Annotated in this window: 53 protein-coding genes, 1 pseudogene and 1 riboswitch (2 of these 55 only partly in view); of the genes and pseudogenes, 27 read left to right on the top strand and 27 right to left on the bottom strand. The window is 70.2% G+C overall.

Annotated elements, in window-relative coordinates; genetic code table 11:
* The 5 genes from ACGFRG_RS08565 to ACGFRG_RS08545 form a co-directional block, all read left to right on the top strand.
* Positions 1–332, top strand: the 3' portion of a protein-coding gene (locus ACGFRG_RS08565; protein WP_361422940.1) for a copper resistance protein CopC. It extends 1582 nt beyond the left edge of the window; only the last 332 of its 1914 coding nucleotides appear in the window; its start codon lies off the left edge, out of view; it ends in the stop codon at positions 330–332.
* An 11-nt stretch (positions 333–343) separates the two neighbouring features.
* Entirely contained in the window at positions 344–1600 is a 1257-nt protein-coding gene (gene efeB, locus ACGFRG_RS08560; protein ID WP_361422943.1) for an iron uptake transporter deferrochelatase/peroxidase subunit, read from the top strand.
* A gap of 50 nt (positions 1601–1650) precedes the next feature.
* Positions 1651–2586, top strand: a complete 936-nt coding sequence (gene pheA, locus ACGFRG_RS08555) for a prephenate dehydratase (protein WP_361422946.1) — start codon at positions 1651–1653, stop codon at positions 2584–2586.
* Between the two features lie 561 nt (positions 2587–3147).
* Positions 3148–4437: a serine--tRNA ligase gene (serS, locus tag ACGFRG_RS08550; RefSeq protein WP_361422949.1), complete on the top strand. Its 1290-nt coding sequence runs from the start codon at positions 3148–3150 to the stop codon at positions 4435–4437.
* The gene (locus tag ACGFRG_RS08545; RefSeq protein WP_393262524.1) at positions 4434–5252 is read left to right on the top strand and encodes an HAD family hydrolase; all 819 of its coding nucleotides are present in this window, start codon (positions 4434–4436) and stop codon (positions 5250–5252) included. The genes serS and ACGFRG_RS08545 overlap by 4 nt, the downstream gene beginning before the upstream one ends.
* A 150-nt stretch (positions 5253–5402) precedes the next feature.
* Here the strand turns inward: ACGFRG_RS08545 and ACGFRG_RS08540 are convergent, their stop codons facing one another.
* From ACGFRG_RS08540 to ACGFRG_RS08520, 5 genes are all read right to left on the bottom strand, one after another.
* Positions 5403–6077, bottom strand: a complete 675-nt coding sequence (locus tag ACGFRG_RS08540) for a rhomboid-like protein (protein WP_393262521.1) — start codon at positions 6075–6077, stop codon at positions 5403–5405.
* A gap of 113 nt (positions 6078–6190) precedes the next feature.
* Entirely contained in the window at positions 6191–6910 is a 720-nt protein-coding gene (locus ACGFRG_RS08535; RefSeq protein ID WP_361422958.1) for an ABC transporter permease, read from the bottom strand.
* A gap of 17 nt (positions 6911–6927) precedes the next feature.
* Entirely contained in the window at positions 6928–7839 is a 912-nt protein-coding gene (locus ACGFRG_RS08530; RefSeq protein ID WP_361422961.1) for an ABC transporter ATP-binding protein, read from the bottom strand.
* Entirely contained in the window at positions 7836–8723 is an 888-nt protein-coding gene (locus tag ACGFRG_RS08525) for an ABC transporter permease (protein WP_393262519.1), read from the bottom strand. The genes ACGFRG_RS08530 and ACGFRG_RS08525 overlap by 4 nt, the downstream gene beginning before the upstream one ends.
* Positions 8713–9732, bottom strand: a complete 1020-nt coding sequence (locus tag ACGFRG_RS08520; protein WP_393262735.1) for an ABC transporter ATP-binding protein — start codon at positions 9730–9732, stop codon at positions 8713–8715. The genes ACGFRG_RS08525 and ACGFRG_RS08520 overlap by 11 nt, the downstream gene beginning before the upstream one ends.
* Before the next feature lie 269 nt (positions 9733–10001).
* On the opposite strand from ACGFRG_RS08520, the gene ACGFRG_RS08515 reads away from it, so the two are divergent.
* From ACGFRG_RS08515 to ACGFRG_RS08490, 6 genes are all read left to right on the top strand, one after another.
* Complete coding sequence (locus ACGFRG_RS08515; RefSeq protein ID WP_361422967.1) at positions 10002–10850, top strand: M24 family metallopeptidase; 849 nt, start codon at positions 10002–10004, stop codon at positions 10848–10850.
* The gene (locus tag ACGFRG_RS08510; RefSeq protein ID WP_361422970.1) at positions 10847–12631 is read left to right on the top strand and encodes an SDR family oxidoreductase; all 1785 of its coding nucleotides are present in this window, start codon (positions 10847–10849) and stop codon (positions 12629–12631) included. Before ACGFRG_RS08515 ends, ACGFRG_RS08510 begins: the two co-directional genes overlap by 4 nt.
* Entirely contained in the window at positions 12628–13557 is a 930-nt protein-coding gene (locus tag ACGFRG_RS08505) for a metal-dependent hydrolase (protein ID WP_361422973.1), read from the top strand. Before ACGFRG_RS08510 ends, ACGFRG_RS08505 begins: the two co-directional genes overlap by 4 nt.
* Before the next feature lie 169 nt (positions 13558–13726).
* Complete coding sequence (locus tag ACGFRG_RS08500) at positions 13727–14623, top strand: MerR family transcriptional regulator (RefSeq protein WP_393262732.1); 897 nt, start codon at positions 13727–13729, stop codon at positions 14621–14623.
* Between the two features lie 324 nt (positions 14624–14947).
* Positions 14948–15472 (top strand): RNA 2'-phosphotransferase, encoded by a 525-nt coding sequence (locus ACGFRG_RS08495; RefSeq protein ID WP_393262515.1) that lies wholly within the window; start codon positions 14948–14950, stop codon positions 15470–15472.
* Between the two features lie 99 nt (positions 15473–15571).
* The gene (locus ACGFRG_RS08490) at positions 15572–16033 is read left to right on the top strand and encodes a hypothetical protein (RefSeq protein WP_361423428.1); all 462 of its coding nucleotides are present in this window, start codon (positions 15572–15574) and stop codon (positions 16031–16033) included.
* A gap of 43 nt (positions 16034–16076) precedes the next feature.
* Here the strand turns inward: ACGFRG_RS08490 and ACGFRG_RS08485 are convergent, their stop codons facing one another.
* Positions 16077–16973: an LLM class flavin-dependent oxidoreductase gene (locus tag ACGFRG_RS08485; RefSeq protein ID WP_361422979.1), complete on the bottom strand. Its 897-nt coding sequence runs from the start codon at positions 16971–16973 to the stop codon at positions 16077–16079.
* Positions 16974–17178: 205 nt separating this feature from the next.
* Between ACGFRG_RS08485 and ACGFRG_RS08480 the strand changes: the two genes are divergently transcribed.
* A complete protein-coding gene (locus tag ACGFRG_RS08480; protein ID WP_361422982.1) occupies positions 17179–18108 on the top strand; it encodes a Cof-type HAD-IIB family hydrolase in 930 nt (309 codons plus the stop codon).
* Positions 18109–18120: 12 nt separating this feature from the next.
* Here the strand turns inward: ACGFRG_RS08480 and ACGFRG_RS08475 are convergent, their stop codons facing one another.
* From ACGFRG_RS08475 to ACGFRG_RS08455, 5 genes are all read right to left on the bottom strand, one after another.
* A complete protein-coding gene (locus tag ACGFRG_RS08475; RefSeq protein ID WP_361422985.1) occupies positions 18121–19200 on the bottom strand; it encodes a peptidoglycan DD-metalloendopeptidase family protein in 1080 nt (359 codons plus the stop codon).
* A gap of 156 nt (positions 19201–19356) precedes the next feature.
* Positions 19357–21087: a GAF domain-containing sensor histidine kinase gene (locus ACGFRG_RS08470; protein WP_393262512.1), complete on the bottom strand. Its 1731-nt coding sequence runs from the start codon at positions 21085–21087 to the stop codon at positions 19357–19359.
* A gap of 111 nt (positions 21088–21198) precedes the next feature.
* Entirely contained in the window at positions 21199–24714 is a 3516-nt protein-coding gene (gene cydD / locus ACGFRG_RS08465) for a thiol reductant ABC exporter subunit CydD (RefSeq protein ID WP_393262510.1), read from the bottom strand.
* Between the two features lie 64 nt (positions 24715–24778).
* Entirely contained in the window at positions 24779–25780 is a 1002-nt protein-coding gene (gene cydB / locus ACGFRG_RS08460; RefSeq protein ID WP_361422994.1) for a cytochrome d ubiquinol oxidase subunit II, read from the bottom strand.
* Positions 25781–25798: 18 nt separating this feature from the next.
* A complete protein-coding gene (locus ACGFRG_RS08455; RefSeq protein WP_361422997.1) occupies positions 25799–27307 on the bottom strand; it encodes a cytochrome ubiquinol oxidase subunit I in 1509 nt (502 codons plus the stop codon).
* Positions 27308–27555: 248 nt separating this feature from the next.
* On the opposite strand from ACGFRG_RS08455, the gene ACGFRG_RS08450 reads away from it, so the two are divergent.
* Entirely contained in the window at positions 27556–27924 is a 369-nt protein-coding gene (locus tag ACGFRG_RS08450; RefSeq protein ID WP_361423000.1) for a cyclophilin-like fold protein, read from the top strand.
* 217 nt (positions 27925–28141) lie between these two features.
* Here ACGFRG_RS08450 and hisC read toward each other — a convergent pair whose 3' ends face one another.
* Positions 28142–29221 (bottom strand): histidinol-phosphate transaminase, encoded by a 1080-nt coding sequence (gene hisC, locus ACGFRG_RS08445; RefSeq protein WP_361423003.1) that lies wholly within the window; start codon positions 29219–29221, stop codon positions 28142–28144.
* A 405-nt stretch (positions 29222–29626) separates the two neighbouring features.
* On the opposite strand from hisC, the gene ACGFRG_RS08440 reads away from it, so the two are divergent.
* The 3 genes from ACGFRG_RS08440 to ACGFRG_RS08430 all read left to right on the top strand — a co-directional run bounded on the left by ACGFRG_RS08440 (position 29627) and on the right by ACGFRG_RS08430 (position 33166).
* Positions 29627–30805 carry a LacI family DNA-binding transcriptional regulator gene (locus ACGFRG_RS08440; protein WP_361423006.1) on the top strand — a complete coding sequence of 393 codons (1179 nt, stop codon included), beginning with the start codon at positions 29627–29629 and terminating at the stop codon, positions 30803–30805.
* Between the two features lie 175 nt (positions 30806–30980).
* Entirely contained in the window at positions 30981–32150 is a 1170-nt protein-coding gene (locus ACGFRG_RS08435; protein ID WP_361423009.1) for a metallophosphoesterase, read from the top strand.
* 170 nt (positions 32151–32320) lie between these two features.
* Positions 32321–33166, top strand: coding sequence for a hypothetical protein (locus ACGFRG_RS08430; RefSeq protein ID WP_361423012.1), 846 nt, complete (start codon positions 32321–32323; stop codon positions 33164–33166).
* A 68-nt stretch (positions 33167–33234) separates the two neighbouring features.
* Here ACGFRG_RS08430 and thiC read toward each other — a convergent pair whose 3' ends face one another.
* A complete protein-coding gene (gene thiC / locus ACGFRG_RS08425; protein ID WP_393262505.1) occupies positions 33235–35013 on the bottom strand; it encodes a phosphomethylpyrimidine synthase ThiC in 1779 nt (592 codons plus the stop codon).
* A riboswitch (TPP riboswitch) is annotated at positions 35006–35140 on the bottom strand. It overlaps the preceding gene by 8 nt.
* A 71-nt stretch (positions 35141–35211) precedes the next feature.
* On the opposite strand from thiC, the gene ACGFRG_RS08420 reads away from it, so the two are divergent.
* Positions 35212–36561 (top strand): YibE/F family protein, encoded by a 1350-nt coding sequence (locus tag ACGFRG_RS08420; protein WP_393262502.1) that lies wholly within the window; start codon positions 35212–35214, stop codon positions 36559–36561.
* Positions 36562–36592: 31 nt separating this feature from the next.
* On the opposite strand, the gene ACGFRG_RS08415 is transcribed toward ACGFRG_RS08420, so the two are convergent.
* From ACGFRG_RS08415 to ACGFRG_RS08400, 4 genes are all read right to left on the bottom strand, one after another.
* Positions 36593–37030, bottom strand: coding sequence for an SsgA family sporulation/cell division regulator (locus ACGFRG_RS08415; protein ID WP_361423431.1), 438 nt, complete (start codon positions 37028–37030; stop codon positions 36593–36595).
* A gap of 99 nt (positions 37031–37129) precedes the next feature.
* On the bottom strand, positions 37130–37900 hold the full coding sequence (locus tag ACGFRG_RS08410; RefSeq protein WP_393262500.1) for an IclR family transcriptional regulator: 771 nt from the start codon (positions 37898–37900) through the stop codon (positions 37130–37132).
* A 187-nt stretch (positions 37901–38087) separates the two neighbouring features.
* A complete protein-coding gene (locus ACGFRG_RS08405) occupies positions 38088–38306 on the bottom strand; it encodes a DUF5326 family protein (RefSeq protein WP_101389190.1) in 219 nt (72 codons plus the stop codon).
* A 152-nt stretch (positions 38307–38458) separates the two neighbouring features.
* Positions 38459–38776 carry a cupin domain-containing protein gene (locus ACGFRG_RS08400; RefSeq protein ID WP_361423434.1) on the bottom strand — a complete coding sequence of 106 codons (318 nt, stop codon included), beginning with the start codon at positions 38774–38776 and terminating at the stop codon, positions 38459–38461.
* Positions 38777–38825: 49 nt separating this feature from the next.
* On the opposite strand from ACGFRG_RS08400, the gene ACGFRG_RS08395 reads away from it, so the two are divergent.
* From ACGFRG_RS08395 to ACGFRG_RS08380, 4 genes are all read left to right on the top strand, one after another.
* Entirely contained in the window at positions 38826–39206 is a 381-nt protein-coding gene (locus ACGFRG_RS08395) for a phage holin family protein (protein WP_361423024.1), read from the top strand.
* A 3-nt stretch (positions 39207–39209) separates the two neighbouring features.
* Positions 39210–40358, top strand: a complete 1149-nt coding sequence (locus tag ACGFRG_RS08390) for a cystathionine gamma-lyase (protein WP_393262496.1) — start codon at positions 39210–39212, stop codon at positions 40356–40358.
* A gap of 204 nt (positions 40359–40562) precedes the next feature.
* Complete coding sequence (locus tag ACGFRG_RS08385) at positions 40563–41459, top strand: LysR family transcriptional regulator (RefSeq protein WP_393262494.1); 897 nt, start codon at positions 40563–40565, stop codon at positions 41457–41459.
* Between the two features lie 60 nt (positions 41460–41519).
* Complete coding sequence (locus tag ACGFRG_RS08380) at positions 41520–42002, top strand: NUDIX hydrolase (protein ID WP_361423033.1); 483 nt, start codon at positions 41520–41522, stop codon at positions 42000–42002.
* Between the two features lie 18 nt (positions 42003–42020).
* On the opposite strand, the pseudogene ACGFRG_RS08375 reads toward ACGFRG_RS08380, so the two are convergent.
* Both ACGFRG_RS08375 and ACGFRG_RS08370 read right to left on the bottom strand, forming a co-directional pair.
* Positions 42021–43139 (bottom strand): annotated as a pseudogene (locus ACGFRG_RS08375) (globin domain-containing protein); the annotation flags it as partial.
* Between the two features lie 159 nt (positions 43140–43298).
* A complete protein-coding gene (locus tag ACGFRG_RS08370; RefSeq protein WP_393262491.1) occupies positions 43299–43934 on the bottom strand; it encodes an HAD family hydrolase in 636 nt (211 codons plus the stop codon).
* Positions 43935–44153: 219 nt separating this feature from the next.
* On the opposite strand from ACGFRG_RS08370, the gene ACGFRG_RS08365 reads away from it, so the two are divergent.
* Entirely contained in the window at positions 44154–45008 is an 855-nt protein-coding gene (locus ACGFRG_RS08365; RefSeq protein WP_361423437.1) for a GNAT family N-acetyltransferase, read from the top strand.
* Positions 45009–45101: 93 nt separating this feature from the next.
* On the opposite strand, the gene ACGFRG_RS08360 is transcribed toward ACGFRG_RS08365, so the two are convergent.
* Together ACGFRG_RS08360 and ACGFRG_RS08355 are read right to left on the bottom strand one after the other, a co-directional pair.
* A complete protein-coding gene (locus ACGFRG_RS08360) occupies positions 45102–45542 on the bottom strand; it encodes a heme-binding protein (protein ID WP_361423039.1) in 441 nt (146 codons plus the stop codon).
* A gap of 106 nt (positions 45543–45648) precedes the next feature.
* Complete coding sequence (locus ACGFRG_RS08355) at positions 45649–46863, bottom strand: MFS transporter (protein WP_361423042.1); 1215 nt, start codon at positions 46861–46863, stop codon at positions 45649–45651.
* Between the two features lie 138 nt (positions 46864–47001).
* Here ACGFRG_RS08355 and ACGFRG_RS08350 point away from each other — a divergent pair, with 138 nt between their 5' ends.
* Both ACGFRG_RS08350 and ACGFRG_RS08345 read left to right on the top strand, forming a co-directional pair.
* Complete coding sequence (locus ACGFRG_RS08350; RefSeq protein WP_393262486.1) at positions 47002–47460, top strand: MarR family winged helix-turn-helix transcriptional regulator; 459 nt, start codon at positions 47002–47004, stop codon at positions 47458–47460.
* Between the two features lie 10 nt (positions 47461–47470).
* Complete coding sequence (locus ACGFRG_RS08345; protein ID WP_361423048.1) at positions 47471–47923, top strand: GNAT family N-acetyltransferase; 453 nt, start codon at positions 47471–47473, stop codon at positions 47921–47923.
* A gap of 83 nt (positions 47924–48006) precedes the next feature.
* Here ACGFRG_RS08345 and ACGFRG_RS08340 read toward each other — a convergent pair whose 3' ends face one another.
* Entirely contained in the window at positions 48007–49383 is a 1377-nt protein-coding gene (locus tag ACGFRG_RS08340; RefSeq protein ID WP_393262728.1) for a serine hydrolase domain-containing protein, read from the bottom strand.
* Between the two features lie 125 nt (positions 49384–49508).
* Positions 49509–50978: a replicative DNA helicase gene (gene dnaB, locus ACGFRG_RS08335; protein WP_393262725.1), complete on the bottom strand. Its 1470-nt coding sequence runs from the start codon at positions 50976–50978 to the stop codon at positions 49509–49511.
* Between the two features lie 441 nt (positions 50979–51419).
* Here dnaB and ACGFRG_RS08330 point away from each other — a divergent pair, with 441 nt between their 5' ends.
* The gene (locus tag ACGFRG_RS08330; protein ID WP_393262482.1) at positions 51420–52757 is read left to right on the top strand and encodes an MATE family efflux transporter; all 1338 of its coding nucleotides are present in this window, start codon (positions 51420–51422) and stop codon (positions 52755–52757) included.
* Positions 52758–52890: 133 nt separating this feature from the next.
* Here the strand turns inward: ACGFRG_RS08330 and rplI are convergent, their stop codons facing one another.
* The 4 genes from rplI to rpsF form a co-directional block, all read right to left on the bottom strand.
* Entirely contained in the window at positions 52891–53337 is a 447-nt protein-coding gene (gene rplI, locus ACGFRG_RS08325) for a 50S ribosomal protein L9 (protein WP_361423057.1), read from the bottom strand.
* 18 nt (positions 53338–53355) lie between these two features.
* The gene (gene rpsR, locus ACGFRG_RS08320; protein ID WP_005315025.1) at positions 53356–53592 is read right to left on the bottom strand and encodes a 30S ribosomal protein S18; all 237 of its coding nucleotides are present in this window, start codon (positions 53590–53592) and stop codon (positions 53356–53358) included.
* Between the two features lie 43 nt (positions 53593–53635).
* Complete coding sequence (locus ACGFRG_RS08315) at positions 53636–54226, bottom strand: single-stranded DNA-binding protein (RefSeq protein ID WP_361423060.1); 591 nt, start codon at positions 54224–54226, stop codon at positions 53636–53638.
* Positions 54227–54301: 75 nt separating this feature from the next.
* Positions 54302–54592: a 30S ribosomal protein S6 gene (rpsF, locus tag ACGFRG_RS08310; protein ID WP_067162183.1), complete on the bottom strand. Its 291-nt coding sequence runs from the start codon at positions 54590–54592 to the stop codon at positions 54302–54304.
* A gap of 270 nt (positions 54593–54862) precedes the next feature.
* Between rpsF and ACGFRG_RS08305 the strand changes: the two genes are divergently transcribed.
* Both ACGFRG_RS08305 and ACGFRG_RS08300 read left to right on the top strand, forming a co-directional pair.
* On the top strand, positions 54863–55183 hold the full coding sequence (locus ACGFRG_RS08305) for a hypothetical protein (protein ID WP_361423063.1): 321 nt from the start codon (positions 54863–54865) through the stop codon (positions 55181–55183).
* A 122-nt stretch (positions 55184–55305) separates the two neighbouring features.
* A protein-coding gene (locus ACGFRG_RS08300; protein ID WP_188276665.1) for a peptidoglycan bridge formation glycyltransferase FemA/FemB family protein crosses the window boundary here: on the top strand, positions 55306–56146 show its 5' portion. Its footprint extends 278 nt past the window's final position; 841 of the gene's 1119 nt are visible here — the first part of the coding sequence; the start codon lies at positions 55306–55308; its stop codon lies beyond the right edge, outside the window.

Raw genomic sequence — 56146 nt, 5'->3', positions numbered from 1 at the left:
GCGTCCGCATCCCCTTCGACACGGGCGGCAAGAACGGCAAGGGCACGGTCCGCCTCACCCTCGACCCGGGCCGCACCGGCGCCAACGAACTGCACGTCTGGACGGACGACGCGACGGCCAGGCCGCTGGACGCACCCGAGGTGAAGGTCTCCTTCACGCTGCCCGCCAAGGCGGTCGGACCGCTGCCCGTCACGCCCGAGCGCATCACCAAGGGACACTGGAGCGCGAGTGGCGTCCAGCTCCCGATGGCGGGCGACTGGCAGGTCTCGGTGACCGTGCGGACCTCCGACATCGACCAGACCACCGTCGACAAGAAGATCAAGATCGGCTGAGTACGGACCACATGAGCGAGAGCACCCCCTCCACCCCCGAGAACCTGGACATCTCCCGGCGGCGGCTCCTCGGCACGGTCGGCGCGGCGGGCGCGGCCGGTGTCGCGCTGGGCGCGACGGGCGGCGCGCTCGTCCACGCCGCCGTCGAGTCCCGCTCGGACGCCACCGAACTGAGCTCCGTCGGCGCCACCGAGGTCCCGTTTCACGTGAAACATCAGGCGGGGATCTCCACTCCGCTTCAGGCGTGCGGCCATCTCGTCGCCTTCGACCTGGCGCCGGGCGCCGGGCGCAAGGAGGCGGCGGCGCTGCTGCGGCGCTGGTCGGCGACCGCGAAGGCGCTGATGGCGGGCGAGCCGGCGGGCGACGACACCGGGGTCGCGCTGGACGCCGGCCCCTCCTCGCTGACCGTCACCTTCGGCTTCGGGCGCACCTTCTTCGACCGTACGGGCCTGGTGGCGCAGCGCCCGGCCGAGCTGGACCCGCTGCCGGACTTCTCCTCCGACCGGCTGGACCCCAAGCGCTCCAACGGCGATCTGTGGGTGCAGATCGGCGCGGACGACGCCCTGGTCGCCTTCCACGCGCTGCGCGCGGTGCAGAAGGACGCGGGGTCGGCGGCCCGGGTGCGCTGGCAGATGAACGGCTTCAACCGCACGCCGGGCGCCACCGAGAAGCCGATGACGGCCCGCAATCTGATGGGCCAGATCGACGGCACCGGCAACCCGAAGCCCTCCGACCGCGACTTCGAGAAGCGGATCTTCGTCCCCGACAGCGGCAAGCCGGCGTGGATGGCGAACGGCTCGTACGCCGTCGTACGCCGCATCCGGATGCTGCTCGACGACTGGGAGAAGGTGCCGCTCGCCCAGCAGGAGCAGGTGATCGGGCGCAAGAAGGCGAACGGCGCACCTCTTTCGGGGGGTACGGAGACGACCCCGATGCAGCTCGACAAGTTCGGCCCGGACGGCAAGGTGGTCATCCCCGACAACGCCCACGCGCGCATCTCGGCGCCCGAGCAGAACGGCGGCGCGGCGATGCTGCGGCGTGCCTTCTCGTACCACGACGGATTCGCCGCCGACGGGGCGCCGGACGCGGGCCTGCTCTTCGTCGCCTGGCAGGCCGATCCGCTGCGCGGCTTCGTGCCCGTGCAGCGCAAGCTCGACCGGGGGGACGCGCTGTCGGCGTTCATCCGGCACGAGTCGAGCGGCCTGTTCGCGGTGCCGGGCGGGCCGCGTGCCGGGGAGTACGTGGGCCAGCTGCTGCTGGAGTCGTGAGCCGCCCGGGCGGCCTTCGCGCGTGACGGCGGCGCATTAGGGTGACGAGTATGTCCGCCACGCGATACACCTATCTGGGGCCCGAAGGCACCTTCACCGAGGCCGCCCTGCGTACGCTTCCCGAGGCAGCGACCCGCGAGCTGGTCCCGATGGTGTCCGTCCCCGCCGCCCTGGACGCGGTACGCAACGGGGAGGCGGCGGCCGCGCTCGTGCCCATCGAGAACTCGGTGGAGGGCGGGGTCACCGCGACCCTGGACGAGCTGGCCGGCGGCGAGCCGCTGATGATCTACCGCGAGGTGCTGCTGCCGATCGCCTTCGCGCTGCTGGTGCGGCCCGGGACCAAGATGTCGGACATCAAGACGGTGACCGGGCACCCGGTGGCCCAGCCGCAGGTGCGCAACTGGCTGCGCACGCATCTGCCTCAGGCGCTGTGGGAGTCGGCCGCCTCCAACGCGGACGGCGCGCGCCTGGTCCAAGAGGGCCGCTTCGACGCGGCGTTCGCGGGCGAGTTCGCGGCGGCGACGTACGGGCTCGAAGCGCTGGTCACCGAGATCCACGACGCTCAGAACGCGGAGACCCGGTTCGTACTGGTGGGCCGCCCGGCCCGGCCCGCCGCGCCGACCGGGGCGGACAAGACGTCCGTGGTGATCTGGCTGGGCGACGACCACCCGGGCGCGCTGCTCGAACTGCTCCAGGAGTTCGCCGTACGCGGGGTCAACCTGATGCTCATCCAGTCGCGGCCGACCGGCGCGGGCATCGGCAACTACTGCTTCGCGGTGGACGCCGAGGGCCACATCTCGGACCGGCGGGTCGGCGAGGCGCTGATGGGGCTGAAGCGGATCTGCCCGAAGGTGCGCTTCCTGGGCTCGTATCCGCGGGCGGGCGTGACGGCCGCCGAGGTACGGGAGCTGCGGCCCGGGACCTCGGACACCGAGTTCGTGGCGGCGGCGGAGTGGCTGGCGCGCAGCCAGGACGGCCGCGCCTAGCCCGGACCGGGCTGGTCCTACCTGCTGATTTTCGTTGTCCACAAAGTTATCCACAGGCGCGGTTCTCGACCTGTGGGTAAGTCGACAACGCAACCGGACAGGGTCGACAAATACCTCTAGTGACGACGCATCCGTCCACAGAAGATCGGGAGGGGTGATGTCAGCCCAATTCCCTCGATCAACTCTTTAGAGCGAGCAATTCCCACCCGAATGAGTGCGTGGAAGAGCTTCGAACGGGGAATCCTTGGCCGCGCATGCCGCTACGGGATGGATCTTCCGGGCGATCCACAAGGGATCCCCACACCCTGTGGATAACTTTCCCGGCCCGCACACCTCTGTGGACAAGTCCCTTGAGCCGCAAGGGATTCAGGTCAACGAAAGTCCGGAAAGCACCCCTTTTCAGGGAAAAGCACGGCCTTTATTGACGTCCACCCGAGGTCTGCCCGGCAATTTCCCCACCAGATTTCTCAATACGGTCAATTCGGGCAAACCGACACGCGGAGCAGGCGCGGCGGGGATATCCGGTGGGGTGCCAGGGATCCGCACCGGTAGCCTGGAGGGGTGATTGACCTTCGCCTGCTCCGTGAGGACCCCGACCGTGTTCGCGCCTCCCAGCGCGCCCGTGGAGAGGACGTCGCGCTCGTCGACGCCCTGCTCTCCGCCGATGAGCGGCGCAGGTCGTCCGGCGTCCGCTTCGACGAGCTGCGCTCCGAGCAGAAGGCGCTCGGCAAGCTCATCCCCAAGGCCTCGCCCGAGGAGCGCGCCGAGCTCCTGAAGAAGGCCGATCAGCTCAAGGCCGACGTGAAGACCGCCGAGGCCGAGCAGAACGAGGCGGACGAGGCGGCCAAGCAGCTCCTGCTCCGGCTCGGCAACATCGTCCACGAGGACGTGCCGGTCGGCGGCGAGGAGGACTTCGTCGTCCTGGAGACGCACGGCACCATCCGCGACTTCGGGGCCGAGGGCTTCGAGCCCAAGGACCACCTGGAGCTCGGCGAGGCGCTGGGCGCCATCGACGTCGAGCGCGGCGCCAAGGTCTCCGGCTCGCGCTTCTACTACCTGACCGGCGTCGGCGCGCTCCTGGAGCTCGCCCTGGTCAACGCGGCGATCGCGCAGGCCACCGAGGCCGGTTTCATCCCGATGCTCACCCCCGCGCTGGTCCGCCCGCGCGCCATGGAGGGCACCGGCTTCCTCGGCCAGGCCGCCGAGAACGTGTACCACCTGGAGAAGGACGACTACTACCTGGTCGGCACCTCCGAGGTCCCGCTCGCGGCCTACCACATGGACGAGATCCTCGACGCGGAGAAGCTGCCGCTGCGCTACGCCGGCTTCTCGCCGTGCTTCCGCCGCGAGGCCGGTACGTACGGGAAGGACACCCGGGGCATCTTCCGGGTCCACCAGTTCGACAAGGTCGAGATGTTCTCGTACGTCCACCCGGACGACGCCGAGGCCGAGCACAAGCGGCTCCTGGACTGGGAGAAGCAGTGGCTGACCGGCCTTGAGCTGCCCTTCCAGGTGATCGACGTGGCCACCGGCGACCTGGGCGCCTCCGCCTCGCGCAAGTACGACTGCGAGGCGTGGATCCCGACGCAGGGCAAGTACCGCGAGCTGACCTCGGCCTCCAACTGCGACGGCTTCCAGGCGCGCCGCCTGTCCGTGCGCATGCGCGAGACCGCCGACGGCAAGAGCAAGGTGCAGCCGCTGGCGACGCTGAACGGCACGCTCTGCGCGGTGCCGCGCACGATCGTGGCGATCCTGGAGAACCACCAGCAGGCCGACGGCTCCGTGCGGGTCCCGGCCGTGCTCCGCCCGTACCTGGGCGGACGCGAGGTCCTGGAGCCCATCGCCAAGTGAGCACCACCCCGCGGAGTCCGTTCCCGTACAAGCTGGTCGCGACCGATCTGGACGGGACGCTGCTGCGCTCCGACGACACCGTCTCGGAGCGCACCCGCGCCGCGCTCACCGCCGCCACCGAGGCGGGCGCGGCGCACATCATCGTGACCGGCCGGGCGGTGCCCTGGACCCGGCACATCCTGGACGACCTGGGCTACCGGGGACTCGCGGTGTGCGGGCAGGGCGCGCAGGTTTACCACGCAGGCGAGCACAGACTGCTGACGTCGGTGACCCTGGACCGCCAGCTGGCGGGTCTGGCGCTCTCCAAGATAGAGGCGGAGGTCGGCCCGCTGGCGCTGGCCGCGAGCCGCGACGGGCTCGACGGCGAGGTGCTGGTCGGCCCCGGCTACACGGTCCAGGAGGGCTCGCTGCCGGTCGTCGCCTTCGAGGACGTCGCCGAGCTGTGGTCGGCGCCGCTGAACAAGGTCTACATCCAGCACCCGGAGCTCGACGACGACGCGCTGGCGCGGATCGCCCGCCAGGTGGTCGGCAGTCTGGTCGACGTGGTGATGGCGGGCGCGGGCGTGGTGGAGCTGCTGCCGCTGGGGCTGAGCAAGGCGACCGGCCTGTCCCTGGCCGCGCGTCGGCTGGGCTGCCGCTCGACCGACACGATCGCCTTCGGCGACATGCCCAACGACATACCGATGTTCGGCTGGGCGCAGCACGGCGTGGCGATGGCCAACGCCCACGACGAGCTGAAGGCCGTCGCCCACGAGATCACGGCCTCGAACGAGGACGACGGGATCGCCGTGGTGCTCGAACAGCTGATGCCGTAGCGACACGGCTCGGGCGGGAGTCCCGAAGAACCGGGCACGAAATCTGTCGCCTGAAGAGGTACGAAGTAAGGGGCGTCCGCCATGGCGGGCGCCCCTTACTCGTGCGCCCGGACGGCCCACGCTCTCGCGTGCTCGAAGCGGCCGCCCTCCTCAACCACTGTGCCCTCGGCGCCTCTTCACTGCCAGTGGTTTTCCCCTGGTCAGCGGCCAGCAGGCGAGCCCGATCGCGAGCGCGACCGCATGTCCGATGTCGGTGAACGTGCCACCGCTCAGCAGCGGGATCCCGAAGAACGACACCACGCCCGCGAGGTAGAGCCAGCGCCACGGCCGGGGCAGCCGGTACACCAGCAGCCCCGCCGACGCGGCCAGGCCGTAGCTGACGCCGATGTCGACGACATGCGCCATCCGCTTGTGCGCCTGGTGGTGCTGAATGCTCCACAGCACGAACTCCTGGCTGACCAGGGTGGCCGAGACATGGGCGACGGCGACGGTGAAGAACCAGCGCAGCGTGCCGATCCAGCGCTCCAGGGGCGCGTGGACGATCTCGAAGAGCACGAAGTAGAGCAGGAACGAGGACGGGTTCTCGATCCAGAAGGCACTGGTGAACAGCGACTGCACGGGGTGCTGGGTGAGCTCGTGGATGTTGCTGCTGTTGCGATGCAGCAGATAGTGCTCAAGGCCCTCGGTGGAGAGCTCGATGACGATGCTGGTGATCGCGATGACCAGCAGCCAGATGTGCGTCCCCGGCGAGGAGAGCACCCAGGCCCGCACCGGCCGGGCCGGCTCGGGCGCCCGGCGCGTACCGGGACTGTGCAGCGTCGTCATTCCTCGATGATGACCCGAACCCCGCCGGACAGGCCGGACGGAGGCCGGGCCACCGCGCGCGTCACGCCGTCCCGGCCACCCCGCGCGTCACTCCTCACCGGCCCCCGCGCGCGTCACTCCTCGCCGGCCAGCTTCAGCGTCCGCAGCTTCTGGCCCGCGTACCAGGTCGCCAGGACCGTCACCGCCGCCAGCAGGACCACGGCGGCCGGGAGGCCGACGTCCGAGGTGATGATGCCGTTCTCGCCGATCCGCTCGGCGAGGGCCAGCGACCACTGCTGCACGCTCAGGGTCCGCGCGCCCGGCACCAGATTGCCGAACAGGCTCTCCCACACCAGCGCGTAGACCAGGCCGAAGACCACCGCGTGCCGGGTGACCGTGCCCAGGAGCAGGAAGACCGCCGCGTACGCGATGGAGGCGACCAGGGCGGCGACCGTGTAGGCGATCGCGATCTGCTGGCCGTTGCCGTTCAGGATCATGCCCGCGACGAAGGTGGGAATCGCCGAGAAGGCCATGGTCACCGCGATCGCCACGATGAGCTTGGTGAAGATGATCGTCGGCCGTTTCACCGGCTTGGCCAGCAGATAGACGATCGAACCGTCGTCGATCTCGGGCCCGATCGCGCCCGTGCCCGCGATGACGCCGATCAGCGGGACCATCGTGGCGAGCGCGAACCCGCCGAGCAGGTTGGCCGCGACCTGGTCGTCGGCACCGCTGAACGACCGTACGGCCGCCGCGATGACGATCAGGAGCACCGGCAGCACACAGAGGATCGCGGCGCGGCGCCGGCCGAGCAGGGCCCGGTAGGTGAGCCGGGCGACTGTGGGGTTGTACATGACGCTCACAGCTCCTTTCAGGCCGCTACGAGGTAGGAGAAGACGGATTCCAGCGACTCGTCGGACGGCGAGACCGCCAGCAGCCGGATCCCGTGCGCCTTCGCGACCTGCGGGAGCAGGGTCGTGAACCGCCCGAAGTCGACCGCCTGGATGCGCAGCGCGCCCTCCTTGAGGTCCACCTCGATCCCGGCCGTGGACGGGTCGGCGATCAGCGCGGCGGCGAGCGCGCGGTCGTCGCTGGAGCGGACCAGATAGCGGTGCGGGCGGTCCGTCATCAGCCGGCGGATCTTGCGGAAGTCACCGCTCGCCGCGTGCCGCCCGGCCACGATCACCTCGATGTGCGCGGCGAGCTGCTCGACCTCTTCGAGGATGTGGGACGAGAACAGAACCGTGCGCCCCTCGGCGCCCATCCGCCGCAGCAGATCCATCAGCTGCATGCGCTGGCGCGGGTCCATCCCGTTGAACGGCTCGTCGAGCAGCAGCACGGACGGGTCGTGGACCAGCGCGGACGCCATCTTCACGCGCTGGCGCATGCCCTTGCTGTACGTCTGGATCCTGCGGTCCTGCGCGTACTCCATCTCGACCGTGGACAGCGCCTGTTGGGCTTCCCTGGCGCCGAGCCCGTGCAGTTCGGCGTTGGCGACGACGAACTCGCGCCCGGTGAGGAAGTCGTACATCGCCTCGCGCTCGGGAACGATGCCGATCTGGCGGTACACCTCCTCGTTGCGCCAGATGGGGCGCCCGTCGAGCGTCACGCTTCCCGTCGAGGGGGCGAGGAAACCACCCATCATGTTGATGAGCGTGGACTTTCCGGCGCCGTTGGGGCCGAGCAGCCCGGTCACTCCCGGGCCGATCGACATGGTGACGTCGTTGACGGCCACCACATTTCCGAACCAGCGCGAGGTGTGGTCGATGTCGATGGTTGTCACAGCCCGACCTTCCGGTAGCGGCGCATCAGGACGGCGTACGAGCCGAGGATCAGCGCGAGGACGACGAGCAGGTACACCACGCCCACGCCCGCGTCCGGCCCCGCGCGGCCCGGGAAGGCGGAGGTGGCGCCGAGGAAGGCGGTCTGCACCCCGTCGATGAGCGTGATGGGGGAGAAGAGCCCGAGCCACTTGATGACGCCGGTGGACTGCTGGTCGAAGGCGACGCCCTGGACCGCGGAGACCGCTCCGTAGGAGATGGTCAGCACGGCGATGACGGCGGCGACTCCGAAGCCGCGGCGCGGGGTGAGCGCCGAGACCACCAGGCCGATGCCGGCGAAGAGCAGCGAGAGCAGCACCACGGAGACCAGTCCCTGTGCGAACCCCTTGGTCTGGTCCGCGAAGTCGAGTTTGGCGAGCAGCGCGCCCACGTAGAGGACCACGAGGGGCGCCGCCGTCAGGATGAACAGCGCCGAGGCCATCGCCGCGTACTTGGCGAGGACGTAGTCCACGCGCTCGATGGGCCGCGAGAAGTACAGCGGCACCGTACGAAAGCGCAGGTCGCGCGAGACGGTCTGCGGGGCCTGGGCGGCGATGTAGAGGCCGATGACGGCCTGCATCAGGACCGCGTTGCGCGTGTAGTCCACCGGCAGGTCGTTGGCCTTGGTGGCGATGGCGACCGCGACCATGATGGTGGCCGGCACGCACATCACCGCGAAGAGCAGCATCGGCAGCACCTTAGACTTGGCGCTGCGGCCCAGTCCGTAGGCGCCGCGCAGCGACTGCGAGAACAGCGAGCGCCGTGCGTACGCCCGCCCCAGGCGCGCCCCGTCGTAGTTGCGGTAGCCGATGTTGTGGATCTGGGTCTGTGTGGCCTCAGCCGCCATGGCTGCCGCCTCCGTTCTGCCGTGCGGCGGTGGCGGCCCAGGCGGCGGCGCGCTCGGAGACGGGCTCCGGTGCCTGGGCCGGGGTCTTGAAGACCTCCGCGATGTGGTGGCGGCGCTGCTCCATCCGTACGAGCCCGAGGCCGAGCCCCACGACGGTGTCGCGCACGACGTCGTACGTCTCCTCGCCCGCGTCCTCGATCAGCAGGATGTGCCCGGCGCCCGGCAGACCGTCCTCCACGCCCGCGTGGAGCGTAAGTCCGGCCTGAGTCAGCGCGCCGCGCAGGGCCTGCGCGCCGTCCGGGTACGCGTCGGAGTCGGTGACCTCGACCGCCAGGGTCGTGGTCATCTGGGTGAAGTCGCTGGTGGAGCTGGAGCGCAGCAGCTTGCCGCCGTCGATGACCACTACGTGGTCACAGGTGCGCTCCAGCTCGCCGAGGAGGTGCGAGGTGACCAGGACCGAGATGCCGAAGTCGGTGTGGATGCGCCGGATGAGCCCGAGCATCTCGTCGCGGCCGACCGGGTCGAGCCCGTTGGTCGGCTCGTCGAGCAGCACCAGCTGCGGGTCGTGGACGAGCGCCTGGGCGAGCTTGACCCGCTGCTTCATGCCGGTCGAGTAGCCGCCGATGGGGCGGTACCGCTCCTCGTAGAGCCCGACGTGGCGCAGGGTGTCGGCGGTGCGCTCGCGGGCGGCGGTCACCGGAAGACCCGACATGCGCGCCATGTGCACGACGAACTCGGTGGCCGAGACGTCGGGCGGCAGGCAGTCGTGCTCCGGCATGTAGCCGACCCGCTCGCGGATCGCACTGCCGCTGGTGGCGACGTCGAGACCCAGCACGGCGGCACTGCCCTCGGTGGCGGGCGAGAGGCCGAGAAGGATCTTGATCAACGTCGACTTGCCGGCCCCGTTGGCACCCACCAGGCCGGTCACACCGGGCCCGATGTCCAAGGAGAGCCGGTCAAGCGCGGTCACCCGGGGGAACCGCTTGCTCAGGCTTTCGGTCGCGATCACATTCACACTTCGACGGTAGTGGCGCAGGCCACATCGATCGTCAGACCAGGCGGCTGGATCCACGTGCGACTCAAGAGGTACGGCCCCTAGGGGAAGCCCTACGCAAGAGTGACGGACCCCCGGGAAAGCGCCCCGAACGGGGCACGGAGTTGTTCACATCCCCCTACTTGTCCACAGGCAGGCGCACAGCCCTTGACGTAGCCGCCGGGCATTGTCACATTCATCAGTGTCAAGTTACGCACGCGTACGACGACAGGGGTGTGGGCGCGATGCCAACGGCGGTGAATGCTGAACTCGACACGCGGCTCAGCGGGTTCAGGGAAGTGCAGCGTCTCGCGTACGAGTGCGCGGAGGCCGTCGCGGCCCAGCTCAAGCCGGGTGTGACGGAGCGCGAGGCGGCGCGGATGCAGCGCAGGTGGCTGCACGAGCGCGGCGTGCGCGACTGGTTCCATCTGCCGTTCGCCTGGTTCGGGGACCGCACCGCGTTCGTGGACTTCAAGGTCCCGCTCCAGTTCTTCCCGACCGGTCGGCGGTTGGAGGCGGGGATGCCGTTCATCCTCGACATGGCCCCGGTCTACAAGGGCTTCACGGCGGACATCGGCTACTCGGGCTGCCTGGGGCTCAACCCCGTGCACGACCGGCTCCTCGCCGATCTGGAGTCGCACCGGGAGCTGATCCTGCGCGAGGTCCGCGAGAAACGCCCGCTGCGCGAGATCTACGAGGACGTGGACCGCCTCATGGTCCGCCAGGGGTACGCCAACCGGCACCGCGCCTACCCGTTCGGCGTGATCGCGCACAAGATCGACGAGGTCAGGGAGCGCCGCTGGTCGCCGACCGTGTTCGGCTTCGGCACCCAGGCCCTGAAGGGCCTGGCGAGCGACGCGCTGCACGGCCACCGGGACGGCTGGTCCCCGCTGTGGAGCCCCTACAAGTTCTCCGACCACCCGCCCCGGCCGGGGCTGTGGGCGGTCGAGCCGCACCTCGGATTCCGGGGTACGGGCGCGAAGTTCGAGGAGATCCTGGTCGTCACCGACTCCAAGGACCCGGAACAGAGCGCGTTCTGGCTGGACGACGACCTGCCGCATGTGCGGCGCTGGGCCGAGGAGAAGGCGGCGTGAGCGTGGGAGACCGGGCGGGCAACGGCATCGAGGGCGCGCGCGAGCGCTGGGTGCGCACAGGAGGGATCGAGCTGTGTGTCGCCGAGCTCGGCGACACACAGCAGCCGACCGTCGTGCTGGTGCACGGCTACCCGGACAGCAAGGAGGTGTGGTCGGAGGTCGCCGTGCGGCTGTCCGAGCGCTTCCACGTGGTGCTGTACGACGTACGCGGACACGGCAGATCCACCGCCCCGTCCCCGCTGCGCGGCGGCTTCACCCTGGAGAAGCTGACCGATGACTTCCTGGCGGTCGTCGACGCGGTGAGCCCCGACAAGCCGGTGCACCTGGTGGGCCACGACTGGGGCTCGGTGCAGTCCTGGGAGTTCGTCACGGTCAAGCGCACCGAGGGCCGGATCGCCTCCTTCACCTCGATGTCCGGCCCGTCCCTCGACCACTTCGGGCACTGGATCAAGACCCGGATGACCCGACCGACCCCGCGCCGGGTGGGCCAGCTCCTCGGCCAGGGCGCCAAGTCCTGGTACGTGTACATGCTGCACACCCCGGTGCTCCCGGAGCTCGCCTGGCGCGGCCCGCTCGGCAAGCGGTGGCCGCAGATCCTGGAGCGCGTCGAGAAGGTCCCGGCCGACGGCTATCCCACCGCCTCCCTGCCCCAGGACGCGGCGCACGGCGCCTGGCTCTACCGGGACAACGTCCGCGCCCGGCTGCGCCGCCCGCGCGCCGACGCGTACGCGCATGTGCCGGTCCAGCTGATCACGCCGACCGGGGACGCGTTCCTGTCCGAGCGGCTCTACGACGACCTTGAGCTCTGGGCGCCCCAGTTGGTGCGTCGCACCCTGCCCGCCAAGCACTGGGTCCCCCGCACCCGGCCCGACCGGCTGGCCGCCTGGATCACCGAGTTCATCACCGCCAACGAGGACGGCGTCAGCGCCAAGGACGCCGTCGCCACCGGCCCCCACGCCGACCGCTTCGGCGGCCAGCTGGTCCTGGTGACCGGCGCGGCCAGCGGCATCGGCCGGGCCACCGCCTTCGCGTTCGCCGAGGCCGGAGCGCGCGTCGTCGCCGTGGACCGGGACGCCGAGGGCGCGGCCCGGACCGCCGAGATGTCGCGGCTCATCGGCGCTCCCCAGGCCTGGGCCGAGACGGTCGACGTCGCCGACGAGCAGGCGATGGAGAAGCTCGCCGAGAAGGTCGCCGCCGAGTACGGGATCGTCGACGTCCTGGTGAACAACGCCGGGATCGGCCTGTCCGGCTCGTTCTTCGACACCACCACCGAGGACTGGAAGAAGGTCCTCGACGTCAATCTGTGGGGCGTCATCCACGGCTGCCGGATCTTCGGCAAGCAGATGGCCGAGCGCGGCCAGGGCGGCCACATCGTCAACACCGCCTCGGCCGCCGCCTACCAGCCCTCCAAGGCACTCCCCGCGTATTCGACGACCAAGGCCGCCGTCCTGATGCTCAGCGAGTGCCTGCGCGCCGAGCTGGCCGGGCAGGGCATCGGCGTCAGCGCGATCTGCCCCGGCTTCGTCAACACCAACATCACCTCCACCGCACGCTTCGCCGGGACCGACGAGGCGGAGGAGAAGCGCCGCCAGAAGAAGTCCGCCCGGCTGTACGGCCTGCGCAACTATCCGCCGGAGAAGGTCGCTTCGGCGATCCTGCGCGCGGTGGTGAAGAACCAGGCCGTGGTGCCGGTGACGCCGGAGGCCCGCGGCGCCCACCTCATGTCCCGCTTCGCCCCCCGCACCCTGCGCGCGATAGCCCGATTGGAGCCGCCGCTGTGAGCACCGAGCGCCTCGACGGCGCGGGCCCGGACCACTACCGGATCACTCCGCGCCGGGTCTCGTTCGACTGGCACGAGACCCCGCTGCACTGGATACCCGACGAGCCCACCGCCACCCATGTCATCAATGTGCTCCACCTGCTGCTCCCGGCGGGCGAACGCTGGTTCGTGAAGGTCTTCAAGGAAGCCCTTCCGCTGGTCACCGACCCGGTGCTGCTCAAGGACGTCAAGGGTTTCATGGGCCAGGAGGCCACCCACAGCGTCCAGCACGCCCACGTCCTCGACCACCTCGCCGAGCAGCGGCTCGACACCACCTCCTATACCCGGCACGTCGACTTCCTCTTCGACAAACTCCTCGGCGAGCGGCCCCCGTTCGGGGCGCCGATACCGACCCAGGAGTGGCTGCGCTTCCGCCTCTCGCTGATCGCCGCGATCGAGCAGTTCACGGCGGTCCTGGGCGACTGGGTACTGCACGCCGAAGCCCTCGACCGGGCCGGCTGCGACCCCGTCATGCTCGACCTGCTGCGCTGGCACGGCGCCGAGGAGGTCGAACACCGCGCCGTCGCCTTCGACATGTACCAGCACTGCGGCGGCGAGGGCCTGCCCCTGTACGCCCGCCGCGTCTACGGGATGGCCTGGGCCGCCCCGGTCCTGCTCTGGCTCTGGGTCTGGGGCGCCCACTACCTCATCCGCCACGACCCCCAACTCGCCGGCCGGCTGCGCTACTCACTGCGTGAGCACAACCGGGCCGTCCACAAGGGTCTGCTGCCCAGCTGGAAGGAGCTCGGCACGGCCATACCCCGCTACTTCCGGCGGTCGTACCATCCCTCGCAGGAGGGCTCCCTGCGCAAGGCCGTCGAATATCTCGCGACCTCGCCGGCGGCCCGCGCGGCGGCGGGTGCGGTGGGCCGTGCCGCCCTGGGGTAAGGGAGACGGTGTGTCCGGACAGCCAGCAGTACAGTCGTCCGCGTCGTCGGTCCATCTGCCGGTCCAGGTGACGGCCCAGTCGCCGGTCGAGCCTTCGGGTCAGCCGTCGCTCCACCCTTCGGTTCAGTCCTCGTCTCAGCCCTCCGTCCAGTCGTCCGCCGAGTACCGGATCGAGGATCTGGCCCACGCGAGCGGCGCCACGGTCCGTACGATCCGCGCCTACCAGGACCGGGGTCTGCTGCCCCGGCCCGAGCGGCGCGGCCGGTCCAATGTGTACGGCGACACGCATCTGGCCCGGCTGCGCCAGATCGCCGATCTGCTGGACCGCGGCTACACCCTCGCCTCCATCAAGGAGCTCCTGGAGGCCTGGGACGCGGGACGCGGTCTCGGCGGTGTCCTCGGCCTGGTCGCCGAGGTCAGCGGCCCCTGGACCGACGAGGAGGCCGCCCGGATCTCCCGCGCCGATCTGGACGCCACCTTCGGCGGCGTGCCCGACGAGCAGGCCGTCCGCGACGCGGTCGAACTCGGCATCCTGGAACGCATCCCCGGCAACGACAGCGAGTTCCTGGTCCCCAGCCCCCAGGAGCTCGCGGTGGCCGCCGAGCTCTATGCCGCCGGTGTCCCCCTGGGCGCCATCTCCGGGCATCTGCGCGAACTGCGCGGCCAGGTCGAGCACATCGCGGCCCGCTTCCTCGACTTCACCACGGAACACGTCTTCGCCCGCTATCTGGGCCACCGCCCGCCGACCGACGCCGACGCCGCCGAGGCCGCCGGGCTCGTACGTCGGCTTCGCCCCCTGGCCCAGCAGACCGTGGACGCCGAACTCGCCCGCGCCATGCGCCTGTTCGCCACGCGCCATCTCCAGCGCCACCTCGGCGCCGCGGACCCGATCGCCCCAAGCGGCCCCGACCCCCGGCCGGTCGCCCTTCCGGCGGACACCGTCAGCGCGGTCGAGTCCCTGGTCGGCTCGGAGAACGTCACGGCGTTCATCTCCGCCGCGGCCCAACGCGAGGTTCAGGCCCGCACGTTGGATGCCCTCACAGCCCACCACTTGTCCACAGATTAGCCACAAGCCCTGTGGATAACCGCACTTGTCTGTGGATCAAACCTAACTGACCGTCATCGAGACGTGATTGGCGTCACTTGGCAGGCCACACGGCAGCTCCGGCGCGCTCCGGGTACTTGGCGGTAATGAAGGCGGGCACGGCGAACCCGGCGTGGGCCGTAGCGCCCGGCTCACGCGGGAAATTGGCGTGCCTGGGCTCCGCCGCCCCGGCACCCTGGCCGCATGAGCGAAACACCGGACAGAACACTGGACGTAACGCCGGACAGGACATCGGACCGGACGTCGGACCGGACGTCGGACCGGACGGACAACGACAGACGCACCGTGAAGGTGTCCAAGTACCTGTCGAAACACCTGCGCCACCGGCCCGAGCGGATCGGGATCACTCTCGATCCGCACGGCTGGGTGGAGATCGACACCCTGTTGCGCGCGGCGGCGGCGCACCACTTCCCCATCACCCGCGCCGAGCTCGACCACGTCGTGGCCGTCAACGACAAGCGCCGGTTCGCGGTCGAGGGCGACCGGATCAGGGCCAGCCAGGGGCACACCGTCGAGGTCGACCTGGATCTCCCGGACGCCGAGCCGCCCGCGTACCTCTATCACGGCACCGTGCCCCGCAGTCTGGACGCGATCCGGGCCGAGGGGCTGCGGCCCATGGCCCGCCACCATGTCCATCTCTCGGCCGACCGCGAGACCGCGACCCGGGTCGGTGCCCGGCGCGGCCGTCCGGTCGTACTGAGCGTGGACGCCGCGGCGATGCGCCGGGACGGCCATGTCTTCCGGGTCAGCGCCAACGGGGTCTGGCTCACCGGCTCCGTACCGCCGAGGTATCTCCGCTTCCCCGGCTGACCCTGGTCGGCGCACCGAGCTGACGCGATCGACTCCCCTGCCGCCGACCGCAGGCGCATCCGCGGGCACCCGCAGGCGCCGGCTGACATGATCGACCGCATGGCCCATCCGCATCTGCCCAGCACCGAGAGCGCGGTCACCGCGATCCGCGAGATCGCGAGCGCGTACAACCTCGCCGTCGAGGTCACCGACGACATCGGCGCCGACCGCTCCTCGCGCCGCACGTCGTCCGGCGCCTTCGCCGTGCTGGACCCGGACGGCTCGCTGCCGCACGAGGCGTTCGTGGAGCTCGGCGGCTCGCCCGCCGTCACCGTGCAGGTCTTCGCCGAGGACGACGCGAAGATCACCGTCGACGGTGTGGAGTTCAACGACGTACCGCGCGACGCGGTCCCCGCCTTCCTCCGCTCGGTCTACGGCGGCCTCGCCTACGTCAAGGGCCGCTTCTTCCCGCCGGGCTGGTGGCTGGTCGTGCCGCTGCCCGGCGACGAGACGTACAAGGAGATCGTTCTCGGCGGCACGCTCACGCCCTGGCTGAGCGGACGCGTACGCGCGAAGAGCTGAGCGGGGGCGAGCACGCGAGGAGAGCCGCCCGGGGGCTCCGGCGTCAGCGCAGCTGCGCCAGCCCCTCCAGGGCGATCTGCTCGAACACCTTCCGGTCGGCGGCGAAGTCCGAGTCCGGGATCGGCGCGTGCAGGACGATCTCCGTGATGCCGAGCTCGAAGTGCCGGCCCGCGAAGTCGACGAAGGAGTCGAGCGACTCCAGGACCCGGCCGGGCTCCGGCGTGAAGCCGGTGAGCAGGATCTTGTCCAGCTCGTCCACCTCACGGCCGATGTCGTCGCAGGCCTCACCGAGCTTCTTGATCTGGCCGCGGACGGCCTCGACCGACTGCTCGGGCGTGCCCGACTCGAAGAGCTTCGGGTCGCCCGTCGTCACCCACGCCTGGCCGTGCCGCGCCGCCAGCTTCAGCCCGCGCGGACCGGTCGCCGCCACCGCGAACGGCAGCCGCGGCCGCTGCACACAGCCCGGGATGTTGCGCGCCTCGACCGCCGAGTACAGGGCGCCCTCGTGCGTCACCGCGTCCTCGGTGAGCAGCCGGTCCAGGAGCGGCACGAACTCGGCGAAGCGGTCGGCCCGCTCGCGCGGCGTCCACGCCTCCTGCCCGAGCGCGGTGGCGTCGAAGCCGTTGCCGCCCGCCCCGATGCCGAGCGTGATCCGGCCGTTCGACACGTCGTCGAGGGTGATCAGGTCCTTGGCGAGGGTCACGGGGTGCCGGAAGTTCGGCGAGGTGACCAGCGTGCCGAGCCGCATCCGGGAGGTCGCGGCGGCAGCGGCGGTCAGCGTCGGCACCGCGCCGAACCACGGCCCGTCGCGGAACGTCCGCCAGGACAGGTGGTCGTAGGTGTACGCGGTGTGGAAGCCCAGCTCCTCGGCTCGCAGCCACTCGTCGCGACCGCCGTCGTGCCAGCGGCGTACCGGAAGAATCACAGTGCTCAGACGCATACGTACGACACTAACGTCTCCCTCCGACACTCATGGAGCCGTGATGTGCCACTCAGGGAGCCGTCACGATGCTCATACGGCCGCGGGCCGCCGACCACTGGACGGCTGCTGACGGCCGGGGCCGGGAGACAGTCGAGGCGGCGACGCCCCCCGAGCGCCCACCCGTACGCCTCATGCGCCCCCTACGCCCCATCCGACCCGGCGCATGCACTCAGATGTGCGCTGTGTCGCACGCCCGTGCGCTCGTGTACGTGACAATGAACCTGTGACCTCAGCTACCGAGCCTGCCCCTGCCGAGCGCCCCGCCCCCGCCGTCCCCCGCCTCATCGCGACCGATCTCGACGGCACCCTGCTGCGCGACGACAAGACCGTCTCGGACCGTACGATCGCCGCGCTCGCGGCGGCCGAGAAGGCGGGGATCGAGGTCTTCTTCGTCACCGGCCGGCCCGCCCGGTGGATGGACGTCGTCAGTGCCCATGTGCACGGCCACGGCCTGGCCATCTGCGGCAACGGCGCGGCCGTCGTCGATCTGCACGGCGGGCCGGGCGAGCACCGGTTCGTCAAGGTCCGCCCGCTGGAGCGCGCCACCGCCCGGGAGGTCGTCGAGATTCTGCGCGCCGCCGCCCCCGGCGCCTCCTTCGCCGTCGAGCAGACCGGCGGGATACACCATGAGCCCGCCTATCCGCCGATGTTCATGGACGCGGCCACCAGCATCGGGCCCGCGGAGAAGCTGCTGGCCGAGGACGCCGACGCGGCCGACGACCACATCCTCAAGGTCCTCGCCCACCACCCCGAGCTCACGCCCGACGACTTCCTCGCCCTGGCCCGTACGGCCGTGGGCTCCCGCGCCGAGATCACCCGGTCCAGCCCGACCGCGCTCCTGGAGATCAGCGGCCCGGGCGTCTCCAAGGCGTCCACGCTCGAACTGTGCTGCGCGGAGCGCGGCATCACGCCCGCCGAGGTCGTCGCCTTCGGCGACATGCCCAATGACGTCGAGATGCTGACCTGGGCGGGCACGTCGTACGCCATGGGCAACGCCCACCCGGACGTGCTCGCCGCCGCCTCCGGGCGCACCGTCGCCAACAACGACGACGGCGTGGCGGTCGTCATCGAGCGGATCATCGACTCGCTCTGAGCCGCCCCGGCCTCACGACTCGTCCGGTTCCCCCTCGGCCGGGGTGCTTCGCAGTGTCACACCGCGCTCGCTCAGCCACGGGACCGGATCGACCGCCGAGCCCATTTCCGGGGTGAGCCGGATCTCGAAGTGGAGGTGCGGCCCGGTCGAGTTGCCGGTGGTGCCCGCCTGGCCGATGCACTGGCCGGTGCTCACCCGGTCGCCCTGGTCCACGGTCACCGCCGCCAGATGGGCGTACTGGGAGTAGTAGCCGCCGGGGTGAGCGATGATCACCTCGATCCCGAAGCCGCCGCCACAGGAGACCGAGACGACCCGGCCCGCGCCGACCGCCCGCACCGGCGTCCCGATGTCCACCGCGAAGTCCTGGCCGGTGTGGCGGTGCGCCCAGTGGTCGCCCGCGCTGTCGAAGCCCGCCGAGAGCCGGTACGTCTGGACCGGGGCCACCCACGCACCGGTGGGGCGGGTCTCGGGCGGGTCCTCAAGGCGTACCGCACCACGGCACTGACCTGCCGCGACGCTTCGGTCGGCCTCGCCCTGAAGCTCCCAGCGCGCCTCCTCCAAGCGTGCGGCGACCGACCTCTTGATGCGTTCGAGCTGATCCCTGCGGTCGGTCAGGTCGCGCCAGGCGGCCTGCGCCCGCCGCTCCGCCGAGGTGAGACGGACCTCCGCCCGCCGCGCCTTCCCGTAGAGCCGGGTCACGGCCAGTTCCGCCTGCCAGGCCAGCCGCTGACCGCGCATCAGCTCCTCCGGGTCGTCGGCGAGCAGCAGCTGCGCGGTGTACGCGATGGTGCCGCCGGTCCGGTACTGGGCGCGGGCCACCCGGCCCATGTCCGCGTGAAGCCGGTCGAGATCGTGCCGCCGCTCCGCGAGGAGCCGGTCGAAGTGCTCCGCCTTCGTCCGCTGCGCCTCGGCGGCCCGTCTGCCCTGTTCGTACGCGGTGGTCGCGTTGGCGGCATCCATGTACAGCCGCGCCACGGCCGCGCTCGTGCTGGGCACATCGGGTCCGTCGTCGGCCGTGGCGGCGGAGGTGAGCGGCCCGCCGAGGACACACAGGACCAGCGCGAGGGCCCTGCACCGGTGTCCGAGACGCATGTCCGGATCGTCGCGCGGCCGGGGCATGTTTCACGTGAAACACACCTCTCGTCCCGAGTGGCGCCCCCAAGTGGCCTACAGGCACCGGGCTTACCGGGCTTGCGGCCAAGCCGCGGCCCGCACCGAAGGCGGCCTGCTGATCCACCGGACAGCACCCTAGAGCGGGGCCTCCCACACCACCGTCGTGCCCCGGCCGTCCTCCCCGATGCCGGGTCCGTGGGTACTCGATCCGCCCAGCGCCTCGGCACGCCGCGCGAGGTTCCGCAGTCCGCTGCGGCGGCCGCCCTCCGGGATGCCGATGCCGTCGTCGGCGACCGTCAGACGTACGCCCGTTGTGCCGTCCGGCAGCTCGGCGGTGGCATCCACGACGACCTCGATACGGGATGCCCCGGCGTGCCGGAAGGCGTTGGACAGGGCCTCGCGCAGGGCCGCGATGAGGTTCTTGCCGGTGAGCTCGCCCACCAGGGCGTCGACCGGCCCGACGAAGCGGTGTGCGGGCTTGAAGCCGAGCGGCACGGCGGCCATGTTGATCTCGCGCAGCACCCGGGTGCGCAGACCGGACGGCGCCTCGGCGGGTCCCTGCTGGAGCGCGAAGATCGCCGTGCGGATCTCCTGGATGGTGACGTCCAGTTCGTCGACGGCCTTGCCGACGCCGACCTGCACCTCGGGCACGACCGACTTGCGCTGGGCGCCCTCCAGCATCATTCCGGTGGCGAACAGCCGCTGGATGACGAGGTCGTGGAGGTCGCGGGCGATCCGGTCGCGGTCCTCGTAGACCGCGAGCCGCTCCCGGTCGCGCTGTGCCTCCGCCATCATCAGCGCGAGCGCCGCCTGCGAGGCGAACTGGGTGGCCAGCGTCCGTTCGGCCTCGGTGAACGGACGGCCACCACGCGCGCGGGGCGTGGCCAGCGCACCCAGCACCCGACCCCCGCTGTGCAGCGGCAGCATCATGCTCGGCCCGTACCGCTGGGCCAGCTTGGTGATCATCCGGGGGTCGGTGGCCGCGTCGTCCACGAAGACGGCCTCGCCGTCCAGGAGAGTCGACACGACCGGGCTCTCCGGGGGGATCACGACGCCCAGCGACGTGCCGGGGTCGTCCGAGGAGACCGCGACGATCTCCAGACCGCCCTCCTCGGAGGGCAGCAGGACGATCCCGGCGGCCGAGTCGGCGAGGTGGCGGGCCTGCTCGGCGACGACCTCCAAGGCGTCGTCCGCGTCACCGCCGGAGAGCAGTGCGGTGGTGACGGCGACCGAACCGTCGATCCACCGCTCGCGCTGGCGCGCCGCCTCGTACAGCCGGGCGTTGCCGATCGCGATGCCCGCCTCGGTGGCGAGCACCCGCACCATGTGCAGGTCGTAGTCGTTGAACTCGGCGCCGTTCTTCTTCTCCGTCAGATAGAGGTTGCCGAAGATCTCGCCCTGCACCCGGATGGGGACGCCCAGGAAGGTCCGCATCGGCGGATGGTTCGGGGGGAAGCCCGCCGAGCGCGGATCGGCGGAGATCTCGGCGAGCCGCAGCGGCTCGGGGTGATGGATCAGCCAGCCGAGCAACCCCCGATGCCCGTCGGGGCGACGGCCGATCGCCGCCGCGTCCTCGGGCGCGATGCCGTACGTCACGAAGTCCGACAGGCCCTGCCGCGTCTCGTCGACGACGCCGATCGCGGCGTACCGGGCGTCCGCCAGCTCGGCGGCCGTCCCGCAGATCCGGTCGAGCGTGGAGTGCAGTTCCAGGCCGGTGCCGACGGAACGCATCGCCTCCAGAAGCTGCGGCACGCGCGCGGTGAGCTCGGTGGACAGGCCCTGCAGACTTCGGGTGGCCCGGGTCGCCGCTTCGAGCGCGTCATGGTCCTCGATGTCCTGGGGGTCCTTCGGATCCGGCACTGACATGCCCTTGAGCCTAGTAAGTCCCATTTGACGGGGAAAGTCGGGCCACGCGGCGGACGTGCCGGGCGAAGGGCTCGTACCCCGAAAAGCCCATGCCCGTACGGGAGACGGCACTCAGGCCGTCCTGGCCTCCTGAAGGAGGTCGCTCTCGCGTTCCCGCTCCAGCATCCGCCGCAGCGCCCCGTCGACCAGTGCGAGATCGTCGTACGCCCCACGCTGCGCGATGCGGCCCCCGTCGAGCACGACGACCTCGTCGACAGCCTCCAGGCCGCGCAGCCGGTGGGTGATCAGCACGGTCGTCCGGCCTTGAGTGGCGCGCAGCAGGTCCGCGCTGAGCGCGTCGGCCGTCGCCAGGTCCAGATGCTCGGCGGGTTCGTCCAGAACGAGCACGGGGAAGTCGGCGAGCAGCGCGCGAGCCAGCGCGAGCCGTTGACGCTGGCCTCCGGAGAGCCGTGCGCCGTGTTCCCCGACGAGCGTGTCGAGGCCGTCGGGCAGACCGTCCACCCAGTCGAGCAGCCGGGCCGCCGCCAGCGCCTCCCGCATCTCCTCCTCCCCGGCCCCGGTGTTGGCGAGCCGCAGGTTCTCCCGTACGGAGCTGTCGAAGATGTGGGCGTCCTGGGCGCACAGCCCGACGACACGGCGCACGTCGTCGCCCGCCAGCGCCGTCGCGTCCGTGCCGCCGATCCGGTACGTGCCCTGCCGCGCGTCCAGGAAGCGCAGGAGCACCTGGGCGAGGGTGGTCTTGCCGGAGCCGGACGGCCCGACGACGGCGACGCGCTTTCCCGGGGTGAGCGTCAGGGCGAAGTCGCCGAGCGCGTCCCGGTTCTGTCCTTCGTAGCGGGCACTCAGCCCGCGCACCTCCAGCGGGAACGGCGACGTCGGCGCGGTGGCCGGCACCTCCGGCTCCCGTACGGGCACGGGAGCGTCGAGCACTTCGTAGACACGTTCCGCGCTCCGCCGCACGCGCTGGCGCGCCTGTACGGCCAGGGGCAGGCCGCTGACGGCCTCGAACGCGGCGAGGGGCACCAGCACCACGACGGCGAGCCGCACCCCGTCCAGCCGTCCGGCGCCGACCGCCTGCACGCCGACCAGGGCGGCGCAGGCCACGGTCAGCCCGCAGACCAGCGCGGACAGCCCGCTGCCGAGCGCGGTGGCGGCGGCGCCCCGCGACGCGATCCGGGTCAGCGCCGAGTCGGCGTCCTTGACCTCCCGAGTGCGGCGGCCGAGCGCACCCGCCACCGCCAACTCACCTGTTCCGGTGAGCAGATCGACCACCCGTGTCGCCAGCAGGCCGCGCGCGGGCGCCAGTTGACGCTCGGCCCGTCGCGCACAGGCACCGCTGACCATCGGCACCGCGACCCCGGCGACCAGCAGCCCGGCCGCCAGCACGGCCCCCGCCTCCGGCAGCAGCCAGGCGGTGAAGCCCGAGGCGGCCACCGAGACGACGACCGCCACTGCGGCGGGCAGCGCCCAGCGGAGCCAGTAGTCCTGCAACTCGTCGACGTCCGCGACCAGTCGGGACAGCAGATCGCCGCGCCGAGTGGTGCGCAGCCCGGCCGGGGCGATCCGCTCCAGCCTGCGGTAGACCGCGACCCGCACCTCGGCGAGCATCCGCAGCACCGCGTCGTGGGACACCAGCCGCTCGGCGTACCGGAACACCGCCCGACCGATGCCGAACGCCCTCGTCGCCGTCACGGCCACCATCAGATAGAGCACCGGCGGCTGTTCGGAGGCTCGCGAGATGAGCCACCCGGACACGGCCATCAGCCCCACGGCCGACCCGAGCGCCAGCGCCCCCAGCAGCAGCGCGAGGGCGAGGCGCCCGCGCAGCCCACGGGCGGTTTCGCGCACCCGCGCGAGCACGTTCCGGGAGACGCCTTCCCGGCTGGGATCCGGCACCGGCCCGTCGTCCGAAGCCTTCGGGACTGCCACAGGCGCCCGCTCCCCGGCCGGACCGGACACCGCGGCCCGCGCCGACGTGCTTTCCACGCCCGCCACGGGCCGCAGCTCGACCACCCGGTCCGCGACCGCGAGCAGCGCCGGCCGGTGCACCACGAGCAGTACCGTGCGGCCCGCCGACAGCCTCCGTACCGCCTCGACGATGCCCGCCTCGGTCTCGCCGTCCAGCGCCGCCGTCGGCTCGTCGAGCAGCAGGACCGGCCGGTCCGCGAGGAACGCCCGTGCCAGCGCGAGGCGTTGGCGCTGGCCGGCCGACAGTCCCGCGCCGCCTTCCCCGAGCTCCGTCCCGGCGCCTTCGGGCAGCGCCGTGACGAACTCCAGCGCGCCGGCCTCACGCAGGGCGTCCCGGACCGCCGCGTCGTCCGCGTCGGGCCGGGCCAGCCGTACGTTCTCAGCGATGGTCCCCGCGAACAGGTGCGGCCGCTGGGGGACCCAGGCCACCCGCTCCCGCCACCGCTCCAGCGAGAGCCCCGCGAGATCGGTACCGGCGATCCGCACCCGGCCCTCGTCCGGCGTCACGAACCCCAGCACCGCACTGAGCAGCGTCGACTTCCCGACCCCGCTCGGCCCCGTCAGGGCGACCGTCTCGCCCGGCTCCACCACCAGCGTTGCCGCATCCAACGACGGCTGCGTACGGCCCGGATGGCGAACCGTCACCCCGTCGACCTCGATCCGTACGGGACCGGCCGGTACCGCCCCCGTACCGCCCTCGGGCAGCGGGGTCTCCAGCACCTCGAAGATCTCCTCGGCGGCCGCAAGTCCCTCCGCCGCCGCGTGGTACTGCGCCCCGACCTGCCGCAGCGGCAGATACGCCTCGGGCGCGAGGACCAGGATCACCAGGCCCGTGTAGAGGTCCATGTCCCCGTGTACCAGTCGCATGCCGATGCCGACGGCGACCAGCGCCACCGACAGGGTCGCGAGGAGCTCAAGGGCGAACGACGACAGGAACGCGATCCGCAGGGTCTTCAGCGTGGCCCGGCGGTACTGCGAGGTGATCGTGCGGATCGACTCGGCCTGCGCCTTGGCCCGGCCGAACACCTTCAGCGTCGGCAGTCCGGCGACCACGTCCAGGAAGTGCCCCGACAAACGTGAGAGCAGCCTCCACTGGCGGTCCGTCTGTGCCTGGGTCGCCCAGCCGATGAGCGCCATGAACAGGGGGATCAGCGGGAGGGTGACCACGATGGTCGCGGCCGACACCCAGTCCTCGGTGACGATCCTCGCCAGCACCGCCACGGGTACCACCACCGCGAGGCCCAGCTGCGGCAGATAGCGCGCGAAGTAGTCGTCGAGCGCGTCCACTCCCCGGGTGGCCAGCGCGACCAGCGAACCGGTGCGCTGTCCGCTCAGCCACTCCGGCCCCAGCTGTGCCGCCCGCTCAAGGAGCCGCCCGCGCAGCTCCGACTTGACCGCCGCGCTCGCCCGGTGCGCGGCGAGTTCGGTCAGCCATGACACCAGCCCCCGTCCGACCGCGACCCCCGCGAGAAGCAGCAGGGGAGTCCGCAGCCCGGCCGCGTCGAGGTCGTGCTGGAACGCCCCCACCACCACTTCGGCGATGAGCATCGCCTGCGCGACGACCAGCCCGGCCCCGACCAGACCGAGGCCGACGACGGCCCCGAGGAAGAGGCGGGTGGCACGGGCGTATCGGAGCAGCCGCGGATCGATCGGTTTCACGTGAAACATCCCCTCGAAGGGCCAGGGGGCCATGTTTCACGTGAAACATGGCCCCCTTTCAGACTCAGTGCGCGTCGGCGATGTGCTGGGTGCCGATCCGCTTGCGGAACACCCAGTACGTCCAGCCCTGGTAGAGCAGCACGACCGGCGTCGCGATGCCCGCACACCAGGTCATGATCTTCAGGGTGTACGGACTGGACGAGGCGTTGGAGACCGTGAGGTTCCATCCGTCGTTCAGCGAGGACGGCATGACGTTCGGGAAGAGCGTCAGGAACAGCATCGCCACGGCGGCGGCGATGGTGATGCCCGACAGCGCGAACGACCAGCCCTCGCGGCCCGCCTTGATCGTCCCGATCGCGCCGACCAGGGCGACAACCGCCACGACCATCGCGACCAGGCTCTTGGTGTCCCCGCGTGAGACCTGCGTCCAGATCAGGAACCCGAGGGCCAGCACGGCTGTCACCAGGCCGAGCTTCAGCGCCAGTGCCCGCGACCGCTCCCGGATGTCACCGACGGTCTTCAGAGAAGCGAAGACCGAGCCGTGGAAGGTGAACAGGAACAGCGTCACCAGTCCGCCGAGGATCGCGTACGGGTTCAGCAGGTCCCAGAAGGTGCCCACGTACTCCTTGTGCGCGTCGATCTTGACGCCGTGCACGATGTTGCCGAAGGCCACGCCCCAGAGGAACGCCGGGATCAGCGAGGTCCAGAAGATGGCCTCTTCCCAGTTGCGCTGCCACTTGTCCTCCGGCCGCTTCGCCCGGTACTCGAAGGCGACTCCGCGCACGATCAGGCAGACCAGGATGATCAGCAGCGGCAGATAGAAGCCGGAGAAGAGTGTGGCGTACCACTCGGGGAACGCGGCGAACGTGGCGCCGCCGGCCGTGAGCAGCCACACCTCGTTGCCGTCCCAGACGGGCCCGATCGTGTTGATCAGGACCCGCTTCTCCTTGCGGTCGCGGGCCAGCAGCTTCGTCAGGATCCCGATCCCGAAGTCGAAGCCCTCCAGGAAGAAGTAGCCGGTCCACAGGACGGCGATGAGTACGAACCAGACGTCGTGGAGTTCCATGCCTCGATCTCCTCAGCCTCAGTACGAGAAGGCCATCGGCCGGTCGGGGTCGTGGTCGTCCCCGCCGATCTTGGTGGGCGGGTTGAGGTCGGACTCGGTGAGCTCGGGCGGTCCGGCCTTGACGTACTTCACGAGCAGCCGGACCTCGATCACCGCGAGGACGGCGTAGAGCAGCGTGAAGACGATCATCGAGGTGAGGACCTCGCCCTGCGAGACACCGGGGGAGACCGCGTCCTTGGTGCGCAGGACGCCGTAGACGACCCAGGGCTGACGGCCCATCTCGGTGAAGATCCAGCCCCAGGAGTTGGCGATCAGCGGGAAGCCGAGCGTCCAGACGGCGGCGAACCAGTACCACCGGGTCAGCCGGGAGCCGAGCGCCTTGTTCCGGAAGAGGACCAGATGCGGCACTTCGTCGTCGCCGGTCCTCAGCCCGGGCGCCAGCATGAACTTCTTGCGGGTGAGCCAGAGGCCCACGGCGCCGATCGCGAAGGACGTCATGCCGAAGCCGATCATCCAGCGGAAACCCCAGAAGGTGACCGGGATGTTGGGCCGGTAGTCGCCGGGCCCGTACTTCTGCTGCTCCTGCTTGTTCACGTCGTTGATGCCGGGAACGTACGAGGAGAAGTTGTTGTCGGCGAGGAAGGACAGCAGACCCGGGACCGAGATCTCGACGCTGTTGTGGCCCTTGGCCACGTCTCCGTAGGCGAATATCGAGAAGGGCGCCGACGTGTCGCCGTCCCATAGCGCCTCGGCCGCGGCCATCTTCATGGGCTGCTGCTTGAACATCACCTTGCCGAGCTGGTCACCGCTGACGGCCGTGAGGATCCCGCCGATCACCAGGGTGACCAGGCCGAGCCGGAGCGATGTACGCATCACCGGGATGTGCTTCTTGCGGCGCAGATGGATGGCGGAGACGCCGACCATGAACGCGCCGCCGGTGAGGAAGGCCGCCGTGAGCGTGTGGAAGACGACGACCAGGGTGGTGTCCTGGGTCAGGACGTGCCAGAAGTCGGTGAGCTCCGCGCGCCCGGTGGCCTTGTTGAGCTTGTAGCCGACCGGGTGCTGCATCCAGGAGTTGGCGGCCAGGATGAAGTACGCGGAGAGGATGGTGCCGATCGAGACCATCCAGATGCAGGCGAGGTGGATCTTCTTGGGGAGCTTGTCCCAGCCGAAGATCCACAGCCCGATGAAGGTGGACTCGAAGAAGAACGCGATCAGCGCCTCGAAGGCGAGCGGCGCACCGAAGACGTCGCCGACGAACCGCGAGTAGTCGGACCAGTTCATGCCGAACTGGAACTCCTGGACGATGCCGGTGACGACACCCATCGCGATGTTGATCAGGAAGAGCTTGCCCCAGAACTTGGTCGCTCTGAGGTACTTCTCGTTCTCCGTGCGCACCCAGGCGGTCTGCAGGCCCGCGGTGAGCGCGGCGAGCGAGATCGTCAGGGGGACGAAGAGGAAGTGATAGACGGTGGTGATGCCGAACTGCCATCGCGCCAGGGTTTCCGGCGCCAGAGCCAGATCCACGTCGCTTCTCCTTACATCGCCGTCACAGCGGCAGCCTGCCCCTCCAATCCCACTGATTACGGGATCAATCAGGGCGCGCTTGTGAACGCGTTCACATTCACAAGCAATTATGGCGCACACGCTTTCGCGACCTTGAAGCGGGGGTACCCCTTTTGACTCCGCAGGCTCGGCAGGTGTCGGCCAGGCGCCTGGACGCCCTGTGAGACGCCTCTTCCCAGCGCTTTCAACATATTGTTGAATCCTGGGCCATGCAGATACGGATCTCGTGGCCCGCCGGCCGGCTGACCGCCACCCTCGACGAAACCCCCACGAGCGCGGCGCTCGCGGGGGTGCTCCCGATCGCCTCCACCGCCCGCACCTGGGGCGAGGAGGTCTACTTCGACACGCCGGTCTCCCCCGCGCTGGAGGCGGACGCGCGACAGGTGGTGGAGGCGGGCACGGTCGCGTTCTGGACCGAGGGCGACGCGCTCGCGCTGCCCTTCGGCCCGACGCCCGTCTCACGCGGCGAGGAGTGCCGGCTGGCGAGCCCGTGCAATGTCGTCGGCCGGATCGACGGAGATCCCCGGCTGCTCGCCACGGTCCGCCCGGGCGACCCGATCCGGGTGGACCGGGTCTAGGGCCTGTCCGGTGGATCTGGCTGCTTTCGGTCCAGGACGCCGTTTCGGTGCGTCCCAGGCAAGATCCACCGGACAGGCCCTAGGGCTTGATCCGCCCGGCTGAGCAGCCCTGTGGAAGTCCGGGGCGGTACCGGACGCCCGACAAGGGGCGCGGGGAACTGCGCGACCAGCCACAGATGACCCGCAGCCGAAAGTCACCGCACTTCCAGCGAAGCGCTCAGTTCGCCTTGCGGAAGCCCTCGGCGACCTTCAGGAAGAGGTCGTTGGCCTCGGTCTCGCCGATCGTGACGCGTACGCCCTCGCCCGCGAACGGCCGGACCACCACACCGGCCGCCTCGCACGCCGCGGCGAAGTCGACCGTACGCTCGCCCAGGCGCAGCCAGACGAAGTTCGCCTGCGTCTCGGGCACGGTCCAGCCCTGGCCGACCAGGCCCTCGTACACCCGGGCGCGCTCGCCCACCAACGCGCCGACACGGCCGAGCAGTTCGTCCTCGGCCCGCAGCGACGCGACCGCCGCGTCCTGGGCGAGCTGGCTCACGCCGAACGGGACGGCGGTCTTGCGCAGCGCCGCCGCCACCGGCTCGTGGGCGACGGCGAAGCCGACCCGCAGCCCGGCGAGCCCGTACGCCTTGGAGAAGGTGCGCAGCACCGCCACATTCGGGCGGTCCCGGTAGATCTCGATCCCGTCCGGCACATCGGCGTCGCGGATGAACTCCCGGTACGCCTCGTCCAGGACCACCAGCACGTCCGACGGCACGCGGTCGAGGAATCGTTCCAGCTCGGCCCGGCGGACCACCGTGCCGGTCGGGTTGTTGGGGTTGCAGACGAAGATCAGCCGGGTCTTGTCGGTGATCGCGTCGGCCATCGCGTCGAGGTCGTGCACCTCGCCGGAGGTCAGCGGCACCCGGACGGAGGTGGCGCCACTGATCTGGGTGATGATCGGGTACGCCTCGAAGGAACGCCAGGCGTAGATGACCTCGTCGCCGGGGCCCGATGTGGACTGGAGCAGGGACTGGGCGACACCGACCGACCCCGTGCCGGTGGCGAGGTGGGAGACCGGCACGCCGAACCGGTCGGCCAGCTCGTTCATCAGTCCGGTGCACGCCATGTCGGGGTAGCGGTTGAAGCTCCCGGCGGCGGCGATCGCGCTCTCCATCACACCCGGCAGCGGCGGGTACGGGTTCTCGTTGGAGGACAGCTTGTACGCGACCGGGCCACCGGCGGCCGCGGGCTTGCCGGGCTTGTAGGTGGGGATGCCGTCCAGCTCGGCGCGCAGCTTGGGGCTCGTCTCGCTCACCGCAGGGTCCTCCTCGACCATTTCCGTCCATCCGAATACTGCTCACCTTATGAGGATTCGGCGCCCCTGCGAAGAGCCATGGGCATCCGTCCGGCACAGCCCCCGCACCTGCGCGGATGGGGCGACCCACCGGCGCACGCGGAGGGGGAGCGCTCCCCGCCAGGCCGCGCGCCGGTGGCTCGCGCCGTGGCGCGCATCCCTCGTGCAGGTGAGTTGAGACCTCTTCGAAACTTCGGGCATTCGGCAGCCGCCCGCCAATCGACAACCCTCACCACAACGCGATGGCCACCAATTCCCTTGCAAACCAAGGGCATTAACGATTTACGATCATGCAGAAACGTACCTGTCAACGCGTGCATATGCACCCGAGCCAACTGTCTCGCCTCGCCCTACTATCGGCTCGCCATGACAGCAGCAGGGAAGCACCAGGTGAGCCGGTCGACCGGTCGCCGGCTGGGGCGGGCGGGCATTCGGGACGTGGCCGCCGCCGCCGGTGTCTCCATCACGACCGTCTCCGACGCGCTCAACGGCAAGGGCCGGCTCCCCGACGCCACCCGCCGCCACGTCCGCGAGGTCGCAGACCGGCTGGGCTACCGCCCATCCGCAGCGGCCCGCACGCTCCGTACCGGGAAGTCCGGCTTGATCGGACTCACCGTGACGACGTACGGGGATGAACCTTTCACCTTCACCGAGTTCGCCTATTTCGCCGAGATGGCGAGGGCCGCGACGTCCGCGGCCCTCGCCCGGGGCTACGCCCTAGTCATCCTGCCCGCCACCTCACGCCGCAGCCCCGCGGACGTCTGGTCGAACGTCGCGCTCGACGGCACCGTCGTGATCGACCCCTCCGACCAGGACCCCGTCGTCACCGAGCTCGTCCGCCAAGGACTGCCGGTGGTCTCCGACGGCCGCCCGGCGGGTTCGCTGCCGGTGACCGCCTGGGTCGACAACGACCACGAGGCCGCCGTACTGGAACTGCTCGACCATCTCGCCGCCGCCGGCGCCCGCCGGATCGGTCTGCTCACCGGCACCACCACCGACACCTATACCCGGCTCTCCACCGAGGCGTACCTCAGCTGGTGCGAGCGGGTCGGGCAGGACCCCGTCTACGAGTCCTATCCCGCCCACGACCCGTGCGCGGGCGCCGTCGCGGCCGACCGGCTGCTCGCCCGCCCCGACCGCCCCGACGCCGTGTACGGCCTGTTCGACCCCAACGGCACCGATCTGCTCGCCGCCGCCCGGCGGTACGGGCTGCGCGTGCCCGAGGACCTGCTGCTCGTCTGCTGCAGCGAATCCACCGTGTACGCGACGACCGAGCCGCCCATCACCACCCTCTCGCTCAAACCCCGCCGTATCGGCACCGCCGTGGTCCAACTGCTCATCGACGCCATCGAAGGCATCGACCACGGTCACCCGATCGAGCAGGTGATACCGACCGAACTCATCATCCGTACGTCGTCGCAGCGCCGTCCGCCGCGTACGACCGTCAGCCCGCCGCGCTCACCCGTGGCGGAGCCCCGAAGGGGCCATGGCCAGGACCCGAACGTGCCGGACAGGAGCACAGACACCGATGCGGACAAGGACTAGACCAACACATTGGGGACATAACAACCGGTGAACTCCGGCCGCGCCCCGATTCACCACCCCTGGTGCGTCACACAGCACGAGCCGCATTCCTATGATGGGCGCACGACACCACGGATCCCTGCCCGACCAGGGGGGTCCCCCGGTGTACGGCGGCGCGACGGTGGTGGAGGGGTCGATGACTCAGGGGGCCGGTCAGGGACCCGTGCGGACGGAGACGTTGCGTGATTTCCGGGTGCCTCCGTACGCGCAGAATCCTGCGCATCCGGCGCAGGCTCCCGCGCCGCCCCCGCCTGTCGACATCCACTCGCCCGACGGCTTCCACCCGCCGGTGGAGGCGCACCCCGTCGTGGCCACGCACCCGGCCGAGGCGTACCCCGCGGACATCCACCCGGGGAACGCCTTCGGGGACGACGAGCCGCCGGAGGGGTACACCCCGACCGCACGCGACCTCCCGGTGATCAACCGGGGGGACACCGTGCAGGTGCGGGTGGAGACGGACCCGGCCCCGGCACCCGTCGCCGACGGTCTCGGGCCGCTCTTCGTCGTGGGCGACGTCCACGGCTACCTCGACGAACTCCTGGCCGCCCTGCGCGAGCAGGGGCTGATCGACATCGACGGGAACTGGGCCGCGGGCAACGCCCGCCTCTGGTTCCTCGGCGACTTCACCGACCGCGGCCCCGACGGCATCGGCGTCATCGACCTGGTGATGCGGCTGTCCGCCGAGGCCGCGGCCGCCGGTGGCTACTGCAAGGCCCTCATGGGCAACCACGAGCTGCTGCTGATCGGCGCCAAGCGGTTCGGCGACACCCCGGTCAACTCCGGCGCGGGCACCGCCACCTTCCAGGCCGCCTGGCTGCTCAACGGCGGCCAGAAGGCCGACATGGACCGCCTCCAGGACGTCCACCTCCAGTGGATGTCCCGCCTCGACGCGATCGAGCAGGAGGACGGGCATCTGCTGATGCACTCCGACACCACCGCTTATCTGGAGTACGGCGACTCCATCGAGGCCGTGAACGACACCGTCCACGCGCTGCTCACCCGCAACGACGCCGACGAGTGCTGGGATCTGTTCCGGAAATTCACCAAGCGCTTCGCGTTCCGGGACGAGTCCGGCCCCCAGGCCGCCCGCGAACTGCTCTCGGCGTACGGCGGACAGCGCGTGGTCCATGGCCACAGCCCGATCCCGTATCTGCTGGGCGAGGTGGGCACCGAGGACGGCGAGGACGACTCGCGTCCGGTCGTGGAGGGTCCGCACGTGTACGCGGACGGCTTGGCCATCGCGATGGACGGTGGGGTGACCATGGCCGGAAAACTGCTGGTCGTGCAGTTGCCTCTGCATGACTGACGCGTAATCGGGAAAGCGTGGGCTCGGGCGGTAGCAAGGTGATTTCGGAAACACCCTGTCACCCCGTGCCGTAACCGCTCTACCATCGGCTTATCCGTAGCAGGCTCTCCTCCGTTTCCGCCCAATTGCCCGTTCGTCAGGCGGGCTTCGCGGCTACGGAGCATCGGGGGATGCACATGAACAGCGCTCCGCACCTGCTGACCGAGGACCGCCCGGAGTTCGAGCGGATCCTCGACGACGCACTGCGCACCGCGCCCGACCGGCCGGAGCTGGCCGGCGTAGGAGTACGGCTCAACACCGAGCAGCTGCGCACCATGGTGCTCAACGCCGGTGCCCTCGTCTCGGCGGCCGCGGCGGCCGAGTACGACCACTACGTCAGGGTGCGCGAGGAGATGCGCGCGCCTTCCACCACCGCGCTCGCGTCCGACCGCGGCTCGGTTCTCGCACCGCCGGTGGTCGACAGCCCGGACTCCACCTCGGGCGCGGGCATCGGCGCGGTCGTCGCGGTGCTGGCACCGGTCCTCGCGGGGACCGCCGCCGCCATCTTCCTGCTGGTGGGCTACATCCTGAAGATGCTCAACCCGGAGCCGGCCTTCGCCGACACTATGCTCACCGCGGGCTGGTTCTTCGGTGCGCTGACCGCTGCCGCGATACTCGCCGCCGCGATCGGCCTGCTGCTCACCGCGCTGCGCAACGGCGCGACCCAGGTCGTCGCCGAACCCGAGGAGGGCGAGGAGGGCGACGAGCGGGCGCAGGAGGTCTCCAGAGCCCGCGAGGCATGGCGCCATGCCCTGACGGAGCGGGGTATCTACCCGTTCCTGCGGGAGGCACTGGCCGATCCGAGCACCGACCCGGGTGCGCCGGCCCGGCGCCCGGCACGCCGGATCCCGACGCTCGGCTACGACCGGCCCGACTTCGACAGCCCCGGCGACCCGTCCTCGGACACCCGCCCGAGCTTCACCAGCCCGGACTTCACCAGTCCCGACTTCGGGGGCCCCGAGCACCAGCCGGAGTGAGAGACATCGCGGCCGCCTGTTTCACGTGAAACATGCGTACGTTTCACGTGAAACAGGCGGTCCGTAGGTCACTCCGCGATCGGCAGATAGACCCGGTTGCCGGACGCGGCGAACTCCTTGGACTTCTCCGCCATCCCGGCCTCGATGTCATCGGTCGCCAGATCGCCGCCGTGCTCGCGCCGGATGTCCTGCGAGATCTTCATCGAGCAGAACTTCGGACCGCACATCGAGCAGAAGTGGGCGGTCTTCGCGGGCTCGGCGGGCAGCGTCTCGTCGTGGAACTCCCTGGCGGTGTCCGGGTCGAGGGCCAGGTTGAACTGGTCCTCCCAGCGGAACTCGAAGCGGGCGTCCGACAGCGCGTCGTCCCACTCCTGCGCGCCCGGGTGCCCCTTGGCGAGGTCGGCCGCGTGCGCCGCGATCTTGTACGTGATGACGCCGGTCTTCACGTCGTCGCGGTTGGGCAGCCCCAGGTGCTCCTTGGGCGTGACGTAGCAGAGCATCGCGGTGCCCCACCAGGCGATCATCGCCGCGCCGATACCGGAAGTGATGTGGTCGTACGCCGGGGCAACGTCCGTGGTCAGCGGCCCGAGCGTGTAGAACGGGGCCTCCTCGCAGATCTCCTGCTGGAGGTCGATGTTCTCCTTGATCTTGTGCATCGGGACATGTCCCGGGCCCTCGATCATCGTCTGCACGTTGTGGCGCTTGGCGATGGTGTTGAGCTCGCCGAGCGTGCGCAGCTCCGCGAACTGCGCCTCGTCGTTGGCGTCCGCGATGGAGCCGGGGCGCAGGCCGTCACCGAGGGAGTACGTCACGTCGTACGACGCGAGGATCTCGCAGAGCTCCTCGAAGTTCTCGTACAGGAACGACTCCTTGTGGTGCGCCAGACACCACGCCGCCATGATCGAACCGCCGCGCGAGACGATGCCCGTCTTGCGGCGGGCGGTCAGCGGCACGTACCGCAGCAGCACACCGGCGTGGACGGTCATGTAGTCGACGCCCTGCTCGGCCTGCTCGATGACCGTGTCCTTGTAGACCTCCCAGGTCAGCTCCTCGGCCCTGCCGTCGACCTTCTCCAGGGCCTGGTAGAGCGGCACCGTGCCGATCGGGACGGGGGAGTTGCGCAGCACCCACTCGCGGGTGGTGTGGATGTTGCGGCCGGTGGAGAGGTCCATGACCGTGTCCGCGCCCCAGCGGGTCGCCCAGGTCATCTTGTCGACCTCCTCCTCGATGGAGGAGGTGACGGCGGAGTTGCCGATGTTGGCGTTGACCTTCACCAGGAACCGCTTGCCGATGATCATCGGCTCGATCTCCGGGTGGTTGACGTTCGCGGGCAGCACCGCGCGCCCGGCCGCGATCTCCTCGCGGACGACCTCGGGCGAGACGTTCTCGCGGATCGCCACGTACTCCATCTCCGGGGTGATCTCGCCCCGGCGGGCGTACGCGAGCTGGGTGACCGCCTGGCCGCCCCGGCCCCGGCGCGGCTGGCGCGGGCGGCCCGGGAAGACCGCGTCGAGGTTCTTCAGGCCCCCGCGCGGCGAGGTGTGCTTGATGCCGTCGTCCTCGGGGCGGACCGGCCGCCCCGCGTACTCCTCGGTGTCACCGCGCGCGATGATCCAGTTCTCCCGGAGCGGGGCGAGACCGCGGCGGACGTCCGTCTCGACGTTCGGGTCGGTGTACGGCCCGGACGTGTCGTACAGCGTGACGTCCTTGCCGTTGGTGAGGTGCACCTGGCGGACCGGCACCCGGAGGTCGGGGCGCGAGCCCTCGACGTATCCCTTGTGCCAGCCGATGGACTTCCCGGCCTCGTTCTGGTTCGAGGCAGGCGTGCGTGCGTCCTGATTGGTCATGAGACCTACTCCCTACGCCGGCATTACCCGGTAACAGGTTCAGCGGTCGGCGCAGCCGTTTCCGTACCGTTCGTACGGATTTCAGCGCCCTCTCAGCCCGGTGCTCCGAGCTCCCGCGTGTGCAAAGGTGTCACCACGCTAGCGTCATATCGAGCGCGCTGAACAGAGGGGACCCCCTGTTCTTGCGATGATCGGGCGGTGACGTCAACAGAGCACCCACCGGAAGACGCCCACGGACATCCGCACGGACAGAGCCATGGGCACTCGCACAGCCATGGCCCGGCGGCCCCTGTCTCGAAGCACCTCCGCAAGGTGATCGCCGCTGTGCTGATCCCGTTCTCGGTGGCGGTCGTGGTCGGTCTGGCCGTCCTGTGGCCCGGCGGCACCCCGTCGCACCAGCGCACCGGAGTCGGATTCGACCGCCAGACCCAGCAGGCGAAGGTCGTCGGCATTCAGAAGGTCGACTGCAAGACGGTCAACGCCGGTCAGACTCCGTCCAACGGCGACACGTCGACCGCCGAGGGCCAGGAGGCCAAGCGCGCCCAGCAGGGCCAGTGCGCGAAGGCCAAGATCGAGGTCACGACCGGCAAGGAGAAGGGGCGCACCTTCACCGAGATCATCCAGCCCGACGCGCCGCGCCAACTCCACCAGGGAGAGGACGTGATCGTCGCCTACGCCCCCGACGCGCCCCACGATCTCCAGTACTCGGTGACCGATGTGAACCGCCGGTTCCCGATGGCGCTGCTCGCGGGGATCTTCGCCGTCGCCGTCGTGGTCGTCGGCCGACTGCGCGGGGTGATGGCGCTGATCGCGCTGGTCGTCTCGTTCGCGGTGCTGACGCTGTTCATCCTCCCGGCGATCCTGCAGGGCGCGAATCCGCTGCTGGTGGCGGTGGTCGGGGCGAGCGCCATCATGCTGATCGCGCTCTATATGTGCCATGGTCTCTCGGCCCGTACCTCGGTCGCCGTCCTCGGCACCCTGGTCTCGCTGGTCCTGATCGGACTGCTCGGCTCGATCTTCATCGGCTGGGCCTCGCTGACCGGCAACACCGACGACAACACCGGGCTCATCCACGGCCTCTACCCGCACATCGACATGTCCGGCCTGCTCCTCGCCGGGGTGATCATCGGTTCGCTCGGTGTGCTCGACGATGTGACGGTCACCCAGACCTCGGCGGTGTGGGAGCTGCACGACGCGAACCCGACGATGGGGCCGCGCGGCCTGTACCGGGCGGGCATCCGGATCGGCCGCGACCACATCGCGTCCGTGGTGAACACCCTGGTCCTGGCGTACGCGGGCGCGGCGCTGCCGCTGCTGCTGCTCTTCTCGATCGCGCAGAGCAGCGTGGGGACGGTGGCCAACAGCGAGCTCGTCGCCGAGGAGATCGTGCGCACGCTCGTGGGCTCGATCGGTCTGGTGGCCTCGGTCCCGGTGACCACCGTGCTGGCCGCCCTCGTCGTCTCGGCGGACCGCCCGGCGGCCTCGGCCGGCAAGTCCGTGCGCGGTGGCCCGGTGCGCGGCGGGAGCGGGCGCCGCCGCAAGAAGTAGCGCAAGAGGAGGCGGGGCGAGAAGCGTGCCCTCAGCCCGCGTTCTGCTCCTCGGCCAGGATCCGGCCCAGCGCCTCGTCGAGATTCCCGTCGAAGTCGCCGAGCGCGCGCTCCTGCCCGAGCGGCACCAGCTTGTCGGTACGGTCGAGGAAGGCCACCAGGGGCGCCGCGCCGGCCCGGAACAGCGCCCGCTCGCCGCCGACCTGGAGCCGGATGTGGACGTCGGAGAGCTCCTCGGGGCGGGTCGGCGCGATGTGCACATCCCCGTCGCCACTCGGCGCGTTGATGCCGTCCAGCAGCAGCTCCCGCCCGAATGCCCAGGTCACGGGCGCGTCGCCGGGCAGATGGAACGTCATCCGGATCGCGTACGGATCGACCGCGCGATAGGTGAGCTCCACCGGGATCCTGAACGCGAGCTCCTCGGAGACGAGGAACTTCATCATGACCTCTGCCTCGACCGACTCACGCATCATGTACCCCGCTGTATCCGAATATGGCCAGGAATGATCCCCCTGGCCCTCTTGACGTAATCGTGCTGTAAGGGCTAGCAGATCACAAGGAGTGATATTTCAGATACTGATAGGGAACGCGAGGGAGCCGAGCAGTCTCCCCACCTCGCCGCGCAGTTGCTCGATCGCCGGGAGAAGGCGTTCTTGCTGGTCAAGGGGGAGGGAGATGGCCATGGTGGCGGCGCCGGAACCTGCCGTGATCGGGATCGCCGCGCACACCGTGCCCAGCGCGTACTCCTGCCGTTCGACCACCGGGCGCATACGCTCCGTAGCCGCGAGGCGGTCCAGCAGGGCCCGGCGGTCCCGTACGGAGTAGGGGGTGATGGCGTGGACCGGATGCCGGTCCAGATGGTCCTCGCGGGCCTTCTCGTCGAGCTGGCTCAGCAGACACTGCCCGATCGCGTGCGCATGGCCCGTCTCGCGGAAGTCGGCCCACTCCTCGACGGCGGGCGCCGACGGCGTGTCGGCCACCCCGGCGATCTCGATCTCGCCGTCGCGGTAGACGGCGAAGTAGACGGGGACGCCGATGGCGTCGCGCCACTCCGCGAGCGACCGGCTGATCTTGCTGCGACGATTCTGCAGAGCTCCGCCGTCCGCCAGCCGCTCGGCCGCCTCGCCGAACACGAACACCCCGTTCTCCCGGCGCAGATAACCCTCATGGGTGAGCGTGCGCAGCAGGTGGTACGCGGTGGGCAGCGGCAGCCCCGCCTCGCGCGCCAGCTGTTTGGCGGGAGCGCCGTCCATATGGGCGCCCACGGCCTCCAGCAGGCGCAACGCCCGCTGGACCGAGCCGATCAGGGTAGGGACAGCGGCGTTCGCAGCCGTGGCCACGGGTCACCCCCAGGCGTGCTGACGGGCAGGAGGCCCGCCCGAGGCAGCAGAGGTTTTCACCTTAACGGCCGCCTCCGGCGCCACGGGGGTCCGAACGGATCCGTTCCCTCAGCCGGGCTAATCCCTGTGCCTGTTGTACGAGCGCTGTGCCCGGCGCACCCGTGCCCGTACGCACTCGGCCGGCTGTCTACCAGTCGCCCCGCGAGGACGAGGAGGACATGAACCTGCGGACGACGTAGATCAGACCGCCGACCAGGGCCACGAAGATCAGCACCTTGAAGAGCAGCCCGAACAGGAAGCCGACCACGCTGGCGATCAGACCGCCGAACACGACCAGAGCGATGACGGGCACGGCGACCCACTTCACCCACCAGGGCATCCCCGCGAATATCTCCCGTGCGGCCATCGTCCTTACCTCTTTCGCTCTTCGGAACTCCTGGAGTCTTGGGCTGCTGCCCTTCGACACATCCGATGCTAGGGGCGAGGGGGTACCGAACGGGGGCCTCGCAGCCCTTGGACTCCCCTGACCGGACCCCTAGGGAAGACCGGGGTCGACCCTCAGCTCTCAGGGGGAGAGAAGACGACGAGAACCCGCAGGTCCTCGGCGACATGGTGGAACCGGTGGGCCACTCCGGCGGGTACGTAGACGACGCTGCCGCGCGCCACCTGGGTGGTCTCCAGGCCCACGGTGATCGAGGCGCGGCCGCTCACCACGAAGTAGATCTCGTCCTGGGCATGCGGCGTCTGCGGGTCGTGGGCCCCCGCGTCCAGGGCGTACAGCCCCGCCGACATGTTCCGCTCGCGCAGGAACCGCAGATACGCGCCGTCGTTGGCGGCGCGCTCCGCCTCCAGTTCGTCAAGCCGGAATTCCTTCATCGCCGTCCGCCCCTGCCTGGTACCGATCACGTCTGCCACGATCAGACACATGAAGAATTTCGTAGTCAAGACGATCGCCAACGCGGCGGCCCTGGCCGTCGCCATCTGGCTGGTTAAGGACATCACCCTGACCGGCGACAACACGGGCAAGAAGGCCCTGACGCTGGTCCTGGTCGCGCTGCTGTTCGGCGTGGTGAACTTCGTCGTCAAGCCCGTGGTGAAGTTCCTGTCGTTCCCGCTGTTCATCCTCACGCTCGGCCTGATCACCTTCGTGATCAACGCCCTGATGCTGCTGCTCACCTCGTGGCTGGCCGGAAAGCTCAACCTGAGCTTCCACGTCCACGGGTTCTGGACGGCCGTGCTCGGCGGCCTGATCATCTCGATCGTGTCGTGGGCCATGCACGTCGTCCTGCCCGACGACAAGGACTGATCCGTGAGCGCGGGTGTGAGCCCTGCCGACGCGCCGGGCGACGGCACCAGAGCGGTGCGAGCGGGCCTTCCCGATCCGGTGGCGTACGAACCCTCGCTGCCCGGACCGGTGTTCGCCGCCCACTTCCACCTCCCGGGCGAGGCGGTGGGTCCCTACACCTACGGCCGTGACACCAACCCGACCTGGACCCATCTGGAGCGGGCCCTCGCCGAGCTGGAGTCGCCGCACGAGAGCGCCGAGGCGATCGTCTTCGCCTCCGGCATGGCGGCCGTCTCGGCGGTACTGCTCTCCCACGCGCGCGTGGGCGACGCCGTGGTGCTGCCGGACGACGGCTATCAGGCGCTGCCGCTGGTGCGCGAGCAGCTGGCGGCGTACGGCGTGGAGGTGCGCACCGCGCCGACCGCCGACGACGCCCAGCTGGAAGTCCTGGACGGCGCCGCGCTCTTGTGGATCGAGACGCCGTCCAACCCGGGCCTGGACGTCTGCGACATCCGCCGGCTCGCCCGGGCCGCACACGAGACGGGCGCGCTGGTCGCGGTCGACAACACCCTGGCCACCCCGCTCGGCCAGCGCCCGCTGGAACTGGGCGCGGACTTCGCGGTGGCCAGCGGCACCAAGGGCCTGACCGGCCACGGCGATCTGCTGCTGGGCTATGTGGTGTGCCGCGATCCCGAACTCGCCGCGCGCGTACGGAAATGGCGCAAGGTCGTCGGTGCCATCCCCGGGCCGATGGAGGCCTGGCTGGCCCATCGCTCGCTGGCCACCCTCCAGCTGCGCGCCGACCGCCAGTCGGCGAACGCGCTGGCCGTCGCCCGGGCGCTGGCCGAGCGGGCCGAGGTCTTCGGGGTGCGCCATCCCGGGCTTCCGAGCGACCCGGCGCACCGCCTGGCCGCCGCGCAGATGCGCCGCTTCGGCTGCGTCGTCTCCTTCGACCTGCCCGACCGCGCGCACGCCGAGCGGTTCCTCGCGGCCCTGCGGCTGGTGGACGACGCCACGAGCTTCGGAGGGGTGCGCTCCACCGCCGAGCGGCGCGGCCGCTGGGGTGGCGACAAGGTCGCGGAGGGCTTCGTCCGCTTCTCCGCGGGGGCCGAGGACACCGCCGACCTGGTCGCGGACGTACGCCGCGCCCTGGACGAGGCGGCTGCCTCGTAGTGGCCCCGCGCCGGGCGGCGGGCGGTCCGAGCCTCCCCCCTCCTGGCTCGGACCGCCCCGGTTCCACGCGCGAAGAACCGCGCCACCAAGGCTAGTTGACTCTGTGTCAGTGTCCAATCACGGTAGCGACAGAGACCTATCGACATATTTATAGTTGTGTCCGGCCGGGGACGGTGTGAGGCAGTCCGGGACGGGAGGGCATCCATGGACCTCGCCCTGCTGCGTACGTTCGTGACGGTGCACCGGGCGGGTTCCTTCACCCGGGCCGCAGCCCTGCTCGGCCTCTCGCAGCCCGCCGTGACCAGCCAGATCCGCACGCTGGAGCGGCAGTTGGGCCGACCCCTCTTCCTGCGCCAGGCCCGGGGCGTGACCCCCACGACCATCGGCGACGAACTGGCTCAGCGGGCCGCCCCGCATCTGGACGCGCTGGTCGAGATCGCCGAGTCGGGGCTGTACGAGGACTCGGGCATACGCACGCTGCACCTCGCGGGGCCGCCCGAGTTCACCTCGCTGCGCGCACTGCCCGCGCTGACCGCGCTCGTACCGCAGGGGCTGGCGCTGCGCGCCTCCTTCGGGAACGCCGAGGAGACCCTGGAGGGGCTGGCCGCGGGCCATCACGACCTGGCCATCGCCACCGCCCGCCCGCGCGGCCGGCTGCTCAGCGCCACCCCGCTGTGCGACGAGGAGCATGTGCTGGTCGCGGGCGTGCGCTGGGCCGGCCGGCTCGCGCCGGGTGCGCTGCGGCGCGGGGGCCCCGGCGTACTGGAGCACATTCCAGTGGTGGAGGTGCATGAGTCGCTGCCGCTGGTGTCGCGCTACTGGCACGCCGTCTTCGACACCAAACCGACCACCGTGGGCACGGTCGTCGCACCCGATCTGAGGGCGGTCCTGGAGACGGTGATCGCGGGCGCGGGGCTGGCCGTACTGCCGCGCTATCTGTGCGAGGGGGCGCTGGAGCGGGGCGAGCTCGTGGCGCTGCTCGACCCGCCGGTGCCACCGCTGCGGACGTACTTCCTGGCGGTGCGCGCGGGCACACCGGCCCGGCCGCACATCGCCCGGGCGCAGGAGTGGCTGCTGCGTGCCGCGGTCGACTGGAGCTGAGCACGTGCCGACCTGGGCCGAGCAAGTTTCGGGGCCGCCGCCACGGGCCACATTCCTCCCATGACCGTCCGACCCGTGGTCAAGCGCACCGCACGAGCCGTCCTCCTGGACGGCGACGACCTGATCCTGATCAAGCGCACCAAGCCCGGCGTGGATCCGTACTGGCTCACCCCCGGTGGCGGCGTCGAGCCGGAGGACTCCACCGTCGTCGAGGCCCTGCACCGCGAGGTGCACGAGGAGCTCGGCGCGAAGATCACCGATGTGGTGCCCTGTTTCGTCGACACGGTCGAGCACATCGGCGCCGACGGCGGGGCCACCGGGGTGAAGGTGCAGCACTTCTTCGTCTGCCGGCTCGAATCCATGGACACATCCCTGCGGCACGGCCCCGAAGTGGACGAGCCGTGCGGCGAGTACGAGATCGTACGGATCCCGTTCACCCGCGTCGGGATTGCCTCCGTCCACCTCGTACCGCTGTCGCTGCGGCACTACCTCGACGCAAACATCGAGGGCGTACGGGCGATGCACGCCCCCGACCTGGGCTGATCCTGGACCGCGCGCCGCTCAGCCGTTGGCCGCGACCAGTTCCTCGACCGAGTCGTGCCGGATGCGGTCCGACGGGATCCCGATGTCCCGCAGGGTGGTCACCCCGCTGCGGATCAGCCCGGGCGGCCCCGACACGAAGGCGTCGTAGGAGTTCCACGGCCCGTATTCGCGCACCGCGTCCGGCAGCCGCCCGGTCAGCCCCCGGCTGGGGCTGTCGGAGACCACCGGCCGCACCGACAGCCAGGAGTGCGCCTGCTGCATCCGCAGCAGGGTGTCGATGTCGTACAGGTCGTGGTTGCTGCGGGCGCCGTAGAAGACCTCGACCGGCCTGCGCTCCCCGTACCGGGCGACGTCCTCGACCAGCGCCTTGATCGGCGCTATGCCGGTGCCGCCACCGAGGCACAGCATGCCGTTGTCGGTGCTGTGATCGACGACCATCGACCCGGCGGGCGGCCCCAGGCGCAGGGTGTCGCCGGGCCGGGCACGGTGGACCAGGGCGCCGGAGACCCAGCCGGCCGGGACCGCCTTGACGTGCAGCGACAGCAGCCCGTCGGAGCGCGGCGCGGAGGCCAGCGAGTAGTGCCGCCATATGCGCGGCCACCAGGGCGTCTCCAGCGTCGTGTACTGGCCCGCCAGAAAGGGGTAGGGCTGATCCGGGCGGAGCGTGACCACCGCGATGTCCGGGGTCCGCAGATCGTGCGAGACGACTTCCGCGTACCACCAGGCGGGAGCCCGACGCTCGTCCTCGTCGGCCGCGTCGATCATGATCTGGGACATCGCGGTGTACGCGCGGATCCAGGCCTCCTGGGTCGCGTCGTCCCAGGTCTTCTCGGCGTACCGGATCAGCGCGCCGATCAGCGCCTCTCCGACGGCGGGGTAATGCTCGGGCCGGGTCCCGTACTTGCGGTGGCCCCGGCCCAGGTGTCGCAGATATTCCGTGAGTGTGGCGGTGTTCTCCAGGTGCTCGGCGGCCGTGAGCAGCGCCTTGAGCAGCCGGTCGCGCTGGGCGTCCATCGCTGCGGGGAAAAGCGTGCGCAGCTCCGGGTCGCCTATGAACAGCAGAGCGTAGAAGTACGACGTGACCTTGTCCGCTAACGGTGCGATCTCCGCGAGTGTGCGGCGTATCAGCACAGCGTCGGTGGTGGTCGGAGCGTTCATCCCTTGTCTCGCCTCGAACCTCTGGCCGTAGGAACCGACGTCCGGGAGTACCGTCCCTCCCGTAACGGAGCATGTCAGGTGCACGGCCCGGGCGGGGACAAATAGCAGGAATCCCGGGTATCCGAACCGGCTTTCCCGTTAGGCTCGTTTGATCTGTGCGAGTGCGTAGGCCTCCCGGAGGTCGCCGCCCGTGTACGTGTGGGTGGCGAGTCCGGCGAGATGGTGGTCCGCGTTCACCGCTACGGATACCGGCACGGCGGCGAAGAGCTCCACGTCCGACATGGAGTCCCCGTACGCGACACAGTCCGCCCGGCCGACGCCGAACTCGGCGCGCAGCCGCTCCGCGACACCCACCTTCGCGGACGCGTTCAGGATCCCGGCCGGGTCCACGGGCCGGGTGAACGGCACCTCGGGGAAGACAGAACCGTGTGCGGCATGGGCTCCCCAGCCCAGCAGCCGCTCCACGAAGAACGACGGCGAGAGCGAGATGACCGCGCAGTAGTCGCCGCGTTCCCGGATGTCCCGCCACACCTCCTGGATCCCGAAGAGCCAGGGCGCCGACGCGAAGGCCGCCGCCACATGGGCCTCGGTCAGCCCGGACCACAGGCCGTGCACGCGCACCGCGTACTCGGGCGGGCCGATCCTGCCTCCGGCCAGGTCCCGCTCCAACTCGCCGATCTCGTCCAGCAGCCCGAGCTGCCGGGATATCTCGACGGGCGCGGCGGACCCCTTGATGAGGGTGCCGTCGAGGTCGAAGAGATGAAGTCTCGCCATGTACACCGAGGCTAGTACCCATGGTTACGTGCCAGCACCGGGCACCCGGTCGGCGCCCGGAGAGGTACGCCCGCTCCATGTTTCACGTGAAACAACGCGCTCGGTCCATGTTTCACGTGAAACATCCGCAGCGGGAGCTGACAGAGCGTGGCCGAAAGCAACGTCCCGTATCCGCAAACCGGTGGACGCGGCAAGGGTTTATCGGACAGCCTGATCTCCATGCCCTCACCGCTCGCCGAGCTGCCGATCCGCCGTCTGACCATTGACGACCTCGTTTCCTGCGCCGACCTCTCCGAGAACCGCGGCTGGCCGCGCGAGGAGCACAAGTGGGGCCTGCTGCTCACGGCGGGAACCGGTTACGGAATCGACGACCCGGAAGACAAGGGGCTGATCACCGTCTGCGTGGTCACCTCCTACACGCCGGATCTGGCCGCCATCGGCATGGTCCTGGTGGCCGAGAAATACGCCCGGCAGGGCGTGGGGCGACGGCTGATGCGGCACGTCCTGGCGGAGCTCGGGGACCAGCCCGTCACCCTGCACGCCACACCGAACGGGCAACCTCTCTACGAGCAGCTGGGCTTCGAGGTCACCGGCCGCGCCGAGATGGTCCGCGGTCACTTCCGCCCGTCGGGCCCCGCGCCCACGGTGGCCACCCGCCCCGCGAACGCCGAGGATCTGAGCGCCATGCTGCGGCTGGACGCCGAGGTCTTCGGCCGCGATCGCACCCATGTACTCACCAGGCTGCCCGCCTTCGCCGACCAGCTGCGGGTCGCGGAGGACTCGGGCGGCCTGATCGGTTACGCGGCGGCCTGGCCGAACATGGAGACCCATGTCGTGGGCCCGCTGGTCGCCCGGGACACGGAGACCGCGAAAGCCCTGGTCGCCTCGCTCGCGGCGGGCACGGACCGCCCGCTGCGCACCGACATCGACGTACGCCACGAAGAGCTGCTGGACTGGCTGAAGGCGAACGGCCTGGAGCCGGTCGGCTTCAACGCGGTGATGACGCGCAACATGCCGGGCCTGCCCGGCGACTGGACCCGCCGCTTCGCTCCCCTGACGGTCGCGGCGGGCTGATCGGACGGCGGCGCCGTCACGGAGCTGTCCTGCCCGTATGGAGGCCGCGTCGTGCCGTTGTGGGGGCTGTCGTGCCGTTACGGAGGCCCGTGGTCAGCCACCGAGGCCGAGGCGGCGCACCGCCTCCGTGGCGAAGCCGTGGTCCTGTTCCGGGGCGCCGCCACCCACGCCGATGGCCCCGATGAGCCGGCCGTCGCGGTGGACGGGGACACCGCCCGCGATGAAGAGCAGCGGCCGGTCGAGCGCGGTCGGCAGGGTGTGGAACAGCCCGCCCGGCTGCACCGCGTCGACCAGGTCGGCGGTCGCGGCGTTGAGCTGGAGCGCGGTGTACGCCTTGCGGGTGCTGGTCTCGCCCGCGATCAGCACGGCACGGTCGTCCCGGCGGAAGGCCAGCAGATGACCGCCCGCGTCCAGCACGGTGACGGCGACCGGGACTGCGGCGTCCTCGGCGGCGGCCCGCGCCGCCTCGACGAGGGCTTCGGCGTCCCGGGTGGTGAGCGGGGCGACGGCGGCGGGGGTGGCGGTGACGGTCATGAGGGGTAACTCCTTGGTGCGGTGGTGCGGTTGAGGCAGTGGTGCGGTTCGGGCTGTCGACCTGTGGGGCGTTCGCCCGTCGGGCGGTGACAGCCCCAGTGGGCGGTCAGCGGCGACCGGCGGGGACAGGAGCCGGTGCGGGAGCGGCGCTCGCGACGATCCGACCGCCCTCCTTCGCCGTACGCCGTTCCAGGCCGCTGGAGACGACGGCGAGGACGACCGCCGAGGCGGCGAGCGCGGCGCCGACCCAGTTCGGAGCGGTGTAGCCGAGTCCGGCCGAGATCACGAGTCCGCCCAGCCAGGCGGAGAGCGCGTTGCCGAGGTTGAAGGCGCCGATGTTCATGGCGGAGGCGAGGGTGGGGGCACCCGCGGCCTGGTCGAGGACCCGCTTCTGCAGCGGCGGCACGCTCGCGAACCCGAGAGCGCCGATCAGGAAGACGGTGACGGCCGAGGCCGTCTTGTCGTGCGCGGTGAGGGTGAACAGCGCGAGCACGACGGCGAGCCCGCTGAGCGACACATAGAGCATCGGCATCAGGGCCCGGTCCGCGAACCGGCCGCCGATCAGGTTCCCGGCGACCATGCCGAGTCCGAACAGGACGAGGAGCCAGGTGACGGAGGTGTCGGCATAGCCGGTGACGTGGGTCATCATCGGGGTGACGTAGGTGATCGCGGCGAAGACCCCGCCGAAGCCGAGCACGGTCATCGCCATCGCGAGCAGCACCTGCACATTGCGGAACGCGGCGATCTCATGGCGCAGCCGGACACCCTCGGCCTTCGGCATGTCGGGGACGAGCTTGGCGACGCCGAGCAGCCCGAGCACACCGAGCGCGGCCACGATGAAGAACGTCGTGCGCCAGCCGATCTGCTGGCCGACGAGGGTGCCCAGGGGGACGCCGACCACATTGGCGACGGTCAGACCGGTGAACATCATCGCGATGGCTCCGGCCTTCTTCTGCGGCGCGACCAGGTCGGCCGCGACGACCGATCCGATGCCGAAGAACGCGCCGTGGGCGAGGGAGGCGACGATCCGTCCGGCCAGCATCAGCCCGAAGACGGGGGCGACGGCGGAGAGCACATTGCCGACGATGAAGAAGCCCATCAGCAGCATCAGCATGCGCTTGCGGGAGATCTTGGTGCCCAGCACGGTCATCAGCGGGGCGCCGAGCACCACGCCCAGCGCGTATCCGGTGACCAGGTAGCCCGCGGTGGGGATGGTGACGTCGAAGGTGTCGGCAACCTCGGGGAGCAATCCCATGATCACGAATTCGGTGGTGCCGATCCCGAACGCCCCGATGGCGAGGGCTAGGAGCGCGAGTGGCATGGATTCACCTTTCCAGGAGATTGCACGTGCGCCTTACAAGCGTCCACAATAATTGCAGACGCTGACTAATTGCAAGCGCGGGCTATTGCGCTCGTGGCCTATCCTGGTCTCAAGCCGCTCCGGACGGAGGACAGACGCATGACAGCGACGGACCCCGCGCTCACCGCCCTCTCCCAGGGCTGGTGCGCCCTCTCCCTGCTGCACGGGAGGATCGAGGCCCATATCGAGCGGGCCCTGCAGTCCGGGCACGGGCTGAGCGTGCGTGAGTACTCGCTGCTCGACGTCCTCAGCCGCCAGCACAGCGGCCCCGGCGGCCATCTTCAGATGAAGCAGGTCGCGGACGCCGTCGTGCTGAGCCAGTCCGCCACCACCCGGCTGGTCACCCGCCTGGAGGACCGAGGGCTGCTCACCCGGTACCTCTGCGACACCGACCGTCGGGGCATCTACACCGATGTCACGGAGTCCGGTCAGGAACTGCTCGCCGCGGCCCGGCCCACCAACGACCGGGCTTTGCGCGAGGCGCTGGACGAGGCCGCGCTGAACCCGGAGCTCGCCCCGCTGGTCACAGCCGTCGAGGAACTCCGGGTCCCGGCGTAGTCTCCGGGGCATGAGTGATCTTGCGATACGGCGGGCGGAGCCGGCGGACATCCCGGCGATCGTCGCGATGCTCGCGGACGATCCACTGGGCGCCCGGCGCGAGTCGCCGGACGACCTCACCCCGTATCTCGCCGCCTTCGAGCGGCTGGCCGAAGACCCCCACCAGCACCTGGTCGTCGCCGTACGCGGCGAACGGGTCGTCGGCACACTCCAGTTGACGGTCATCCCGGGCCTGTCCCGGCGAGGCGCCACCCGCTCGATCATCGAGGGCGTAAGGATCCACGCCGACGAGCGCGGCAGCGGCCTCGGCACGCGGCTCATCGAGTGGGCGGTCGATGAATCCGGGCGCCAGGGATGCCAGTTGGTCCAGCTGACATCGGACGTCACTCGGACCGATGCCCATCGCTTCTATACGCGGCTGGGGTTCGAGGCATCCCATCTGGGCTTCAAGAAAGCCCTCTGAGCGCTCGGCGGCACGCCGCGCGCCACATGGCGCGCGGCGGGACCTGTTTCACACGGAGACAGGGCCATGTTTCACGTGAAACATCACACCCCGCGCCAGCCCTCGGGGTCCACGCCTCCCGGCACCGCGTCCCCCGGCCCGTACGGCTCGCGGGTGAAGGCGAACGAGCCGAGGTCGAGATGGCTCACCGTGCCGTCGGGGCGGCGCACCACCCGAAGAATCTCCCCCTGGTAGTAGCCGTTGAGCCCCACCCAGGTGCCGTCGGCCAGCGCTTCGAATCGCGCCGCGCGCCCGCTTCCTCGCAGCGGCTCCAGCGCCACCCCACGCTCCTTGGTCAGGCGCAGGCCATAGGCGTAAGTACCCCAGTACCAGAGGCCGGTGAGCTCCAGCAATGCATGGTCGACCTCGGGCAGGGGGCACCAGGGCTCGGGGAGCCTCGGCTCGGCCTCGACCACGATCCGTACGAGATCGGCGGCGACGGCGGCGGGCGTCCCCGAGGTGGCGTTGACGAGCGTGACCGCTCCGACACCGTCCTCCACGCTGATCCAAAGCCCGGCGACGAACCCGGGCAGCGAGCCGGTGTGCCCGACGAGCGTGCGGCTGTCGTCCTGCCGGGTCACCTGCATGCCCAGCCCGTAGCCGTTCCGCCAGTCCCCCGCCTCGGGCGGCGCGGACGGAGTGCGCATCTCCCGTACGCTCGCGGCACTCAGCACCCGGTCGTCGCCCTCGGCGAGAAAGACGGCGAAGCGGGAGAGGTCGGCAGCGGTCGACCACAGCTGGCCGGCGGGCGCCATGACGCCCAGGTCCTCGGACGGCTCGGGGAGCAGCACATCGGCCCAGGGGTGCACGGCCCAGCCGCCCGCGTGCGGGGCCACCGGCTGCGCGCTCGTGCGGTCCAGTCCCAGGGTCTCAAGGACCTCGGTGCGCAGCGCCTCCTCCCAGGACACCCCACGTACCGCCTCGACCAGCGAACCGAGCAGCGTGTAACCGGGGTTGGAGTAATGGTGCAGCCTGCCGACCGGGTGCAGCAGCGGCTTGTCCCCCAGTACGTCACTGAGCTCCGGCCGCAGCGACGCCGAACTCCGCTCCCACCAGGGAGCAGGCGTCTCGGCCGCCAACCCGGCGCTGTGGCTCAGAAGTTGGGCGATGGTCACGTCACCGACCCCGGTGCCGGGCAGATGCTTCTCCAGCGGGTCATTGAGGTCGAGCAGCCCTTCGTCGCGCAGCCTCATCACCAGAACGGCCGTGAACGTCTTGGTGATCGAGCCGATGCGGTACTGGACGTCGGCGTCCGGACCGTGTCCCTCGACCGAGGTGCGCGAGCCCGTCCAGACGATCCGGCCGTCCCGCACCACGGCGGCGACGACCGAAGGAGCCCGGCCCTCGGACTGGGCGACGGCGAGGCGGTGAATCAGAGCACGCCGCGTACTGGGCAGCAGGTCATCGGGGGCCGTGGTCATGAGGGGGACGATCGGCGCGTGCGGTGATGAGGTCATGGCCCAGGTGTATCCCCGCGCCATGTCATCGTCGACCGGTTTTCTCCCGACACGCGTGGGCCCGTCGGGAGCCGTCCGTCAGGACCCGATCAGGTCTGCGCCATGTCGACGAAGCGCGAGTAGTGGCCCTGGAACGCGACCGTGATCGTCGCGGTCGGACCGTTACGGTGCTTGCCCACGATGATGTCGGCCTCGCCGGCCCGCGGTGACTCCTTTTCATAGGCGTCCTCGCGGTGCAGCAGGATGACCATGTCGGCGTCCTGCTCGATGGAGCCGGACTCACGCAGGTCGGAGACCATCGGCTTCTTGTCCGTGCGCTGCTCGGGACCACGGTTGAGCTGCGAGAGCGCGATGACCGGGACCTCCAGCTCCTTGGCCAGCAGCTTGAGGTTTCGGGACATGTCCGAGACCTCCTGCTGACGGCTCTCGGAGCGCTTGGAACCGCCGGACTGCATCAGCTGCAGATAGTCGATGATCACGAGCTTGATGTCGTTGCGCTGCTTCAGCCGACGGCACTTCGCGCGGATCTCCATCATCGACAGGTTCGGGGAGTCGTCGATGTAGAGCGGCGCGGACGAGACCTCGGGCATCCGGCGGGCCAGACGGGTCCAGTCCTCGTCTGTCATGGTGCCCGAGCGCATGTGGTGCAGGGCCACGCGCGCCTCGGCCGACAGCAGACGCATCGCGATCTCGTTGCGCCCCATTTCGAGGGAGAAGATGACGCTGGCCAGGTTGTGCTTGATCGACGCGGCACGCGCGAAGTCCAGCGCGAGCGTGGACTTACCCATGGCGGGACGGGCCGCGATGACGATCATCTGGCCCGGGTGCAGACCGTTGGTCAGCGAGTCGAGGTCGGTGAAGCCGGTGGGCACCCCGGTCATCTCGCCGCTGCGGGAGCCGATCGCCTCGATCTCGTCGAGCGCGCCCTCCATGATGTCGCCGAGCGGCAGATAGTCCTCGCTGGTGCGCTGCTCGGTGACGGCGTAGATCTCGGCCTGGGCGGAGTTGACGATCTCGTCGACGTCGCCGTCGGCCGCGTATCCCATCTGCGTGATCTTGGTACCCGCCTCGACGAGCCGACGGAGCACGGCCCGCTCGTGGACGATCTCCGCGTAGTACGAGGCGTTGGCCGCGGTCGGCACCGACTGGACCAGCGTGTGCAGATACGAGGCGCCGCCGACGCGGGTGATCTCGCCCCGCTTGACCAGCTCGGCCGCGACGGTGATCGGGTCGGCCGGCTCGCCCTTGGCGTACAGATCGAGGATCGCCGTGTAGACGGTCTCGTGGGCGGGCCGGTAGAAGTCATGACCCTTGATGATCTCGACGACGTCCGCGATGGCGTCCTTGGACAGCAGCATGCCGCCGAGGACGGACTGCTCGGCGTCGATGTCCTGCGGGGGGACGCGCTCGAAGGCCGCCGAAGAGCCGCCGTCCCACGAGTCGCCCTCGCGGCCCCGGTCGTGCTGGTCGTCGCGGCCGCGGCCCCGTCCTTCGGCTCGGCGGGGGCGGGAGACGGGCAGACGGTCACCCGGACCGCTGTCGGCCCAGGGGTCGTCCAAGGGCTCGGGAATGCTCACCGGGCCACCTCCTCCCGTCCGCTCCGCGGACCTAGCCATGCCACTCTTTGTACGGCACGACACTGACAAAACGAGAAGCCCGACTCCGGTTCCGGCGCGTCGGGCGCCGGTCCACGTTAGGCCCGTCGGCACCGTCAGCCAATCTGGTTATCCACAGGCCATGTGGACGACCGACCAGATGCTGTGGAGAACCCCGCAGAACCTGTGCACGGACCGGGGGACAGCACTGTGGACAAAGTCATAGCACCCCCGAAGTCACCACCCTGACCTGCGGTTTTTCCATCCACCGGCTGTGGGGGAGAAAAACTTTCCCGGCTGGCCCAAGATCACGACAAACGGCGCACAGCCGAACCGCGCTCCACCCTCCAGGTAAGGACTCAAAGTCCATTGCATCTCTTACCTGTGGAAGATTAGATTGAGTCCATGACACAGGCCCCAGTGGCACCGAAGGACACTCGGCGCCGACACGACCGCGAGATCGTCTCCCTCGCCGTGCCCGCCTTCGGCGCACTCGTCGCCGAACCGCTCTTCGTCATGGCCGACAGCGCGATCGTCGGCCACCTCGGCACCCCGCAACTGGCCGGTCTCGGCATCGCCGCCGCGCTCCTCACCACCGCCGTGAGCGTCTTCGTCTTCCTCGCCTACGCCACCACCGCAGCCGTCGCACGCCGCGTCGGCGCGGGAGATCTGCCCGCCGCCATCCGCCAGGGCATGGACGGCATCTGGCTCGCCCTGCTGCTCGGCGCCGCCGTCATCGCCGTCGTCCTGCCCGCGGCCCCCTGGTTCGTCGACGTCTTCGGCGCCTCGCACACGGCCGCCCCGTACGCCATCACCTATCTGCGCATCTCGGCGCTCGGCATCCCGGCCATGCTCGTCGTGCTCGCGGCCACCGGTGTCCTGCGCGGCCTCCAGGACACCCGGACGCCGCTGTATGTGGCCATCGGCGGATTCGCCATGAACGCCGCGCTCAATGTGGGGCTCGTCTACGGCGCCGGACTGGGGATCGCCGGCTCGGCGTGGGGCACTGTGATCGCCCAGTTCGCCATGGCCGCCGTCTACCTCTCGGTGGTCGTGCGGGGAGCACGGCGCCACGGCGCCTCGCTGCGCCCCGACGCGGCGGGCATACGCGCCAGCGCCCAGGCCGGAGTGCCGCTGCTCATCCGTACGCTCTCGCTGCGGGCCGTACTGATGATCGCCACCGCGGTGGCCGCCCGGCTCGGCGACGCCGACATCGCCGCCCATCAGATCATCCTGTCCCTGTGGAGCCTGATGGCCTTCGCCCTCGACGCGATCGCCATAGCCGGGCAGGCCATCATCGGCCGCTATCTCGGGGCGGAGGACACCGAAGGCGCACGGCAGGCGTGCCGCCGCATGGTGGAGTGGGGCATCGCCGCAGGTGTGGGGCTCGGCGTGCTGATCGCCGTCACCCGGCCCCTGTTCATGCCGCTGTTCACCAGCGACCACACCGTCCAGGACGCGCTCGTGCCCGCCCTCCTGGTGGTGGCGCTCTCCCAGCCGCTCTCCGGCGTCGTCTTCGTCCTGGACGGCGTCCTGATGGGCGCGGGCGATGGCCCGTACCTCGCCCGGGCCATGCTGCTCACGCTCGCCGTCTTCGCCCCCGTGGCGCTGCTGGTCCCGACGCTCGGCGGCGGGCTCACCGCACTGTGGTGGGCGATGACCCTGATGATGGCCGTCCGGATGCTGACGCTGTGGCTCCGCGCCCGCTCGGGCCGCTGGCTGGTGACCGGCGCGACGCGCTGAACCGCGTACGCCAAGGCGTCGTGTTTCACGTGAAACATCGGCCGTTTCACGTGAAACATCGGTCGGCGCGCCAACGGCAAAGGGCCACACCCCAGGGGGTGCGGCCCTTCACATGCTCTACCGAGCGCAACGCTTAGGCGGAGACGACCTCGACGCCGACCTTCGCGGAGACGTCGGCGTGCAGACGCACGGACACCTGGTGGGCGCCCAGGGTCTTGATCGGCGAGCCGAGCTCGACGCGGCGCTTGTCCACGTCCGGGCCACCGGCGGCCTTGATCGCCGCAGCGACGTCGGCCTGGGTGACGGAGCCGAAGAGACGGCCGGCGTCGCCGGAGCGAACGGCCAGACGGACCTTCGTACCTTCGAGGCGAGCCTTGATCTCGTTGGCCTGCTCGATGGTGGCGATCTCGTGGATCTTGCGGGCGCGGCGGATCTGCGCCACGTCCTTCTCGCCACCCTTGGTCCAGCGGATCGCGAAACCACGCGGGACCAGGTAGTTGCGAGCGTAACCGTCCTTGACGTCGACGACATCGCCGGCGGTGCCGAGGCCAGAGACCTCGTGGGTCAGGATGATCTTCATTAGTCGGTCACCCTTTCCTTATCGCGCGGTGGACGTGTAGGGCAGCAGCGCCATCTCACGGCTGTTCTTCACGGCCGTGGCGACGTCACGCTGGTGCTGCGTGCAGTTGCCGGTAACGCGGCGGGCACGGATCTTGCCACGGTCGGAAATGAACTTCCGCAGCATGTTCGTGTCCTTGTAGTCCACGTAAGCGGTCTTGTCCTTGCAGAAAGCGCAGACCTTCTTCTTAGGCTTGCGCACAGGCGGCTTCGCCATGGTGTTTCTCCTGTGTGATCAAGAAGTGGGGGTACGGGCTGCCCTAGAAGGGCGGCTCGTCCGAGTAGCCGCCGCCGGAGCCGCCGGAGCTTCCGCCCCAGCCGCCACCGCCGCCACCCTGCTGCTGGCCGCCGCCGGCCGGCGCGCTGGAGGCCCAGGGGTCGTCGGCGGGAGCGCCGCCGCCCTGCGGGCCGCCGCTGGGGGCTCCGCCCCAGTTGCCGCCGCCCTGCTGCTGACCGCCGCCGCCGTAGCCACCCTGGCCGCCTCGACCGGTGGTCTTGGTGACCTTGGCCGTGGCGTTCTTGAGGCTGGGGCCGACTTCCTCGACGTCCAGCTCGTAGACCGTGCGCTTGACGCCCTCGCGGTCCTCGTAGGACCGCTGCCTCAGCCGGCCCTGCACGATGACGCGCATGCCTCGCTGAAGCGACTCGGCGACGTTCTCCGCCGCCTGACGCCAGACCGAGCAGGTCAGGAACAGGCTCTCGCCGTCCTTCCACTCATTGGTCTGACGGTCGAAGGTGCGGGGAGTCGACGCGACACGGAACTTCGCGACGGCCGCACCGGACGGGGTGAAGCGCAGCTCGGGGTCGTCGACGAGATTGCCGACGACCGTGATGACGGTCTCGCCTGCCATGGGTGAACCTCTCGGCGGGGATTGCTGCTGGCTGCTGTGTTGCTACTCGGAACCCGATGACTTCTGAGCGGAAGCTCAGTGGGTCTCGGGACGGAGGACCTTGGTCCGGAGGACCGACTCGTTCAGGTTCATCTGACGGTCGAGCTCCTTGACGACCGCAGGCTCGGCCTGGAGGTCGATGACCGTGTAGATGCCCTCGGGCTTCTTCTTGATCTCGTAGGAGAGACGACGACGGCCCCAGGTGTCGACCTTCTCGACCTTTCCGTTGCCCTCACGGACGACGGAGAGGAAGTTCTCGATCAGGGGGGAGACAGCGCGCTCCTCCAGATCGGGGTCGAGGATGACCATCACCTCGTAGTGACGCATGTGGAACCCACCTCCTTTGGACTCAGCGGCCACGGTCGTTCCGTGGCAGGAGGGTCGTGATGCGTACGCAACGGTATCCGCGACCACTGACAATCCCGATCCGAAGAGGGGGACCGCGTACTGGCCAGGGCAGACACCGGTGCAGACCGTACAGAGTACCCGCACATCCGCTTCCGGTTGAAATCCGGCCGGGAGGGGACGCAATCTGTACACATCGGGTGTGCGCGGCGCTACCCTTCGCCGCGTTCCGCTTCCGCCAGGAGGTGCCCCATGGCACAGGCAATGCGATCGAACTCGTCCGTCGTCTCCCTCTTCGCCACGGACGGCAAGCCCCACCCCCTTCAGGACGCCTTCATGGCGGTGACCGTGGTGCTCGGCGCAGTGGCCTTCACCACGGCCTTCTTCCACAACCTGCATCTGATCAGCTCGTGGGCGGGCCTCGTCGGCATCCTCACCGGTGCGTACGGACAGTTCATCTCGGCGACGACCCGGGAGCGTTTCCTGCTGATCCTCGGCCTCGGCGCCTCCGCCGTGGGCTTCTTCCTTGGCATGGCGCACGGCGGCCTGTTCGGCGGTGTGATCGGCGGCTGAGACCTCCTCGCACCCCCAGGGCCCGTACGGCCAGTCGGGGCGCTCCCCGGGCGCAGTAGGCTTCGGCGCGAGAGCCGGAGCCCCTGTACCCATGGGGACACACCTGCCGAGGAGCGCCCCGCATGAGCCTGACCCTGAGGACCATCAGCCGAGAGCAGCATCTGGCATACATCCAGAGCCTGCCCGCGGCCAGCCACTGCCAGGTCCCGGCATGGGCCGATGTGAAGACGGAGTGGCGCTCGGAGAACCTCGGTTGGTTCGACGCGAACGGCCAGATGGTCGGCGCGGGCCTGGTGCTCTACCGGCAGCTCCCGAAGATCAAGCGGTACCTCGCGTACCTGCCCGAGGGGCCGGTCATCAACTGGTACGCCCCGAACCTCGACGACTGGCTCCAGCCGATGCTGGCGCACCTGAAGCACCAGGGCGCCTTCTCGGTGAAGATGGGCCCGCCGGTCGTCATCCGCCGCTGGGACTCGACCGCCATCAAGTCCGGCATCCAGGACCCCGACGTCAAGCGTCTGCGGGACGTCGAGGCCAGCCACATCGAGCCGCGCGCCTTCGAAGTCGCGGACCGGCTGCGGAAGATGGGCTGGCAGCAGGGCGAGGACGGCGGCGCCGGCTTCGGCGACGTGCAGCCGCGCTACGTCTTCCAGGTGCCGCTCGCCAACCGCTCGCTCGACGACGTCCTCAAGGGCTTCAACCAGCTGTGGCGCCGCAACATCAAGAAGGCCGAGAAGGCCGGCGTCGAGGTCGTCCAGGGCGGCTACCACGACCTTGAGGAGTGGCAGCGGCTGTACGAGATCACCGCCGTGCGCGACCACTTCCGGCCGCGCCCGCTCTCGTACTTCCAGCGCATGTGGACGGTCCTCAACAACGAGGACCCCAACCGCATGCGGCTCTACTTCGCGCGGCACAACGGTGTGAACCTGTCCGCGGCGACGATGCTCGTCGTCGGCGGGCACG

Source organism: Streptomyces sp. NPDC048696, from assembly GCF_043198895.1.
In the GTDB taxonomy this organism is placed as follows: domain Bacteria; phylum Actinomycetota; class Actinomycetes; order Streptomycetales; family Streptomycetaceae; genus Streptomyces.
Note: the sequence above shows the minus strand (reverse complement) of the source record. Positions and strands in the feature narration are given on the sequence as shown.

What these genes read in the sequence shown, in the direction of transcription:
- ACGFRG_RS08370 (WP_393262491.1), bottom strand. Translation starts at nt 43,934, where the DNA reads ATGGCGAGACTTCATCTCTTCGACCTCGACGGCACCCTCATCAAGGGG.
- pheA (WP_361422946.1), top strand. Translation starts at nt 1,651, where the DNA reads ATGTCCGCCACGCGATACACCTATCTGGGGCCCGAAGGCACCTTCACC.
- ACGFRG_RS08525 (WP_393262519.1), bottom strand. Translation starts at nt 8,723, where the DNA reads ATGGCGGCTGAGGCCACACAGACCCAGATCCACAACATCGGCTACCGC.
- ACGFRG_RS08315 (WP_361423060.1), bottom strand. Translation starts at nt 54,226, where the DNA reads ATGGCAGGCGAGACCGTCATCACGGTCGTCGGCAATCTCGTCGACGAC.
- ACGFRG_RS08515 (WP_361422967.1), top strand. Translation starts at nt 10,002, where the DNA reads ATGCCAACGGCGGTGAATGCTGAACTCGACACGCGGCTCAGCGGGTTC.
- ACGFRG_RS08305 (WP_361423063.1), top strand. Translation starts at nt 54,863, where the DNA reads ATGGCACAGGCAATGCGATCGAACTCGTCCGTCGTCTCCCTCTTCGCC.
- ACGFRG_RS08485 (WP_361422979.1), bottom strand. Translation starts at nt 16,973, where the DNA reads ATGCGTCTGAGCACTGTGATTCTTCCGGTACGCCGCTGGCACGACGGC.
- rpsF (WP_067162183.1), bottom strand. Translation starts at nt 54,592, where the DNA reads ATGCGTCACTACGAGGTGATGGTCATCCTCGACCCCGATCTGGAGGAG.
- ACGFRG_RS08380 (WP_361423033.1), top strand. Translation starts at nt 41,520, where the DNA reads ATGACCGTCCGACCCGTGGTCAAGCGCACCGCACGAGCCGTCCTCCTG.
- ACGFRG_RS08470 (WP_393262512.1), bottom strand. Translation starts at nt 21,087, where the DNA reads ATGTCAGTGCCGGATCCGAAGGACCCCCAGGACATCGAGGACCATGAC.
- ACGFRG_RS08350 (WP_393262486.1), top strand. Translation starts at nt 47,002, where the DNA reads ATGACAGCGACGGACCCCGCGCTCACCGCCCTCTCCCAGGGCTGGTGC.
- ACGFRG_RS08415 (WP_361423431.1), bottom strand. Translation starts at nt 37,030, where the DNA reads ATGCGTGAGTCGGTCGAGGCAGAGGTCATGATGAAGTTCCTCGTCTCC.
- ACGFRG_RS08405 (WP_101389190.1), bottom strand. Translation starts at nt 38,306, where the DNA reads ATGGCCGCACGGGAGATATTCGCGGGGATGCCCTGGTGGGTGAAGTGG.
- ACGFRG_RS08395 (WP_361423024.1), top strand. Translation starts at nt 38,826, where the DNA reads ATGAAGAATTTCGTAGTCAAGACGATCGCCAACGCGGCGGCCCTGGCC.
- ACGFRG_RS08430 (WP_361423012.1), top strand. Translation starts at nt 32,321, where the DNA reads ATGCACATGAACAGCGCTCCGCACCTGCTGACCGAGGACCGCCCGGAG.
- ACGFRG_RS08490 (WP_361423428.1), top strand. Translation starts at nt 15,572, where the DNA reads ATGGCCCATCCGCATCTGCCCAGCACCGAGAGCGCGGTCACCGCGATC.
- ACGFRG_RS08540 (WP_393262521.1), bottom strand. Translation starts at nt 6,077, where the DNA reads ATGACGACGCTGCACAGTCCCGGTACGCGCCGGGCGCCCGAGCCGGCC.
- cydB (WP_361422994.1), bottom strand. Translation starts at nt 25,780, where the DNA reads ATGGAACTCCACGACGTCTGGTTCGTACTCATCGCCGTCCTGTGGACC.
- thiC (WP_393262505.1), bottom strand. Translation starts at nt 35,013, where the DNA reads ATGACCAATCAGGACGCACGCACGCCTGCCTCGAACCAGAACGAGGCC.
- ACGFRG_RS08340 (WP_393262728.1), bottom strand. Translation starts at nt 49,383, where the DNA reads ATGACCACGGCCCCCGATGACCTGCTGCCCAGTACGCGGCGTGCTCTG.
- ACGFRG_RS08535 (WP_361422958.1), bottom strand. Translation starts at nt 6,910, where the DNA reads ATGTACAACCCCACAGTCGCCCGGCTCACCTACCGGGCCCTGCTCGGC.
- ACGFRG_RS08400 (WP_361423434.1), bottom strand. Translation starts at nt 38,776, where the DNA reads ATGAAGGAATTCCGGCTTGACGAACTGGAGGCGGAGCGCGCCGCCAAC.
- ACGFRG_RS08365 (WP_361423437.1), top strand. Translation starts at nt 44,154, where the DNA reads ATGCCCTCACCGCTCGCCGAGCTGCCGATCCGCCGTCTGACCATTGAC.
- ACGFRG_RS08385 (WP_393262494.1), top strand. Translation starts at nt 40,563, where the DNA reads ATGGACCTCGCCCTGCTGCGTACGTTCGTGACGGTGCACCGGGCGGGT.
- ACGFRG_RS08480 (WP_361422982.1), top strand. Translation starts at nt 17,179, where the DNA reads ATGCACTCAGATGTGCGCTGTGTCGCACGCCCGTGCGCTCGTGTACGT.
- ACGFRG_RS08450 (WP_361423000.1), top strand. Translation starts at nt 27,556, where the DNA reads ATGCAGATACGGATCTCGTGGCCCGCCGGCCGGCTGACCGCCACCCTC.
- efeB (WP_361422943.1), top strand. Translation starts at nt 344, where the DNA reads ATGAGCGAGAGCACCCCCTCCACCCCCGAGAACCTGGACATCTCCCGG.
- ACGFRG_RS08435 (WP_361423009.1), top strand. Translation starts at nt 30,981, where the DNA reads ATGACTCAGGGGGCCGGTCAGGGACCCGTGCGGACGGAGACGTTGCGT.
- ACGFRG_RS08330 (WP_393262482.1), top strand. Translation starts at nt 51,420, where the DNA reads ATGACACAGGCCCCAGTGGCACCGAAGGACACTCGGCGCCGACACGAC.
- rpsR (WP_005315025.1), bottom strand. Translation starts at nt 53,592, where the DNA reads ATGGCGAAGCCGCCTGTGCGCAAGCCTAAGAAGAAGGTCTGCGCTTTC.
- ACGFRG_RS08475 (WP_361422985.1), bottom strand. Translation starts at nt 19,200, where the DNA reads ATGCGTCTCGGACACCGGTGCAGGGCCCTCGCGCTGGTCCTGTGTGTC.
- ACGFRG_RS08345 (WP_361423048.1), top strand. Translation starts at nt 47,471, where the DNA reads ATGAGTGATCTTGCGATACGGCGGGCGGAGCCGGCGGACATCCCGGCG.
- rplI (WP_361423057.1), bottom strand. Translation starts at nt 53,337, where the DNA reads ATGAAGATCATCCTGACCCACGAGGTCTCTGGCCTCGGCACCGCCGGC.
- ACGFRG_RS08440 (WP_361423006.1), top strand. Translation starts at nt 29,627, where the DNA reads ATGACAGCAGCAGGGAAGCACCAGGTGAGCCGGTCGACCGGTCGCCGG.
- ACGFRG_RS08355 (WP_361423042.1), bottom strand. Translation starts at nt 46,863, where the DNA reads ATGCCACTCGCGCTCCTAGCCCTCGCCATCGGGGCGTTCGGGATCGGC.
- ACGFRG_RS08360 (WP_361423039.1), bottom strand. Translation starts at nt 45,542, where the DNA reads ATGACCGTCACCGCCACCCCCGCCGCCGTCGCCCCGCTCACCACCCGG.